Source organism: Lysinibacillus sp. NPDC097231, assembly GCF_044761885.1.
Lineage (GTDB): Bacteria > Bacillota > Bacilli > Bacillales_A > Planococcaceae > Lysinibacillus.
In genome coordinates, this window is sequence record NZ_JBIWDH010000032.1 from 1 (window position 1) to 55,460 (window position 55,460).

A 55,460-nucleotide genomic window follows, 5' to 3' on the forward strand; every position below is an offset into this window, starting at 1 on the left:
ACACCCTTGCTCTTGGCTAACCTCTACTTCTGTCTTCGGGGTTCGGGACTTGCACCCTATAGTTCATACGCATGCCGGGCGCACATAAAAAGAGGACTTGCTATTGTAGCAAGTCCCTCAGTATTTCTCCTAATGAGATATAGATGTTTTATTTATATAATTCTTTATAGACGATTACTTTTAGTGCCATAATTTCTTCGTCTGTAAGTTTCCCTTGAACTTCTTGAAGAACCTCTTCCTTCGTCATTGAACCGTCTTGTACTTTTTCTCGAATATTATTAAGCTCAGAGACACCCACCTTTTGAATTAATACTTTTGTGGCATCTTCTTTTGTCGTAAACGGCAATTTGCTGCTATCTGCTGTTTTCGCCTCTTCCATAAATGCTTTTAATTCAGGGTCACGTTCAATTGTATTTTTTATTTCATCGATTTCTCCACTATTCTCTAATTCTGTTGAAACCGTCTCCACTAACTTATTAGATACAAACTTAGTACCATAATGATACGCTCCATAACCAATAACACCGAGGAAAACAAAAAATATTATTAGGAATTTAATGAATCTCATATTTTCACACTCCTTCATCCTAAAGATAATAATACTATATAGAGTAATAGGATGAGAAATGATAACCCACTTTTAACAAAACAAGAGCCTGAACATTTTAATCTGCCATTATGTCTTTAAATTCTTTTCCCTTTTGGACATACGTGTCGATTGATAACTGAATTAACTCAATATCTTTATCTTGCAGCTGGCGTATGACTTTACCTGGTGAGCCAACGACCAATGATCGTGGTGGTATTTTCGAGCCTTGTGTAATAAGTGTGTTTGCACCAATAATGCATTCTTCCCCGATTTCAGCATGATCTAAAATGACAGAACCCATACCAACGATCGAACGGCGACCAATTTTGCATCCATGTAAGACTACTTGATGACCTACAGTTACTTCATCTTCTACAACAACTGGAGCACCTTCAAATAAATGAATGGTTGTATTATCTTGAATACTGCAACGTTTTCCAATGGTAATGCTATCTTCATCCCCGCGTAGTACGGCGTTAAACCAAATTGACGATTGTTCACCAACCGTAACATCTCCAATAATATACGTGCCCGGCGCCTGAAATACTGATTCATGAACATTTGGCTTTTTTAAAGCGTATGTAATCTCCATAAAAATCATCCTTTCATTCATCTGAATATTTTGCTAGAATTTAGTATAACATATTTTAAACGGAGGTGCTATTTTTGAATCAATTATGTTCTGTATTAGCAATTCAATATCCTATTATCCAAGGAGGAATGGGCAATATCAGCAGTCCCAAACTCGTGGCAGCTGTATCAAATGCAGGTGGCTTAGGGACAATCGGCTGTGGGACAATGACACCAGCGGAAGTTGAAGAACGCATTATAGCGACGAAGCAATTAACGCAAAAACCATTTGCTCTTAATGTGCCAATCAATGTCAATCCTTATACAAAAGAATTATTTCATTTGGCTATTACACATAACGTACCGGTCGTTTCATTATCGGCAGGTAATCCAGCATTATATATAGAGAAATTACATGCTCATCATATCCGTGTGATTGCTGTTGTGGCCTCTGTGAAACATGCTATTAAAGCTGTGCAAGGCGGGGCGGATGTGATCGTTGCAGAAGGTTACGAAGCTGCAGGAATTAACTCCAATCTAGAATTGACAACCTTTACGCTAATTCCTCAAGTAGTTGATGCGGTTTCTGTACCTGTTGTGGCAGCAGGTGGTGTTGGTGATGGACGCGGATTAGCAGCTGTGTTAATGCTTGGAGCAGCCGGTGTACAGATGGGAACACGCTTTATTGCCACACAGGAAATGCCAGTTCATCCGACCTATAAACAAAGGCTACTTGATGCAACCGATGTAGAAACAGTCATTCTAGGACGCACGGTTGGACAGGTTCGCCGTGTGTTATGTTCACCTTACGCCTCTTCACTTCTTGCTGATGAAGCAAAAGGTATAACACTTTCTGACTATCAGGAACGTACATCTGAAACATATCATATAAAAGGAGCCATTGAAGGTAATGAGCAAGGCGGTTTTATGAATAGCGGCCAAATTGCAGGAGTCATTCAAGATTTACCAACTGTTGCTACTCTTATAGAGACTATGATGGAAGATGCTCAGCAATGTCTAAATCGGGCATTACTGAATAATTTCAAAGACTCAGTTAGGAGTGTTCAATCTTGACCATGATCGATTTAAAAAGAGTAATTGACGGAGAAGTTGAACCACCAGCGTGTGATAAAACGTTAGGTATCCAAGTAAAATCAGCTAATGCAGGTGAAGCCGTTTGCTCTTGGAAGGTTGATGAACGCTTTTTAAATGGGCATAAAGTCGTGATGGGTGGTTTCATCACATCTGCAGCAGATATTACAATGGCCTATTCGATGGGTTCTATATTAGATAGAAATCAAGGATTCGCGTCGATCAATTTGCAAACAACATTTTTACGACCGCTTCAAATTGGAACGGCTATGATTGAATCAACAATAGTCAAAAAAGGACGAAAAACATGCTATGTAGAGGCGTCAGTTTTCCAAAACGGACAGCACGTTGCCAAAATAACATCTTCTATTATGATCCTGTAGACAGAAAAAAGCTTATCCAAATGGACAAGCTTTTTTCCGCTTTTTAATTATCTGCATGGAATATGTCTTCAAAGAAACGGCAAGATGGACCTTCCAATAAATTATAATATTCTTGAAATAAAAGCGCAGCATGATTTCCACTCCACATAGGCGGTAATAATTCTTGTGGCAGTCCAGGATCGATAAATAAGAATTTACGATATTCATGAACAAGATTTGTACGCTCTACAAAACACTCCGCATCCGACATTTCTTTTCTTGAGATCGCACTTTGATGTACAATATATTGCTTACTATATTGATCCATAAACTTTTCATAACGTGCTTCAATCTCAGCTAACGACCAGCTTTTTTCAATCAACGTTTCATGATCATGAGGGCCGATATATTCGGCTGTAAAAAAGTCTACATGATTAGCAATATCATATTTTTGAATGAGGAGATTAACCTCTTCTTCTAAATTATTTGGAGATATCCAACAACCATTCGAAAAGGAGCCAAATCCACTCCATAAGAGCTCTTTGCGTAATTCATCTCGAATTTGACGCTTGTCTTCAGGAATAGAGTACATTAAAAGTCTCCATTTTCCATCCCATTTAGTCGGCTTTAATTTGAAAATACGATTTGCTGCCTCTTGCATTCGTTTTTCACCGCGTTTTGTTAAAAAATAATAACTTCGGTTCCCTCGTTTTTCTGATTGCAGCCATCCTTGTTTGACCATTCTAGATACTGAAACGCGTACATTTTGCTCTGTGTGACCAAATTCCTTCAATAAACGAATCAGACTTCCAATCCAAATTTTTGAACCGTAATGCATAATATAATCGCCATAGAGCGTAAAAATCATCGACTGTGTATTTGCGCCCATTCTCTCCCTCTACTTTCTAACTCATTTTCCTTGAAATGCAGGTTGCCGTTTCTCACTGAATGCCTGTAAAGCTTCAAGACGATCTTCTGTCGGAATGACTAACTCATATGCCTTTGATTCGATAGCAAGACCCGTTTGTAGATCGGTATTCATTCCTTGTGTAATGGCATATTTTGCTTGACGCACAGCGACAGGGCCATTTTGCATAATCCGCATTGCGAGTGATTTACATTCATCTAACAAAGCCTCACGAGGCACTGATTTTAAAATGATGCCAAGTGTTGCTGCCTCTGTAGCTGTAATTTTCGCCGCTGTTAAAATCATTTCTTTCGCTTTCATTTCGCCGATTAATCGCGGTAATCGCTGCGTACCACCTGCACCAGGAATAATTGCCCAACTTGTTTCAGTTAATCCGAGTAGTGCCTCGTTAACTGCAATCGCAAAATCACATGCTAATAACCATTCAAATCCCCCGCCTAGTGCATGCCCATTAACTGCTGCAATAGTTGGTTGCGGTAAATTTGCTATACTATTAAACACGTCTCGAATGGCTCGAACGTTCCGACGTACTTCTTGCGTTGTTAATGTTTTTCGTTCTTTTAAATCTGCACCCGCACTAAATGCCTTTTCGCCCGCACCTGTAAAAATAACAGCGCGGACATTCTCAGCTATATGTAATTCGTCTACTACTTGTTGCAGTTGAGATAAAGTATCATAGTTGAAACAATTTAACACCTCTGGACGATTTATTGTTACATAAGCAATATAATTTTCTATTCTAAATGAAATACTTTTCATTTGCAAACTCTCCTTTTCTAATCAATTATGCCTCGGCATAATTGCGTCTGGAATCGGCTTTGTGCTAGTACAAAGAACTCCTTTCCGATTCCGTGACATCCGCCGGAGGCATTTACATCTTTCAGCAGGTGTTTGGACACCTGCTGAAAGATGTTAAATCTATTTCAGAAAAAAACGGCACATTGATTGTGCCGTTTTTAATTATCATTCCATATTTTCAATAATCGTTGCGATACCTTGCCCAACACCAATACACATGGAAGCAAGGCCATATTGTACGTTTTGTTTTTTCATCTCGTAAAGTAATGTGGTCACTATTCGGGCACCGCTTGCACCTAGTGGATGACCAAATGCTATAGCGCCTCCATTGACATTAACTTGTGCAGGATTTAGTTCAAGCTGCTTCATGGATTCTATTGCTTGGGAAGCAAATGCTTCATTTATTTCATATAAACCAATGTCATTTGTTGTTAGGCCAGCTCGTTGTAATGCTTTTTTTGAAGAATAGATAGGGCCTAAACCCATAACAGCAGGCTCTAATCCTGCAACAGCACCTGTTATATATCGTGCTAAAGGTGTTATACCTAACTCTCTTGCTTTTTCCGCACTCATTAGTAATAGTGCTGAGGCACCATCATTTACACCAGAAGCATTACCAGCTGTAACCGTCCCATTTTCAAAAATAGGTCGTAGTTTAGCAAGTGCTTCTAATGTTGTATCGGGGCGTGGATGTTCATCTGTATCCACGATGATCTCATTTCCTTTTTTATCTTTCACGTATACAGGTACGATTTCTTCTGCGAAACGGTTTGTGGCAATCGCTTTTTTCGCACGTTGTTGGCTTTCAAATGCAAATGCATCTTGATCCTCGCGACTAATATTAAAACGTTTAGCTACGTTTTCAGCAGTTTGGGGCATAGTATCCGCTCCATACATGCTTTGCAATTTAGGGTTTGTAAAACGCCAGCCGATTGTTGTATCAAACATTTTTTGATCGCCTCTCGGATAATCCACTTCCGGTTTCCCCATGACAAACGGTGCACGTGTCATACTTTCCGTACCACCTGCGATAAAAATATCACCTTCGCCACTTTTAATAGCACGAGCTGCACAATGTATAGCATCCATACCTGAACCACAAAGGCGATTAATGGTTGTTCCTCCGACTTCTATTGGTAGCTCAGCAAGTAATGCAGCCATACGGGCGACATTTCTATTATCTTCTCCCGCTTGATTGGCATTTCCGAAAATAACATCCTCAATTTGTTTGACTGGCACCTTTGGGTTACGTTCTATAAGTGCCTTAATGACAATAGCAGCTAAATCATCCGGCCGAACAGTTTTTAATGCACCTTTATAACGACCAATAGGTGTTCGCACAGCATCTACAATCACGACTTCAGTCATTTTTTCACCACCTCTTTTTGCTCGCTATAGTCATAAACACCTTTCCCACTCTTTCGGCCTAAACGTCCGGCTTGTACATACTGTTCGAGCAGTGGTGCTGGGCGGTATTTTTCACCGAGCTTTTCATGTAAATAACGTAAATTATTCAGACGTGCATCAAGGCCGACTAAATCGACTAATTCGAATGGCCCCATTGGATAATTCAAGCCAAGTTTAATGGCTTTATCGATGTCTTCAGGACTACCTAAGCCTTCCTGTAACATATAAAAAGCTTCATTACCAACGAGTGCACTTATACGACTTGTCACAAAACCTGGAAACTCATTAATAACGACAGTTTGTTTACCCATTTGTTTAGCAATTTCACAGATGGTCTGTACTGTCTCATCACTTGTTTCCAAGCCTCTAATAATCTCAACAAGTTCCATTTTATGCACAGGATTAAAAAAGTGCATCGCAATGGTTTGTTCAGGTCGTTTGGCATAAGAAGCAATTTCTGTTGGACTCATTGTTGAGGTATTTGTTGCAAATAAACAGTGGGGGGATGCAAACTGTTCCATTTGCTCAAAGACAGCTCGTTTAATGTCCCTTTTTTCGGGTACAGCTTCAATGATTAAATCTGCTTTATTTGCGATAGTTGCTAAGTCTGTCACATAAGTTAGACGTAACGTTGCTTCTTGCGCTTGCTGCGCTGTTAATTTTCCGCGTACAACAGATTTTTCGAAAATAGATATAATTTCATTTTGGGCATTTTGTAATGCCTGTTCGTTAATGTCTATAATAGCGGTTTCAAAACCACTGACTGCGCTTACGTAGGCAATGCCCCGTCCCATAACCCCGGATCCGATGACAATAACTTTTTTCATTAAAGAACCTCCTTATTGTGAAAACCATATACGAAGAGTGGGGATATCTCATCGCATATGGTTTTTGTGGTGGTTAGACGCCTAGTGGATTTAATGGGCGGCTACCATAATATGAAATGATACTTTTCGTCTCAGTATATAAGTCTAATGTTTCGATACATAGCTCACGTCCGAAACCAGATTGTTTATATCCGCCAAATGGGGTACCTGGCATTGCGGAGAATGGACAATTGACCATCACGATTCCTGCTTGAATTTGATTGGCTACACGAGTAGCACGTGCTCCGTCTTTAGACCAAACCGCTGAGCCTAAACCAAACTCTGAATCATTCGCTAGTCGAATGGCTTCTTTTTCATCGCTAAATGGCATTACAACAACTACTGGACCAAATATTTCTTCACAAACAACTTTCATGGATTGAGTTACGTCTGTAATAATAGTTGGTTCATACCAGAAACCATTTTCGAAGCCTTCTACCGCCGCCACTTTGCCACCTGTTAAAATAGTTGCCCCTTCTTCAATAGCAGATTTCACATAGCCATCGATAGTGTTCAATTGTTCTTGGTCGATAATTGCTCCCATGTGAGTACCTTTATCGAATGGATCACCAAGTTTAATTGCTTTTGTTTTGGCAACAAATTTCTCTAAAAACTCATCATAAATGTCTTTGTGTACGTATAAGCGGGAACGTGCCTCACAAGATTGCCCTGAGTTATAGAAAATGCCATATAGTGAACCATCTACCGCCGCATCGATATCTGCATCTTCGAACACTAGATTCGGTGATTTCCCGCCTAGCTCTAATGTAACGCGTTTTAATGTTTGAGAAGCTTTTTCCATAATTCCTTTGCCGACTGGTGTTGAACCTGTGAAGGCTACTTTATCGACTTGCTGATGTTCTACTAAGTAATTTCCTACATCTTTACCGGAACCAGGAACGATGTTAACGACCCCTGCTGGTACACCTGCTTCTAAGCAAATTTCACCTAACACGATCACTGTTAAAGGCGTTAAAGAAGCTGGTTTAACAATAACGGAACAACCAACGGCAATGGCTGGAGCAATCTTCCAAGCGGCCATCATAAGCGGGTAATTCCAAGGAACAATTTGTGCACATACGCCGACAGGCTCTTTTTCCGTGTAATTATGGAATTGGCCTGGCATATTATTAACTGCTCCACGATGACCAACAATCGCGCCTGCATAAAATTCGAAATCTTCTATCGCTTGGTTTACTTGGCCCTGCGCTGTGCCAAGCGATTTCCCTGTATCAAGCATCTCAAGCTCTACGATTTCATTAAAGCGAGAACGCATAAGAGCAGCAATCTTATGGAGCACCTGTGCACGACGATTAACAGGATATTGCTTCCATTTCCCATAATCAAACGCTTCGCGAGCTGCTTGCACCGCACGCTCTGCGTCTTCCCGAGAAGCTTTTGCGACAGTCGCTACGACTTCACCCGTCGCAGGATTAATCGTTTCGAATGTCTCACCATTACTACTCTCCACTTTTTCACCATTAATAATTAAATGATAAAAATCGCGTTTCACTGATACTTTCTCTTGTACTTGCTGTGTCATTGTCATTCACTCCTTTTTATTGTCCGCTAAATTGAGGCTGCCTTTTTTCCGTAAATGCTTTCATACCTTCTTGATGATCATCCGTCGCTCCGGCGATACTTTGACTTTGTGCTTCGTAAACAAGGAAGTCATCGAACTTTAAATGTTCTGCTGCCTTGATATTACGTTTAATAAGCCCGATCGCTTTTGTCGGTAACTGGACAATCTGTTGAGCAAATGTATGCACGTCTTCTTCAAATGTTTCATTGCTATAGACAGCAGTTGTTAACCCTAATTGTTTGGCTTCCTCTGCTTTAATGCGTTGACCAAGCACGGAAATTTCAAGTGCCTTAGCATCGCCAACCAATCGTTTTAAGTAGTATAAATTCCCTGAATCCGGAATTAAGCCTACATGAATAAAGGCATTCATAAAGAAGGAATTTTCCGACATTAATCGGAAGTCCGCAGCAAGCGCTAAACTAAAGCCAGCACCTGCAGCCGCACCATTCACAGCCGCGATAATCGGTTTTTCACAGCTATGTAACTGTTGAACCATCGGACCATAATAATCTGTTAAAATATCACCAAGTTTTGTATTTTCACCAATAACTGAAAGATCTTGACCTGAGCAAAATGCACGTCCTTCACCACGAAGTACAATACAACGTACTACATCATCTACAGATGCTTGTTTGATGGCAGTACGAATTTCATGATTCATCTGAGCAGTGAACGCATTTAATGTGTCAGGACGATTTAATGAAATATAAGCTACGGATTCTTTTAGTTCGTATTGAATGGTTTCAAACATAGTTATCTCCCCTTAAAGTTCGGTTGACGTTTTTCAACGAATGCTTGCATGCCTTCTTTTTGATCTTCTGAAGAGAATAATAGATAGAAATTTTTTCGTTCAAATTGCATGCCTTCATAAAGTGAGTAGTCTACAGCTTTGTTAACAGCTTCTTTAATAAGACGTAAAGCGAGGGCAGGTTTTTGTGCGAGCATCATCGCTGTTTTATGTGTTTCTTCTATTAATATCTCTGGTTGTACAACCTTGTTGATGATGCCATATGCGAGCGCTTCATCAGCAGTAATCCTCGCTGCGCTCCAAATCCACTCTAATGCTTTCGTTCGCCCTACTAATTTTGTTAAGCGCTGTGTACCACCCGCACCGGGCATAACGCCAAGGTTTATTTCTGGGAAGCTAAATTCTGTGCCCTCTGCGGCGATTAATACATCACAACAAAGGGCTAATTCAAAGCCTCCACCGAAAACGAACCCTTTAACACTGCCGATAATAGGCTTTTTAATTTGCCCTAGACGGTCCCAATCAGCGAATTGATTTAATAACTCTAAACGAATCGTATTGTCTGCCGCCATTTCGTCAATATCTGCACCGGATGAAAACGCTTTTCCATTTCCGGCTAAAACAATGACTTGTACATCTTCGTTACGATCAAACAATTCCATCGCCTGCACAATTTCATTAACCATTGCGCGATTTAATGAATTGTATTGGCGAGGACGGTTTAAGTTGATATACCCTATCCCACTGTCAATCGTTACTTCAATAAATGTGAATGCTGTCATTTCGCATCTTCACCAATTATTAATGTGACGATATCGCTCGCAAAGCTCATTAGATCTTTACCTGATGCTTTCCCTTCTGGTGATCGTAGTCCATTCTTTAAATCTTCCGCGCTATCATATATCATTTCACACATTAAGTAATATGGCGTTTCTGTCCCCATCGGAGTGGAATTAAATTTTGTTACATTCATTTCACGTAAGCCTGGGATTTTTGCAGTTATTGGTGTATGAACTTTTTCGTAATGCTCATCAAATGCCGCTTTATCAACAGGATGTTTATATAACGCGATTAATTTTGCCATAGTAAAATACGCTCCTTTGTCTACATCGAAGTAGAAATTAATTTCATTGCCTCAAATGGATTCTTACAGCTTTTGCAATATAAAATACTGCGGCACGCTGTTGGACCAAAAATATTTTCAAGCGTGACATATGTAGAGCCACAGTACGGGCAGTCTACATGCCAAGAGCCATCTTCTTTTAAAAAACGAGGTGGTGGGGCGATACCGAATTGTTTTAGTCCTTCTCGTCCCTTCTCTGTTACACGATCAGAAGTCCAAATAGGATTATTTATAAACACGACACTCACTTCACGAATGTCTTCTAGTTGTTCGACGGCCTTTTTTATATTTTGCTGAATAATTGTCAGCGCAGGACATCCTGAAAATGTTGGTAACACTTCAATACGTAGATGACCATCATTCACTTGCACACGCTCAATCATACCAAGGTCAATAATACTCACCGTATCAATTTCAGGGTCCTTCACTGTATCAAGTACCTCATAGATGCGCGCTTCGTGCAGATCAGTAGTTGTCATCGTTATCCTCCTTACCAGCTTGCCGCTAAATTAGAACGATACACCTCTGACATCGTTTCGATTGCCGATGTTAGATCATCTGTATGTTGTCCGTTGCGACCATTGATGATTGTTTCTGGTAATACAGGTATAGCGATTTCTACTGCTTCAAAAGTTGATGTTACAATGGCCAACCAACGTTCTTTTATGGCCGCTTCTGACACGATTAATTCAAACGCTGCTATATGAGTAGCTGATTTGCCAAATGACAATAAATCACCAGCATCTTTTATCACTTCTTGTAAAGCTGTCATCATGCGTGATCGTGATTCTTCTGTTGCTGTAGATAATTGAGTAAACCATGCTGTCCAATGCATCTGATGATAATACAGTTCGGCACTAATTTTCACAGCAACTTCTTGGAGAGGCGCATAACTGCTTGCTTTTAGTGCATCAATTTTCGCTTTTTTCGCCGTTGTATAGACAAAATTACGTGCTACTGCATATCCCCAGTCATAATCCGGCGCTTCTTTGTAGTAACCTTCTCCATTTGGACGTTCTACAAGTAGGCAATTACAACGTTCTTCTTTTGGTCGAAGCTGGGCTAATGAATCAGATACGCCTTCGCCAAGTTCTTCTAAAAGTGTGTAATATAATTTTGCATGCCCCATTGTATCTTGTGTAATAGATGAGAACGCTACGTCTTCCTCAATATGCGGCGCCAGCCCAAGCCATTCAGAGCCGCGATAAGAAAATAAGTAATCATCATCCGCTAATTGATAAAGTAATGTAATAACTGCTTTTTTATATTCAGGCGTTACTTCTTTATTCATCTTTCTTCCCTCCTCCAGCCCAAGATAGGATTTCTTTTTCATCTAGCATGACTTGTTCATAATGACGCCATTTTTTCTTTAAATAGCCATAACCTTTTGTTGTACGGTAATCTTTATTGTCTAAGCGCTGCAGTGCTTGTTTGCTGTCTTGTGTTAGACCGTGTAAATGTTTACGATTAACTACCCAAATGTCTACCACGGGCTCGCGGCGCATAAAGTTTTCCTGTGCCATCACTAGCGCCATCTCTCCATTTGGAGCTAAAAGACTAAATTGATGCTGAAAATGTGATGTGGATGTTCGTTTACTAAAGACTTCAAATTCTTGATAGAAAGATTGTTTTTCCACGATAATACCCCTTTCTCTAAAAAGTTAATTTGCTAATGCCGTTAAGGCTTCTCGTACCCAAGCGTTCTTTTCGTAAGATGAACGACGAAGTGCTAAGCGTTCTTGTGAACATGGACCTTCATTGCGTTGGATTTTTTTGAAATATTCCCAGTTTGGCTGTTGGTAAATCCATTTATTTTGAGCTTCATCAAAGTGCAAAGTTGGGTCTGGCACAGTTAAGCCCAGCGATTGAATACGTGGAATGTATTTTGTTAAAAAGCTTTGACGTAATTCTTCATTCGTTAAGACACGAATTTTATATTTTATTGTTACATCTTGCTTACTCGAACCTGTTGTGTCTTTTGATGCTGGGCCAAAGAAAAATAAGAGTGATTCCCACCAACGATTTAACGCGTCTTGCACTAGTGCTCGTTGCTCTGGTGTACCTTCTGCTAATGCCATAATAATGGCTTCACCGTGTTGGGCATGGAATACTTCTTCTGCACAAATACGTTGTAAAGCACGCGCATAAGGTCCGTATGAAGAACCTAACATGTTTGTTTGTGAAATAATGGCCGAACCATCTACAAGCCAGCCAATTAAACCTGCGTCTCCCCACGATTTCGTTTCCATATGGAATACATTGTGGAACTTAAGACGTCCTTCGAATAAATCAATCATTAAATCTCCACGATTTTTACCATATGGTTTTAACAAATCTTCTGCTACGCGCAATAATAATTGACCATGGCCCATCTCATCTTGAACCTTTGCCATAATCCCTAGCTTGCGATATAAAGTAGGTGCTTTAGGAACCCATTCTTTTTCAGGAAGAGCGCCCATAATTTCACTAATACCATGCATCGAAATTAATTTGATTAGTGCTAAGCGATATTCTTCTGGCATCCAATCATCTACTTCAATCTTTTCACCTGCAGCAATACGCGCCTCAAATTGCTCTTGTAATTCTTGTTCAGATAATTGTGTAGCTACACTCATAGTAAAAGCCTCCTCATATAACTATTTTCTAACAAACGTTATTATTATGTTATGTTAGAGGGCAAAAAAATTACTTCTCCAACAGGACCTCCATATTATTCGCTACTTTAATGGATTCTGTTGGGCAGCCTTCCATTGCATCCTCTAAATCATCATATAAATCTATCGGAATTTCTTCACAACCTTGGTTATTGTCTAAAATAACAAATGCTAATCCTTCATCATTATAGTCAAAAATATCCGGAGCCGATGCGCCACAGGCCCCACATGCAATGCATGTATGTTGGTCTACTCTTGTGAATTTCGCCATATACTTATTCCTTTCAAAAACCTACAGCGTCAGGTAAGTTGTTTCTTTTTTTCTTCCATTAGACTGGTACTATGCAACGGTTGCACTTTAGATGTTGGGTCAATGTATACTTTGGCGTTACTAATAGCAGTAGGCGCCTCTCCAAAACCACTGACAATTAATTTTACTTTCCCATCATATGTGCAAATGTCACCTGCCGCATACATACCTGGAATGTTCGTTTCCATACGCGAATTAACAACGATGGAGTTTTTACTAATTTCTAAGCCCCAGTCTTTTATGGTACCTAACGACGAAACAAAACCAAAGTTCACGATAATATCATCGACTCCGTAAATCGGTTGGAGTGTTTCATCTTTTGCATGCTTTAATTTGACATGTGTAACGTGCCCTTCCCCTATGAGTTCTTCGGGTACATAAGGTGTAATCACCTCAACAGAAGATTGCATTAAATTTTCTACACTATGTTCATGTGCACGAAATTTATCACGTCTGTGGACAATAGAAACTTTTTTAGCAATTGGTTCTAGCATCATTGCCCAATCGACTGCTGAATCACCACCACCAAAAACCATCACGTTTCGATTTTTAAAAGCATTGAGATCATTAATGAAGTAATGTAAATTACTTTGTGCGTACTTTTCATCCTTATCTAATTCAAGCTTACGAACTTTAAAAGCACCGTTTCCAGCAGTAATCAGTATTGTACGAGAATAATGAATATCCATTGTAGTTTTAATCTTGAAAATACCGTTTTCATCTTTTTCGATTGTTTGTACAGATTCATTCGTACAGACATCTACTGGGAAAGTATTCATTTGCTCTTTTAAATTACAGATAAGATCTTGTGCGCGAATCTTTGGAAAACCCGCAATATCATAAATATATTTTTCTGGATAAAGAGCAGCTAATTGACCACCTAATTGAGGAAGGCTTTCGATAATTTTGACGCTCATGCCTCGCATACCACCATAGAAGGCTGCAAACATCCCAACAGGACCCCCTCCTATAATTGTCACGTCTTTTATTCGCTTAGGATCGATCATTGAAAAACCTCCTTCTGTTCCTTCCTTCTATCTATTACACGAATTGCTTTTCCTTCAGAGCGTGGAATAGAGCCAATATTTTCAATGACAAGACTAACGGAAATTAAGCATGCATTTTTCAAATCGTGCTTAATTTCCTTTGTTAGTAAATGAATAAGCGGATGGCTTAGATCACCTCCTACTTTTTCATATAATTTTGGTGTTAATTCAACATGTAGTTCGATTGCATCCATATTTCCTTTTTTCAATAAATGGATTTGATAGTGTGGTGCCAAACCTTCAATTTGCAACAACGCGCGCTCGATTTCAGATGGGAAAACATTGACTCCACGAATAATTAACATATCATCCGTTCGTCCCTTAACACGTGCCATACGCATTGTTGTACGACCACATTTACATTTTTCACGTGTTATCGATGTAATATCACCAGTACGATAACGAATAATTGGTAACGCTTCCTTCGTTAAACTCGTAATAACCAATTCACCATCTTCACCATCAGCTACGGGCTCTAATGTATCCGGATCGATAACTTCAACGAAGAAATGGTCTTCTGCAATATGTAAACCATCTTGTGCTTCATAGCATTCAATCGATACTCCAGGGCCCATCACTTCACTTAAACCATAAATATCCATTGCGCGAATTTTTAATTTATCCTCTATGGCACGGCGCATTTCCTCTGACCAAGGTTCTGCACCAAAGATCCCATATTCAATCCCATTCGTTGCTGGATCGATCCCCATTTCCTCCATCTTTTCAGCGATGTTTAGAATATAAGAAGGTGTTCCAGCAATGCCTCGTGGTTTAAAATCTTCAATTAATGTAATTTGACGTTCAGTATTTCCACCTGAGATTGGTACAACTGCCGCGCCTAATGTTTCGGCTCCATAGTGTAAACCCATTCCACCAGTGAATAGACCATACCCATATGCATTATGAAAAATATCTGATTTGCGTCCCCCTGCGGTAACAATAGCGCGAGCTAAAAGTCCCGACCATACATCGATATCATTTTTTGTATAACCGACAATTGTTGGTTTTCCACTAGTTCCTGAAGAACCGTGAATGCGGACTACATCGTCCATCGGAACGGCAAAAAGTCCAAATGGATATTGCTCACGCAAATTTACTTTTTTAGTAAATGGCAATTTACGAATATCTTCTAAACTTTGAATATCAACCGGTTTAACCCCAAGCTGATCAAACTGTTCCTTGTAGAAAGGCGTGTTGTTATAAACTTTTTCAACCGTTGCTTGTAAACGCTCTAGTTGAATCTTTTCCATTTCTCCCCTTGAAGCTGTTTCTATTTCTAGATGATACATTTCCTAGCCCCCTTATGTTATTACAACCTGTCACACAAAGCCCCTTCTTTATGTAACAAATTAAAAACGGAAGTTAATATTCCGTAATTAATTTTAAGATAAACGTATTTGTCTGAATTGTCAATATTTTTTATTTTATCTACTTATAGTTATTAATTAATTCGTTATTGAGCATTTTCTCTCAAATGCTATATACCTATAAATATAAAAAACAATTTAATGAAATAACCTTTCAAAGCCGCTATTTACAAAGGTTAATTAAATTCACTTACAATAAATTAAACGTAAATGCATAATAATTCTACAAAACTACATTAATACGTTTACTTTTTAAATAATAGGTGTTAAATTTGTTTTATATTTCATTTTATTTTCATTCGTTTGTATTTTGTATTATTTTTTGTATGTTACATTTACGCGAATGGTAGAAATTAATTTTAAAAGTAAAGGGGAGTTTACATGACGTTAACAGAGATTCAACAACACGAAGAATATTATGACGATATTTTTAAAGCATTAAAAAAGGAACCCTACGCAAATTATTTAGGCATAGAATTAGTAGAATTAAAAGCAGGGTTTGCAAAGGTGACACTTTCTCCCACACCTCATATGCTAAATACACATGGTACAGTACATGGAGGTATCATCTTCTCTTTAGCAGACTACGCTTTTGCGGCAGCTAGTAATTCTTATGGTAAGACAGCTGTTGGTGTAACGAATACAATACATTACATGAGCGCAGGCATGAAAGAACACCAACTAACAGCAATCGCAGAAGAAATTAAAAAAACAAATCGTTTAGCCTGGTATCGCATTAATGTTTGGAGCAACAATGAATTATGCGCAACAATGGAGGCAATGGTTTATCGTAAAAATGAAAATTTCATCGAATAAGAGGAAGATGTGAGTGGCCTTTTTAGCGTTAAAAAGGTTTCTCACATCTTTTTTGGCACGCTAAAATCCCTCACTAGTACGTGGGTGGTGATACACTACATGTAACTAGGAGGAATCTTTATGAAGTTATTTTATACCTGTATGATATCTTTCGATTTTGTTTGCGGTTTGCCGAAGTACGCTTCTTGAATTTTCGGGTCATTCAATAACTCTTGCGCCGAACCTGAAATAGCCATCTTGCCATGGGCTAAAACACAGGCACGATCAGCCACCTTCAATGCAGCTTTCACATTCTGTTCAACCAAAATGATCGTGACACCTCGTTCATCACATAATCTACGTAAAATAGTCATAATGTCTTTGACGATTAGAGGGGCTAGTCCTAATGATGGTTCATCAAGCATTAAGACTTTCGGATTGGCCATTAAGCCTCGTCCAATTGCCACCATTTGCTGTTCTCCACCTGAAAGTAAACCACCTGGGCGATTAAGCATTTGCTTTAAGCGTGGAAATAATTCTACAATTTCCTCGTAATCTCGATGAACAGTTTTCTTATCTCTACTATAGCGATGATAGGCACCAAGCATCAGATTGTCCTTTACAGACAATGAAGAAAAAATCTGTCTTCGTTCTGGGACTAAACATATCCCATTGGAAACTGTCTTTTGCACGCCATCTTTCGTAATTTCTAATCCTTTGTATTCAATTTTTCCTTCACTCGGTGAATACACACCCGCTAGCGTTCCAAGGAGCGTACTTTTCCCTGCACCATTTGATCCGACAATCGATAATAACTCCCCTTCTACTAGTTCAAAATCAATACCTTCAAGAACATGTAAATGCCCATGATAAGTATGTAAATTTTCGACTTTAAGCATAGACAACACCTTCTTCCGCTTCATCATCGCCTAAGTATGCTGCCACAACCTTAGGATTTTTATAAATCTCTTCGGGTGTACCTTCCCCAATCTTGACCCCATTATCTACAACAACTAAACGATCTGAAATAGACATAACAGTTTCCATATCATGCTCGACGAATAAAAAAGTCATTCCCTCTGCGCGCATTTTTAAAATGACCTCGACTAATTGCCTTGATTCCTCAGCGTTTAGGCCTGCCATTGGTTCATCTAATAAAATGAGTTGAGGCTTTGAAATCGCTGCACGTGCAATTTCAAGAAGTCGTTGGCTGCCATAAGGTAATTTATCGGCCATTTCATAGGCAAACTCAGCAATCCCTACATCTTTTAAACTTTGTAATGCTCTCTCCATCGTATAAACTTCTTCTTTCAAGACAGTGGGTAAACGTAATCCGGCTGTTAAAATATTTGTTTTCATCGCAATATGTGCACCGGTCATCACATTCTCGATGACGGTCATATTATGGAAAACTTCTAAGTTCTGAAATGTTCTTGTTACACCTGCTTGTGCAATTTGATAAGGCTTTTTTCTTGTTAACCGCTTACCTTGGAAATAGACATTCCCCGATGAACTTGGCAATACCCCTGTTATCATATTGAAAAGTGTTGTTTTCCCTGCACCATTAGGACCAATAACTGCGAATATTTCACCTTTATTAATAGTGAAGGATACATTGTCTACAGCAACAACTCCTCCAAATACTTTCGTTAAGTTTTCTACACTTAAGATAAGCTCTTTGTTAGTCATTTGTTTTACCTCCTGTAGCTCGTGTATCGATTGTGAACGCTATTGGTGCAGGACGTTCTTTCTTCTTAAACTTCCCAACAATTTTCATAAATTGAGGAACTAAGCCATTAGGCATATAAATTAACGTTAAAACTAGCAATAAACCGAAGAAAACGATTTCAAATTCCCCTCCAATGTTAGGGAAGATTACTGGTACATAGTGTTTTAATAGTTCACCCAGTAGAACGTAAGTAGCTGAGCCGACAATCGCACCCCAAATATTATTTAATCCACCGATAATCACCATTATTAATAAATAAATCGAGGTATTGGCTGTAAATAAATTTGGATTAATAAATGATACATAATGCGCTAATAGTGAACCAGAAATAGATGTGAAAATAGCACTTGTCACAAAAATTTGTAATTTGTATTTCATTAAATTTACACCAACGGCATCTGCCGCAATCTCACTCCCCTCTATCGAACGTAAGCCACGCCCAATTCTTGAGTGAATAATATTCCGTGAGAAAATGAGTGCCATAAAAACAAATAGCCAAATAAGATAGAAGTAACTTTGATCCGTAACAAATTCAAAGCCGAATAACGATATAGAAGGTATACCAAAGAAGCCATTCGAGCCCCCTGTAATAAATGTTAATTCCTTAAATGCTGTGTAAACAATAATGCCAAACCCTAGTGTTGCTAACGCCAAATAATAGCCTTTCAACTTAAATGTGGGAATGCCAATTAATAATGCAACAAGGGCAGAAATGAGTGCTCCTACCACTATCGCCAGCCAAGGAGATAACCCTAATGTAGCTGTCATATAAGCAGACGTGTAGGCACCAATTCCATAAAAGGCCGCATGTCCTAGCGAAATTTGTCCAGCATAGCCCGTTAGCATCGTTAAACCTATACATACTAATGCATAAAACCCAATCATCGTAAAAATAGCGAGTGTATAATTAGATCCAACTAGCGGGATACAAAATAGTAGAGCGAAAAAAATACTTGGCCCAACTAAGCTGTTATTATAGATTAGCTTTAAGCTTTTTTTGTTCATAGTTGTAACCTCCCTATACACGTTTTCCAGAAGCTTTTGCAAACAGACCTTCTGGTTTTACAAATAAAATTAATAGCAATAAAGAAAAACTCACTACATCTTTTAAACCAGATGACCATAACCCTTCAGTAAACGCTTCAATAATTCCAATGAGAAAGGCGCCAGCAATTGCGGCTGGTGCATTTGTTAAACCACCAACAACCGCAGCTACAAACGCTTTTATGCCAAGCATCATCCCCATATCGTAGGATGCCCCGGAAATTGGTGCGATAACTGTACCTGCTAAAGCCCCCACACCAGCACTTACAACAACAGCAAGCAATGACATTTTATTTGGATTGATGCCCATCAAGCGCGCAGCAAAAGGATTTACAACACAGGCTGTTAACGATTTCCCTGTAAATGTATAGTTAAAGAAGTACATCATTACGATTAAAATGACGATTGAAAGTCCAATCGCCCACAGATTTTGCGGAAGTAACACAGCTTCAAAAAATTTGATAGGTGTATTATCCGTAAACGGCGGTAATGATTGGGCCTGCGTTCCCCAAATTAAAATCGCAATACCTCGAAATGCAATTGATACACCGATTGTAATGATTATGAGTGTTGTCATGGATGATTTACGGGCTGTATGAATGGCTGTCCGTTCAAATACAGCACCAATTGCCGCCACCATGACGATACTTAAAATAATGGCTAACCATAATGGTAGATTAGCTTTCACCAGTGAAATACTGATTAATGCACCAAACATAGCAAATTCGCCTTGTGCAAAATTAAGGATGCCTGTCACGTTATAGATAATGACAAATCCAACCGCAATCAACGCATAAATGGCTCCTATGGTTAAACCTGAAAATAATAATTGCAATATTTGAGAATACGTTTCCATAATTCCGTTCACTCCATTTCATTTCGAGGTTACTAAGCTGATAATGAATGAACAGTGATGGAAAGACACCACTGTTCATTGAATTTATATTATTTTTATTTATCTTCTAAAGTCCATTTACCGTCTATAATTCGTACCATCGCAAAGCTATCCGAGCTCAATCCCATATGATTATCCGCGGTAATGTTAAATGTTCCTGTCAAGCCTACATATTCACCTAGATCTTGCTCAATGTAATCTCGAAGAGCCGCGCTATCACTACCTTTTGCTTCAATCGCTTTCATAGCAATGGAGAAAGCATCTGCTGCATATGCACCGAATGTACTTGCTGGCTTATTGTATTTTGCTGTAAAAGCATCGTTATACGCTATTAATAATTCTTTTTGTGGATTTGAATCTTCTAATTTATCCGAAATTAGTAATTTACCAGTTGGCAACACCACATCGTTTGCTGCAGCACCAGCTACTTCGATAAATTGGTCCGTTGCAACACCATGACTTGCAAGAACTGGTATATCTAGCGCTAATTCACGAATATTTTTAATGACAACTGCTGACTCTTGTACGGTGCCCCATACAATTATTGCATCTGGATTTGCTTTTTTTACACGAGTTAATAGTGGTTTTGCATCTGTAACTGTCGCTTCAAATTCATCTTCAATTACTGATTCCACACCGTATTTTTCCATGTGTTGAACAAATTCTTCATGGCCACCAGTTCCAAAAGAATTCGCAACGTTTAACCAAGCAACTTTTGTTAAGTTATTATCTTTTAAATATTGTAAAATCCGCTCCACAGCTTGTTGATCATCTTGCGGCATTTTGAATACCCATTTTCGTGCTTGTCCATCTTCATTCATATAAATTTGTTTACTAGCAGCAACTGAAATGTAAGGCACTTGATTTTGCTCCGCCAAAGGTAACATCGCTAATGAGTTACCACTTGTTGTCCCTCCGATAACAATCGATGCCTTGTCTTGTGTTAAAGCTTTTTTCATCGAAAGTATGGCTTCATTTTGGTCAGATTTATCATCATAAGTTACTAAGTCAATTTTTCGACCGTTAATGCCTCCATCCGCATTTTTTTGATCTACTAACATTTTAAGCGTTTGCATTTCTGGCTCCCCTAGAGCAGCTGCCCCACCAGATGCAGAGAAGATTCCAGCTATTTTGATTGAATCTGCTGATGCTTCAGTACCAGAACTAGAGGAAGATGCATCACCTTTTTCCGAATCCGAAGACGAACTACATGCTACCATCAATAGTGCCCCCACCAATAGGAAAAGAGACAATAAAGTCTTTTTCATAAATACTACACCCCTTAATAATTTTTATACCTATAAAACCGCATCCCCTTTTAAATGACGGTATGTATAGCCTCCGATAAAAAAGTGTAACAAAAATAAATACATTTGATATTTCTTGTAATACTTTATTTTTCGAAAATACCAAAAGCAAAAAAGATAAAAACATCTTTTGGAGATTAAACACTACATTAAGCAGAAATTTGTGACTTAAGTTATTCAAAAGAATACCATTTATTTTAAGAAATGATAAATACTAAAAATATATATTAAAAATTAATATATATACGTTTTAGATATAATCGTACTTTATTTGTTATATACGACCCATATAAAACATGAACTTTAATAATCCGTAAAACTCTTGCTAAATCTATAGTTTCACAGATTATTTATCTAAAAAATCAGAAATATCTAACAAATATAACGAAAACACTCTAAAAAATGTTACTATACAGAATAAGTATACAAATTGCAGAAACTATTTAATTTTAAGTATAGGGGTGAGAGAGAGTAATGGATTTAAGACAATTAAATTATTTCATTACGATTGTTGAAGAAAAACAAATTACAAAGGCTGCCAAAAGACTTCATATGGCACAACCGCCACTAAGCAATCAATTAAAAATTATGGAGGAAGAATTAAATTGTAAACTATTGGATCGAAATGGCAGAACATTGGAGCTTACTGAACCAGGAAAGGTGTTATATGAAAAAGGCAAAGCATTATTAGCTAATTTCAAAGATACGATTTCGGAAATAAAAGAAGTTGGAGAAGGGCTTAAGGGGGTATTATCAATCGGTTCAGATCAAACTTGTTTATCTTACCTACCTGAAAAAATTAAGTTAATGCGTGAGAGGTACCCTAATTTATGTTTTAAAATTATTGAAGGAGATACATTTTTCTTAACGAAAAGTCTTTTAAATAAAGAAATCGATTTAGCTATACTGCAACAACCAATAGAAGATAAAAAATTTTTTTCGATAGGATTGGAGTTCGAGGAATTTGTACTTGCCACACCTGCCCAATGGAATCTACCGAACCCAATTCGAATGGAAGACTTAAAAGATTTACCGTTTCTTTCGTTTTATCGTCATCCTAGTTGTAGTACGTTTCGCATTATAATCGATGAATTTAAAAATCACGGTTTTGAACCTAATATTATTTGTGAGTGCATTGATATTGCGATGGTTATTTCCTTAATAAGTGAAGGCTTGGGTATAACGATATTACCAAAAACGAGTCTCGATAAATTTCCAATAAAAGGTGTTAAAATCATTAGGTTTGCTAATTGTAATATCCAATCCAAGGCAAACATTATTTGGCCAAAAGATCGCTATTTAGCAAAGCACGCAATGAATTTTTTAGAATTATTTACGGAAGAAACTCATTTGCTAACTCGTGAAACCATCCGCCAAAGCCAATGATAGTAATGACTAATTGGTTAATGCAAAGCGTATAGTTTTTATGTAAAATGGTAATCTCCTGGTTACAACTTTTGTTGCACTAAATCATCCGTTAGTTGAGTCAAGGTAGTTTTCTGTACCTTTTCATGGGGCCATTTATTGAAATAATATCTCTGCTATCTATTGACCGACCTTCTGAATTTGATTCAAGATCGGATTCAGAAGGCTTTATATCTATACTTTCATCTTAGAATTAACTAAAATGGAAATATAAAGATTAAAACAAAGGGAAAGAAGTATATGAACAACCAGATTTATGTCAATTGGAGCGGACATCATCTTAAATTGACATGGTGTCCAATTAAAAAAATTGATGATTACAGCAAAGTAACAAGTGTACATGGCGTTTGTTTTTATAACGGAAATGTTTTGTTGGTCCTGGTAAATGGGAGAGGATTTAATTTTCCTGGGGGTCATATAGAAGATGGCGAAACACCAGAAGAAGCCTTGCATAGAGAGGCAATTGAAGAAGGCTATGTAAAGGGACCTATTAAGTATTTAGGAGCAATCGAAGTCAGTCACGAAGAGAATCCTTTGTTTAATGCTGGCGGTAAATATCCTTTAATTGGTTATCAAATGTTTTATTTCATGAATATCCAAGAGTGTCTCCCATTTCTTCGCGAGCATGAAACGATGTCGAGGATTTGGGTTGAGCCAGACGAAGTACCCTATGTAACCAATGACCATGCGCTTTCACGTTTAGTTTTGCAAGAAGCCTTGTTACACAAAGATTCTCCACTGTGAGCTAAAGTCCGGAGGTAAAGCCTTGAGATATTTATTAGGTTGTTTTGGTGTTTTAATTATTTTTTTGGGAAGTGGATTGATGAGCATTACGAGTGAAACCTTTGTAGTAAGGAACATTCTTTATAAAGTTTTTGGAGCGATCGTATTATTTGTAGGAATTAGAGTTTTACAACTACAAATACAGCAAAAGAAACACTAAAAACAGGTACTCCGTCTACGAGTCCTGTTTTTGTGATTTTTAGCTTTTGAGCTTTTTATTTCACATACTTTAAATGCTTTTTCACAAAATCTACAATGTACTGCACTTCTTCCTCAGACATATTAAATAGATTACATACTTTTCGTAGCTTTGCAGGTGATTTTAATTGTTCACGCACTTGATCGACTCTCATGTATTTACACTTCCGCGGGTTCACACAATCTCTGATCTGCTTGTATCGATTATACGCATAACGAGCAAGTGCATTCAGCATTTCTCGTTCCTGCTCATCTCTTTGTGGATTTTTTACAACTACCTCTATCACTTCTGTATCAAATGTCCATGTGCCATCTGTAAATTGCATACTACCACCTCACTTCGGATTGCTCTCATCGAGTTCAAACGCACATTAATTATGATTCGCCTCACTTCATAAAATGCAAAAGAAAAAGCCACATCTGGTTAGATGTGACCCTTTTTAAAATTTTTTAGGTTGTTTCGTAAGATGTGGCGTTTTTTGACTGAGTCCTTTATTTCAGCGGGTGTTTGGACACCTGCTGAAATAAGTTAAAATAATCTATTTTACAGGCAAATCACTATACAAACATAGCTATCAAATCATAGTAATAGTAGTGTAAAGCTAATTTAGCTTTGCACCTCCTAGTTTTGTGGTTCAGGGTCACTTTGGTTCGAGTGACCCTTATTATCTTCCTTTATCGCTACAAATAATTTTATATGTCACAATTTTTGTAGTGAATATGAAGGGGATTTCCTATGATAATTTTTGCGCTTCTTATTATTTGTTTTACTATAATAGTTATTGCCTTTGCGATAGCTTGGGCAATGATTGCTTCAAAAGGAACTAAAATAAAAGATTTATAAAAACGCATCGAAGAACTTGAAAGAAGCAAGTAAATTTCTTCAATCAAACAAGGAAAAATCGAGGCTTTTGATTAGAAACCTTTTTAGTTTATTCTACTAAAGAACCGGTTCATTTAAGTACAATCCTTCATAAACTCTTTCCTATAGTTTTCAGTCTGATGTGGAGCGCAGCCGATTTAAATGTGAACTAGTTTACCTTTCAAGTGCTAAATACAAATAAATAACTAAAACGCCAAACACCACAAGTAAGTGTTTGGCTTCTATTTAGTTTGTTATTTTAACAAATGATTTTTCATTCTTTAACAAGAATTGAATCGTATAATTGTCATTTTTAATTAGCTCTTTCGTTTCTGGTAAAGTTAAATATTTTTGTATAGCCAATTCAATTTCTTGAACTATTTCTTCAGAAGGTGGTTTATCCGAATCCGTTTTAAATGAAACATATGAATGTCCTTTCTTTACTTTATAAGAAACTTCTGTCAGTTGATAAGTCGATTTTCCTGCCATTCCATCATAAATATCTGAAGCAATATACGCCCAACGATTATCTTGTTGACGATGTTCAAAGTTGAAAGTATTCACTTCAATGTCTTTTACATCTAAATTTTGTGAATCTATTTCTTTCTCAATATCTGCAATAATTTTCGATGACTCTTGAATATGGTCAGGCATATCAATTAGGACAATGTTAGAAAACCATGTTTTTTTAAGACCTGCTAATTCATAATCTGCTTCTTCAGCATACCCATAGGATGCGAATACTCCCTTCACAATTTCTCTTACCTTGTTATAAAGATTGCTTTTGTCATCCCTTTGATCTTCGAAGGTGCTTCAGTTACTTCTGAAATCTTTAATTCATATTTGTCATAGCCATTTTCATATAGATAATTCGTTATCTTTGATTCAAGATCATCTGTTGCTTGTTTTAATGTAGAATCTTTCAAAATTAGTGAAATTTCAATTGTATATGGAGATGGATTTATCCCAACAAAATTAACAGTGTACCCTTCCTTTTCGACTAATTTAGCAAGTTGAGATGTTAAATCGGGATTATGCTGGCCACCTGAAAAACTAGGAGTAATAGAGATCGGTAAAATTTTATCTGCCATACTTGCCATTGTCGATGAGTAGAACGGTGAAGCGATGATAAATAACATACACGCTACAACAATCAACCCTTTAAAATTTCGCTTTTTATTTTCATGTGCATTCTCCAAAATTTTATTCCTAAGTTGGTATTTGGATGTTTCTGTTATTTTTAGTTCTTCTTCTAATTCCCTAAATTTTTCATCTAAGAATTTCATTCGTAACCCCTCCCCTCATCAATTCATTTTTCAGTTCAACTAAAGCTCTTTTTAAAGTCATTTTCACTTTACTTTCTGACCAGTTTAAAATAAGACTTGTTTCTGCTGTTGAAAATTCTTTTAACTTCCGCAAAATGATGACATGCCTATAAGAAGGTTTTAATTGTTGAATGGCTCTATATAATTGTTCAGTTTGAAAATTCATTTCTACGATTTGCTCAGGTATCGGCTTGTAGTCTTTCTCTTCCATTGTTAAGCCAAAATAATGTTGGAACGGGTGTTTTTTCGAAAATAGTCCTTTGTCACATTATGTGCAATTGAAAATAACCATGTTTTCACGGCTGATTTATGTTCAAATTGCTCTTGATGTCTAAATGCTTTTATAAAAGTTTCCTGTGTTAAATCCTCTGCTTGTTGATAGTTTCGTACCATTAAAAATATGTAGGTTAGAACCGATTCTCCATATTCATCAAACCATTTAGGTAATTCCTCTTGTTCCAAAACTGCTCCCCCTTTTCTATACACTTAGACGCAAATTAAAATGAACTCGTCACGTTTTATACAATGAAACTACAAAAAGTATAATCAGTTATCATTTCCCCATTCAAAAGTTCAAATAATACTTTTATTCATTAAAACTCGCAGGAAATTCGCTATACAAAATGATAGTAGTATAAAGCTAATTTTGCTTTCCTCGTTAAAAATTTGTTACTAGGAGGCACTTTTGTGTGAGTGTCCCCTTTTAATTGTCTATTTCCTCCTCATCTGTCATGACTTTAATATTTTAATATTTCTTTTACACTTCTAGATGAATAACATCTTTGCTTTCCATCACTATACATATTATAGATTGTAGAAAGGAGGGATATTTTATGGGATACTGGCAAGGAAATGTTGGTGGCATAAATAATGGATGTTGCTATTACGGTGGCGGCTATCGTAATGGTTCAGCATTTGCCTTAATTGTTGTTCTATTCATTCTTTTAATCATTGTCGGTGCTACTTTCTTATACTAATCTTTAGTATTCCCTATGATATGTATCTGAATATGCTTTAGTTTCTATTCTGATTATCATAATGGAAAAAGATATAGTGCCTTTCATCATTGTCACAATCAATATATTTTTATAAACCTAGTAGACGCCATACAAACAAAGGAAAAGTAGGCTATCGCACCAGCCCTACCCACTCCTAATACAAAAAGGTCACTATTGCCAAGTGACCTTTTTGTCGTATCAAGCATTACCCTTGTAAAATTTATAAATTAATGTGCATCAATTATTTTCACTCAGAGCGCTTTCCGAGAGCTTGCTTCAATCTTCGAGGCATCCAATCCAATTTCATTTATTTAAATAATAAAAGAAAACCATAACAATAATATTTGGTAAAGCAATTAGTAATGAATTTTTTGTTACGCTATTGCGTTCGTCCCTATTTTCAGTTGTTTCGGTAGCTAAGTTTGCTCTCATCCTATCCCCACTAACCATAGAGCCTGAAAGTATAATGGAAATGCCAATGAAGATAAAGCCAATCGTTCCTGGAATGACATAAATCTTTTCCATTCCCCACAAAATCATCGATAATAACACACCGACTAGTGATACGAGAACACCAATTAATAAATATCTCACTCTAACACCCCCTCTTTATTCTACGGTCAATTACCAGGTTTTGTTTCAATTTTGCAAATTGTAATTTGATAATTCTCATGCATTTGGGAATATTACTTCTAAAGATACTTCGAGGTGATCCCAACATGAACAGGTCTATTGCTCTTTTCTTAGTTTCATTTTGTTTATTAACGGTGGATGCAAATGCAAAGGATAAACCCAGTCCTTATGAAGACATTTATCCCCAAACAGGATATAAATCAGTAGAAGAAGCATTGGATGATTTTGAGCAACATTTAAATCAAAAAATAAAGCTACCGCTTAGAGTACCTCCAATAAGCTTTACACATCATTTCGGACGATTTTCCGACTCGAAATATGAAGACAATGATGCATTTGAAGTGAAATATATTAATGATCAATCTCCTGAAAATCATTATAAAATCGACATTCGCAAATATAAAGTGCCCATAAGAGAAAAATATGTATTATCAACATTTGAATTAAAAAATGGAATTATCGCTACTTATATAACAATTGCAGGTTTTAATGTGCTTGTTTTCGAGAGAGGTGATTTGCAGTATATGTTAAGTATTGACCAACGCGTTTCAGATAAAGTCACTCCTGAAATCTTAGTCGACATCGCCAATTCTATTGATTATTAAATATAGTTAGCCTTGGTTAAAAAAAACATATACCTCCTTCTAAATATTTGATCAAAAATTACAGCACTAAAATTGCATTTAGCCATGTAGATTTTAGTGCTGATGGAATCAATTTTTTTCAGCAAAATCGTGTTTTATTTCTCATCTGTATGATTTGATTTTTGGATTTCAATAAGCTCAGAAATGGTTACAAATTTATAGCCCTGTTTTTCAAGTTCTGGTATGATTTTTTTCATGGCTTTCACTGTTTGTTCCCGATTTCCACCACCGTCATGAAATAACACTACACTTCCAGGCTTTGCACCCTTTAAAACGGTATTGATGATCTTTCTTTCGCCAGGACTTTTCCAATCAAATGTATCTAAATGCCATGACCACATTACGACTTTATATCCTTCTTTAACGATGGCATCGATCATGGCATCCGTGTATTGGCCTTCAACTGGTCTAAATAAAACAGGAGAATATCCAGTTATACCATAAATTGTGGCATGCGTTTGTTTTATTTCTTTTATTAAATTGGCCACATTCGTTCTGAAAGGATGTGTATAGGTGTGAATGGCAAGTTCGTGTCCTTCTTCGTGTACGCGTAAAGCAAGCTCAGGGTTTTTTTCTGCATTTTCGCCCACAATAAAAAATGTAGCCTTAGCATTGTATTTGGATAATATATCTAAAATCTCAGGTGTATACTTCTTATGAGGACCATCATCAAAGGTTAAGGCAATCACTTTTTCATCCGTTTTTATATCCCATAAAATTTGTCCTGCTTCTTCGTAATACCTCCGTCCTTTGTCTGCATAAGATTTTTCAGTGACAACAAATATTAATAATCCCAATACACATACTGAAATCAACAGATAATATTTCCTCAAGTTTTCACCTCCTGCAAATAATATCTATTCCTTATTATTTGAGGTTTAAAGTAAAAAATGCTTTAATTTTTGGATTATTAACTGTATAAAAAGCCATTTATTGTTCTACATAATTCGCTTCCAAATGTTATAGTATTAGGGAGGAGTGTGATTAATTGTTAGTAAAGGTTAAAAAACAAGATTTGACAAGCACCACTATTAGCCAAAGCTGCTTTCAGCCATTAATCGATATTTATAAGAGCCGAGCAGCAGAAGAAACAAATCTTAGTATTGAACAAATGAAAGAACAATTTTACGAAGAACTGACTCAAGGCCAAAGTGCTCTGTTTATGTTTTATGTTTATGCTAATCATGTTAGTAAATCGGTTATCGAATTTTATTGGTGGAATGCTTATTTTATGGCACAGCCTAAAAGCTGGTTAGCACTTAAAGCAACGTTCAAGTATTTTCATGATGAACCTTTTCTTTTACTCCTTGAGAAAATTGAGGAGATCCTTAAACAGCATAATCACCCTAGTACATTAGAGAATTTTTCAATTACTCGTGATGGCTTAAGTCAAAATACGGAGCTCCAAGCATCCATAGCATCACTTTATGAAGAATTTTACAATATTTATCCGATTACAATTGAAGCAATAAATTGAAAAGAACTTACAAGAATTTGTGCAACTTGAAGATTAGTCAAAATCCATTACACTTAAGGAGTATGTTTATGGCAACTATAGAGGACTTTATGAATCTGGATATAAGAGTTGGAACAGTTATCGAGGCACAAGAGCTTCCGAAAGCAAGAGTTCCTGCCATTAAAATGAAAATAGATTTTGGAGAAACTATCGGAATTAAGCAATCATCTGCGCAAATTACTAAACGCTATACGACAGAAGGTATTGTTGGGAAGCAAGTAGTAGCTATTGTCAATTTTCCACCTCGCCGTGTAGCAGGTTTTAAATCTGAGGTTTTAGTGATAGGTGGAGTTCCTGTTGAAGGTGATGTCATTCTATTAACCCTTGACCAGCCTGTGCCAAATGGAACTAAAATTAGTTAAAGAAACGTAAAGTCTTTTTGCTAAATGTAAGAGACTTTTGTCGTTTCAACTGAAATATTTTTATTTAATATTTTGTGGACGTATAACTAAATAATATAGCTACTCAATCATAGTTATAATAGTATAAAGCAATGTAGCCTTATACCTCCTAACTTGACACTAAGGGTCACCATGTGGCCCTTTTACAATTTCTTGAAGGTTGAAGCATCATTTTAAACAACTATATTTTTAACCCCGTCCTACATTTAGAACGGGGTTACATTTGTTTGATCTTTTAAAATTTTTTATTGTATGCGAAGAATAGGCTTTCTCGTCAGGTGTATTTATTATAGTCTAACCTTTACTTCAGTACCGTCCTTAGCTTTAACATCTACTAGCACGATGCCCTTATAATTTTTCAGTTCCTTGACGATAGGCTTTAGCGTTTTTTTGTCTATTAGCGGAAAGGTAAAGTCCAGTTTTTTTCTTTCGAAGTGCCCTTTTGTCCATTTGTTTGCACTTTGTTGAAAAAATTTTGAAGACAAAATTGAAATAACAATGTTTAACATAGCATATGGAATTGGGATGGAAAACCAAACGTCTTTTGCTTTCACTTTTACATGCATCATAAACAACTATTCAATGATGATCGAAACGGTGTCCCCGTTTGCCGATTGAATATCAACAATTTGACCATCTAATTCGTTTTCAATTGCTTCAATAATAAGATTGATATCTATATCTTTAGCGTACTTTTCCGATTGAGGAATACTCGCTGCGATGCTGTGTCCCGCTAGTAATACAGCCTTAACTAGTTTGATAGGCAAATTGACCTTGACGTTATCATTTTCGGCTGATTCAACACGAACTTTCAATATTTTATCTAAGTATTGAGTCGGTTTTTCACTTGTTTCTTCTTTCTCCTGTAATACTTGAATCAATTCTGATCCCTTTTCTGCATCAATCTTCCCCTCTTGAACCATTGCTAACACTCTTGTAATTTCCTCTTTCATGATAAATTCCTCCCTATACCTCTTTTAAGAGCTTAATGGCTTCTTCTGCTGTGATTTCGCCATTTTCCAACATGCTGACAACTTTTTTCTCGTCTACTTCATTTTTCTTCTTCTGCACATATCCAAGGGATGAAATAATGTCTGTTAGCTTGCCCCTAACCGTTGGGTACGAAATCCCTAGTTCTTTTTCAACATCTTTAATATTCCCTCTACATGTTAAAAATACTTCCACAAAATGAAGCTGATCCTTTGATAAGGATGCCAACTTAGATAATTCAAATTCATTTTCAATCGTAGTGTGACAATGAGAGCAATGTAACTTCGTAATTTTCAATGTTTTACTGCAGACCGGACAATTCGTAATTACTTTATAAGCCATTATGCAATTCCTTTCTTTTAGTTGATTTCATTATACAACAGCAAATCGAAAATACAAATAAATAAATTCAAATTATTTATAGATAAAAATCAATAAAATTAATTATATGATTAATTTTATTAATAACCCCTTTTCAGTATTCATTATCTTCACCATAATGGTTGAAATTATAAAAACCCCCCTGGCCAGCTATTTTACTAATAATATCCAAAATATATCATGTACTCCCTAGTTATTTTCCAATAAAATGTAAATTGAATATACATAGATTTGAGGGATATCTGATGGAAAATGAAAAGAATAGTAAACCCATACTCATAACAATCGGGTGGATTTCCGCATTGTTTGCATTTGTCTTTTTCCAACTATTTTACGGTATTGTTGCCATCTGTATGGGCATTGTTTTAAGAAAAGATTATTATGCAAAAAAGCATGGACTTGTGCTTATAATTGTAGGTATTATTGGTGGAATTATCGGTTGGATACTGAATTATTTATATATCTAGACAATGACAAAACCTACATATTCGTTTGTTGGATCTGACATTGTATTCGCATCGATAAAGAAAAAATAGTCATGGATTTGAGGTAATTTGATGGAAAATGAGAAAAATAGTAAACCTATACTCATAACAATCGGGTGGATTTCCGCATTGTTTGCATTCTTCTTTTTTCAATTATATTGCGGTATTATTGCCATCTGTATGGGCATTGTTTTAAGAAGAGATTATCATGCGAAAAAGCATGGACTTGTGTTAATAATTGTAGGTATCATCGGTGGAATTGCTGGCTGGATACTCAATTATTATTTATACATGTAGACAAGAGAAAAGCACTAACAAAGCTTATACATCATCTGTCAGTGCCTCGGAAATGAATGGTTATTTCTTCACTTTTGACAGTGTCATACCATCACCAATTGGGATAATAACAGACTCTAATTGAGGGTGGTTTGCTACTGCTACATTAAATTTCTTCATTAGTTCTGTATAGCGCTTTGACTTGGCACTTGGATCTGCTACACTACCAGCTGCAAGGACATTATCAGTAACGATAATAGCGTCGGAACTTGCAAGCTTTACACAATAATTAAGGTAATTCTCATAATTATCCTTATCCGCATCGATAAAGAAAAAATCGAATTGTTGCTTTTGCTGCACTAGCTTTTCAAGACTTTGCAATGCAGGCCCAATCATATAGGTCACTTGTTCACCAAAGCCTGCCTTCATTAAATTGGCATTAGCTAACTGTGCATATTGTTCCTCTAATTCCAGGGAAGTTAAAGTTCCAGCACTACCGAATCCTCTAGCTAGACAAATTCCACTATATCCCCCGAGAGCCCCTATTTCAAGGACGTTTTTAGCTTTTGTCATCGAGACAAGCATTGTTAAAAGTTTTCCAGAAGAAGCTGAAACAGAAATGGCGGGCATTCCGTTTTCTTCAATAGACGAAATAACGTTTTCCAACATTGTGTCTTGTTTATGGAAAACCGTATCGATATAACTATTAATTACTTTCATTCAGATCTTTCCCTTCCTCGTCATTCCCTAATGTTGCCTCACTGTCAATCGTTGAATTGTCATCTTCTGTCATGTTGGAAGTTTCCATTGTTTCACTTTCATGTATTTCAAACAATTGAGTAAATTCATTGATGACCATATCAATGGCCTTTAATTCCCCTACTAAAATTGGCTGAATCGATTGAAACTCCGGCTGCTCTAATTGTTGCTTAATCGTTGTACGTTTAAGATTCATCATCTCTAAAAAAGCAATGGCTCTTCCACGACGGAAAGTTTTTGGTCCATGTTGTTGTGAGCCATCTCTCCCTCTATGACGCCCCCCACGGTGATGTCCTTCTTTTCTAAATTCTCTCATTGTCATTCTCCCTTCTTTGTATACAATTGTATACGTTTGATTACAATAAAAGTGTATACAATTGTATACATTTTGTCAATTACGAGTATATCCTATGTACTTTACATATTTTTTCCATTAGACTTTACATAACAGACGTTACTAATGATTGGAATGGGTGATATTTTGAAGATTAAAAACTCTTTATTATTTGCGGCCTTGCTTTGTTTTTTGATAGTTGGTTGTAATGAAGCAGTAACTGTTACTTCTACCTCTAAAAAACCTGATGCTGCAGAGATTTTACGTTTGCAGAACGATGCAGATTTTTTTCAATGGGAAGGAAGCTTTTATCAAACGAATATTGAATGGATAGATGAGCTTGAACTGCATGAAGATCAACAAATTGGTGAGATTGAGTTTCATGCAACAAAAGCAGAGGAATTTAAAAATGGTGCAGCTAACCATCTACCAATAGGTGCTAAGGTTTATTCTGTACAAGAACGTAATGATATTTTAATTGTCAAATACGATCATATTGTGAAGCGATATTTAGCTCACTCTGAAGGCTAAAATACTATACGAGGGAAAAAGTCTATCACTTTCTTTGTTGAAGCTAACCCTTCTCTTTGTAGCGCTACTATAGAAAAATAAAAAGACGTCAATAAGACGCCTTTAAAGTTTTATCAATCTCTTCAATTAACCTGTCTACTTGCTCTTTTGTTATTTTAATAACGTATATTTGTGCCGTATCTTCACTATCGCGTATCTTTAGGTGTTTGGGATATTTTACTGCAAACGATATATCTTTCTTCATAGCCATCACCTCTTAAAAGATATATTCGATATAAAGTATAATTCACCTTCTATAAAAAGGAAAATATTCAATACATTTTACTCTCTTTATTATAAAGGACTAGTGAAAGATTATTAATATTATGAGATATTAGTAAGCAATCCCTACGCGCGCTTTCCAATAATCCTTGCTGTCAATTTGCTGATAGGTAAATTCTGCTGTATCTGCTACTGATATTTCAGCCCCACCTTCAGGTAAAAAGCTTCGTTCAACACGATAGTTGCCAGTATATTCACCATCAGGTAAGTATGTAGGACAGACAATGGTCCAATTGGCTATAGATTGCTTCAATAATTCATAGACCTGATGATGCTCCTGTGCAGCGAAGGTTAATTTTCTTTTTGATTCACTCGATTGATAACGTAATATACTTGGTGTCACACGACTTTGCAAAATACCTGCCGTACCAACTGTAATAATCCTTGTTACTTGTTCTTTTGCCATTGCGTCAAGAATTAGTGGCATACTTTTCGTTAATGTATTTGTACCATCTGTGTTTAAGGCACTGATCACAATATCTATATTTGTCATGACTTTTTCGATAGTTTGTTTTTCCATGACATCACCTTGCATCATATGGAAATTTGCATGACCTATTTTTAGCTTATTTGGATCACGAACTAATGCTGTCACGTGGTGCCCATCTCGTAACGCAAGAGAAACTATGTGGCTCCCTACTCGCCCTGTGGCACCTAAAACTAAAATTCTCATAATACCTCACCTCATTATTTAGATTTTAACATACAAAGTTTCTCACCAAAAAAGAAACAATAAAGAGGACACGTCTCAAAGAGAGTGCCCTCGTCTATAATTTTCATCCACTTTCAAATGTCTATAAGCTGCACATAAACGATAAAGAAATGAAGATTGTTATTCTTAGCGATGCTATTCACGATATTTTGGATTTCGCTTTCTGTGCTACTTTCGATTTTATTTAAATTATGTAATTGTATGGTCATTATTTGATTATTTGGAGATTCAATTAAATAGCCAATCGTACTATCTGGATAATAGCCTGCAGCTCGTAGCGCTACGATTGTTTTTTTAGTAAAATCTGAAGTTTGTAATTTTTCGCCAATTTCTTCTGCATAATTTGTGTCGGGAATATTGTCAATGGATTGTTTGAATGAAGGCTGATGCGTATTGATTAGGACGATCGTGATGATTATCAAGGAAAATAAAGTCAGCAAGCTTTTTATTAATCCTCTCATATTTTCTCTCCAATTCATCTTTTTACTAACATACGCTTGTTATCACCTGATTGGATGCAAGATAATGGAATTTTATAAAGATGACGAACGCTGTATTGTAAAGTGGAAAAATGCTTCTATCATGAAGAGAGTGCCAAAAAATCGATGCAATTTAGAAAAGATACTGGATAATTTATGAGTTGGTTTCATACAAGTAATCATTACTGCGTTTATTTACTATTAATCTACCTGATTTATTTGCCAGGCCTTCAAAGTAGCCTGGCACAATCTTTGTTAATCCTTCATGATAGGATTATTTGTTTATAATTACTTTAACAACAGGTTCTAATTTTCCTACATACGTATCTCCAAGATAATCTACATCTACCACGACAGCACGTGGCACGAAGCGTTGGATGCTGTCAATAAGGCGTGCGGTATTACGTCTTTTTACAAGCTGAAAAGGTGTAAGAGAATCAGGTCGAAAACCAAATTCTCTATATAAAGGGTAAGATATTACGAAAGTAGATAATATTAAAGCTACATTTTGTAATATTTCATCAACGCCTTTAGCACTGAAATCAATGTTGCTTGTGGCGGTTACTTGATGCGTCATCCTATCAACCTTTCTTCTACGATACATTCAATGATGTAAGTAAATTTCCTTTTACCATGTGAGCTTGTTTCTATGAAAAAAGAGCACTTTGTTATTTATGCTGGATGCTTAAAAGTTATGAACGATTCATCACATTCTTTTATATGTACCTCAACGATTTTTCTCTAAACAATTTGTACACCAAGGCGAAATTGATTGAAATTCACATTATCTTATGGCTGCATAATAGATGACATACAACCAACTAAAGCAACCATGAATAATGGCCCACAATATAGAATGATTGACACTCCAAGAAATAGTAATGGCTAATACAGCACCAAATCCAATCCCATTCTTCACTACTGTTTTATTTTCCATTTTTCTCACCCTCTTTTCTGATTGCTTTCTCATGATCCTTCCCCCTCAAAAATAGATTGGCCACAGACCCTCCCTACAAACGTTTGAGAACTCGATCTATGTTTATTAACGATTCGACAAGGGCATCATTGTAAAAAAGGACGTGATGATATGAGTTTCTTCATAATACTTGCCACTGTTTTCATTCCTACAGTTATGCTATTTCTACAATCTAAAAGCATGAAATTTCGGTTCTTTTTCAATGTAGCCGCTGTCGTTGCGACAATCATTTTTGGATGTATTGCGGCAACATCTATCTATCAAGTTATTGCCGATGATGCTGTATTTATGACAACAATCCATGCAATCTTTTTGAATCCTTTTTTCCTTATTACTGGTGCTTATCTTGGCGTATTTCTCATTTATAGATTGCTGCTATTAGCTATGCACGAGAGATGATTACGGTTAATAAAAATCACAATAAACACGCCAGTCATTTAGCTGTTCATTAAAAAAGAAATAGAAATTCCCATTATCGACAATATTGAAGTAAGCCTTCTCATCCGATGCAATTTGTAAGACAAATGGATATTCCTCGCCAAAGTCATGACCACTTTGACAAAAAGCTGGATAGCCACCTATTTTATGAACGGCGTATATTTCCTCCACGATATCATCAAAGTATTCTACCTCTTCCTCGTGTTCAAGCCTTAAAATTTCATCCTCCACATCAGATGGAATCCCTCCCCCATCCCATGCTGGATAATCATTGTCAATCAACCTTGGAATAAGTGGGAATGCACGAATACGGTCATGCTGCCAATTTCGCGCTATCAAGCCTTCTAGTGATGCATAGGCTCTTATGTCAAAAAAACGACTAAGATCATCTTCTACTAGGTGATCAAATAGGTCCTCGTGGATAAATAACGTCAACAGCTCCACATGTTGCAATGACGCTGGTACATATGGTAGCTCTTTCAAAAACAGAGTAGCAAGCGGCTGAAACCCTTTAGGCCACTGTTCCTCGGGCAATGACCACCCTACACAACCAATCCAGCTTTCAAGAAGGTCATGAGTAGGTTTAACGCCACCTGTTGTAAAGATCGTTGCCTGTCTCACTAGCTGTGCCTTGATGTCATCAATGTTCATTAGCAGGCTCCTTACTCCGACAAAAACAATCTGCTATATGATCATTAACCATCCCTGTTGCCTGCATAAATGAGTAACAAATGGTACTGCCGACAAATTTAAAGCCGTCTTTTTTCAATTGCTTGCTCATTCGATCGCTAATCTCTGTCGTGACAGGTACTTCAGCTATAGACGACCACTCATTGATAATCGGTTGGTGATCCACAAAACTCCAAATATAATGAGAAAAGGAGCCATATTTCTCCTGGATTTGTAGAAAAGCTTGTGCATTCGAAACAACACTCGCAATTTTTAGTTTATTTCGAACAATACCAGAATCCTGACGAAGCTCCTCTAGCTTGTCCTCCGTATAAAGAACGATTTTCGAAGCATCAAAATGGTCGAAAGCAGCTCGGTAGCCCTCTCTTTTTTGGAGGATTGTCCACCAGCTAAGCCCAGCCTGTGCCCCTTCTAGACATATCATCTCAAATAAATGCTGATCATCATAGATGGGTACCCCCCATTCTTTGTCATGATAGTCAACATATAAAGGCTCATCTAACTTTACCCAATCACATCTTTTCAATATAAAACCTCCATTTTCCTATGTATCATTATTTAGTGCCTGTAATACAAAGCCATCCTTTATTTTCAATCATATGAATTGATTGAAACCCAACACTTTCGAATAACTGCTTAATTTCAGATTTTGTTTTATAAGCATTCATATGATAATTAATTTTATAGAGCTCTGAGATAATAATAAACTTCCCGCCCCTCTTCAACACTCTAAATACTTCTTTCACATCATTCCCTAAATCTGGCCAAAAATAATGTGTTTGAAAGGCTGTAATCGTATCGAAAAACTGATCCGTATACGGTATGCTTGAAACACTTGCTTGCGTCACAATGACTTTACCATTTGCGACATCCATTTTATTTGTTCTTATGGAATCCTTGACAGCCTGCTCAGAAAAATCTATACCATAGATTTTACCACTTGGATTAATTTTCGATAACGTTTGAAGTGTTTTTCCACCTCCACAGCCAATATCTAATACAATATCGCCATCATATACATTTCCATTCTTGATCAACCATTTATTCATACCACTATGTGCCATATTCATAATTCGTAACATCAAGGACCCTACGAATCCTTTTGGTTTCTTAGCCTGCTGGATTAATCTTTGCAAAATGGTCATTTCGGTTTCCCCCCTCGTGACTTTTACTTTCAAAAATCTGCTGTGAAGTGTAGATTAAAACGTCTTGTGTCGCTAATTTGGATAAGGCCATGTTCCTACTGTTATCCGTTGCACCTGCGACGGCATCTTCTACTACGGTAACCGTAAAATTTCTGGAAAGTGCCCCGTTCACCGTTGCAGAAACACAACCTTCAGAAAATACACCTGTTACGATTAATTCATGAATATCGTTATTGCTTAAATACGTCGCTAGGTGTGGATTACTAAAGGCATCCGCTTTATTTTTTGAAAAAGACACACCTTCTACCTGTAATAAGCGTTTATCGTACTCTGCTCCCTTACTTCCCTTTAATGCTGTGAATTTTCGTAAAAGATTTGAAAATAATTGCGTCCATTCAAATTCATTTCTAATATAGATCACCGGTACATCTAACCCTATAGCTTTTTCTATGAGGTCATTAATGCACTTTAATAGAGGCACGATTTGCTGCTTTGCTACAGGCATTCGGGCATGTTCACTGAAGTAATCTTGTTGAATATCTAGAACGAGTAACGCTTTTTTCATGTACGAACCTCCAAACATTTTCTTATTATTTACGTTTATTTACATTATAAGTTTCATATTTTCACCATTTATTCTACAAGCTTAGAGAAAACAGCTTTATTATAAATCAACAGTATCTATATGTCGGAGCAATCATCAAGTGGAAAATAACCTTCAAAGTTGTAGGCAAAATACAGACTTACTTTTAAAGTGAGTCTTTTCTTTTATGAAGGATGTTTTTTTCAAATACGATTTAACATTTGAATCTATTGGCAATGTGCCCGTCGAAAAAATTATTAATGCAAATCAAGAAGTAATTGGAAAGGGCCAATTTATAGCTGTTATTAAACCAAATTGGAATGAATACGTAGATACATTATATATATTGTTTGAATGTAAATAATCTATCGTGCTTTACAAATAATAAGATAAAAAGGAAAGACTACAGGCAAACTCTCAAAATTTTTGAGTTTGTCTATAGTCTGTCATAACTTTTAACTTTAAAAGTGGGATTTATCCAATCAGTTTATTCTTTCTTCTCTGCTTCAATAACAAAATCTATATATGGTTTTTCATCAACTACAACAGAAATTTTCCAAAGCCCTTCTTTATCAAGTCCAAACTTTGCCCCACTCTGTTTGTTTTCAATTGCCCATTCGTAAAGTTTTACAGTTTCTCCTGTATCCTTATGTGTTGCTGTCATTTTATAATTTTTACCGTTAAAATCTTTTTCTAAAAAATAGAGTTGATATAGTCTTCCTTGGCCACCAGCTGGAAACTCTGGCTCATCGCTTTCCCCATTAACTTTTATTATACCGAATTTTCCTTCTAATCCATGTAAAGTCATCTTATCTTTAGTAAAAGTCGGGCTCGTTTTCCAGTCAGCTTTTCCATCTTCTGAGCAGCCTGACAAGATTAAACACACAATAAAGAACAAGGTAATCATTTTCCTCAATGTCGTTCCCCCCTTAAAACTGCCATAATATTTTAAGTACTGCCTTTTACTAGCCTGTTAATATTTTACCACAAGTATCCAATAACAGGTGTCTGTCTCTTTAATTGAACAGTACTGCTGGAGTTAAGAAATGGAAAAACCCTATATTAATACAGGGTTATATCAAACTTTGTTTAAATTATCAATCACTTTTATAAAAACAGCTCTAGGCATTTCGATAATTTACTAAAAATTGTATTCTGTGAAACATGTCTTTCAAAGCCTCCACAAATGTTAATTTCTGTTTTTATTCGTCTTATAACTTTTAGTATCCGTGACATTCACAAAGACTTATTATAGATAATCTATAGTGTAAAATATTAATATTACTCCAACTATACACATAATCCAGGATAAGGCAGAACCTGAACTGCTTGATATTTTATTCCGAAGATTAATTAAGGTAGGGTTTATCAACCTCCCAAACAATTTATATCCTAAAAATATAAGCAGAGCTGGTAGAACCATAATAATATTGTATACTGCTATAATTGAAATCCGCTGATAAAAAGGTATATCTATTGTCGTTAATAAACCAATGGCGGAAAAATACGGTAAAGCCATGCCTGCCTCAATGATAAAAGTCGTAACACCAATAATAATAATGGAGAATAAGCTTTGTGTTTTAGGCTTTGGAATATTACTTTTTTTATTTGTGGGGATGAAAAAGCTAGCAGTAAATAATATCACCCCTATTATGAAGATTCCCCAGCTAAATATTTTATTTTGAAAAATAGTTGAGAATGCTTCCATAATAAAATTTAGACCTAACATCATGATGATACCTAATGAAAAATACAGTAGCACAATCGTAAATAGATATGTCAATAATCTTGATGTTAAATTTTTATTGTCTGTTAAAACCAAAAATAAAGTAACACCAATAATTGTAGGGCTTAATGTATCTACAAGAGCTAAGCCACCCAAATAAATTAATATCTCTGTTCCCATATTCCCCTCCATATGTGTTCAAATCACTATGATTTATTATCAAGATAATGTATATACGCCTTTTCCAAAAAGTTAAGGATTTCTTGATCCATTGGATATAGGTTATATTTTTTTGATTCCTCGGGTGACATTCTAATGTCCCAAAGTTTATCTAAAAAAGCATCTTCGTCATTAAAGTCTTCACCTTTTTTTACATCCATTCTCTCAATGATATTTTGTATTCGTGAATTACTATAACCAAGGTGCATATATTTTTTTAATTGCCCTACTAAAGCAATCCACTCTAAAGAGTCTGGATCGCTACTAGCCATTTTTGGAAGCTTTCCTAGTACTTCCGTATTTTTAACATTTAATTCGTTTCGATTATATTTTAATACTTCTTTAGAATCCTTATTGTTATATAAATCCATGATTTTTTTAATCCTAAATTCTTCCCCATCAATCGCTATACCGTTTATTAGTTCTCTTAAACTAAGTTCTATCTTTGAAAGACGGTCTTTTTCACTTATCACATAAGATAGTTGTTTCATTAGACTATTAGACCAATCCCATTCTTCGGACTCTAACATAATTTTGATTTCGCTTAATTGAAATCCTATAGTTTTTAGGAATTGTATTTGCTGAAGTTTCTTTAACTCATTGTTTGAGTATAATCGGTGACCTCCTTCAGTTTTTGATACAGGTTTCAGAAGTCCTATTTTGTCATAAAATCTCAAAGTTCTAACTGATACGCCGCTCAACTTCTTAAATTCGTTAATATGATACAAGCTAATACCCTACTTTCTTATTCATCTGTATTATTAAAAAACATGATTTTTAATACGTAACCAATCCCCAAGCCAATTAGCACCCCTGGAAAAGCATTATCAAAAAATAAACCGACTCCGGCTCCAATAATAACAAAAGCATAAATAATAATATCGTCTTTCTTCATAATAGAATTCTCCTTTTAAATTAGTGTTTAAGTAAAAGCTCTAATAACAGTATAAAAGATGACGTAAGGTCACTTTCAAGCATTACATTGCATAAAATTTGAAACTGACCTTACGCCAAGGAGGGAGGAAAATGATTAAACAAATAACCATTATCTATTTTTAGTACTAATTATGTTTGCAGGCTGTTCAAAAGGAGAGGAAGAAGTAGAAGTAAATAAAGAATCCGATAAAGATAAATTTTGCAAGTACAGATGTTGTTTTTTCGCCAAGCAAAACTAATGAAATAAAAGCATATTTAACGGCTAAAGATGACGGACCGGGTACAATTCATTTTATGGAATTGAATATTGATGTAAAAAACAACCACAAGTGGGAATGTATCAGTAAATTTTGATGAAGAACAGCCTAATTTTAAATTAGATATCCATACAAACAGTGGTAGACAATCCATTGACTTACTCTATACAGCAATCTACAGACAAAAAAGGGATTATAAAGTTTCTTAGGTGATGGTGGTCATAAGATGCAAATTACAACAAAGTCAGGAATTATTAATTTGAATTAATGGAGGGTAGAAGCATAAATATTTAAAGTTAAATATGTTATGCCTTCTCTTTTCAATCAAGTAAATACTTCTAATCTTAGTAACTATCCCGATTAATAAATCTAAGATGTATGAAAAAAGAGGATATATGCTCATATCTTGAACATAATATCCTCTTTAGACTATTTAATTTTAGAAACACCTGTGATTACCACCTATTATCAAAATGTGAAATGCGACATCCTGTTCTCAAATATTATTTATGCAATGTGTCAAAGTCAAACTTCTCATTCCTTCGACATTTTTCTAATTAAAATATGTAATGTTTGAAACATTTCGTTCGCGCTCGTCTATCACTAAATTGATAATATATGCTAGCTGTTGCTCGATTCTCATATTGTTGAGACGAAGGATATCCGCGATAATATTTTTTTCACTTTCATCCAACTCCACCTTCTCTAGCATTCTCATAATTTCTTCTTTCGAAAGCCCAACCATTTCTTCACCTCTAGTTCTACCATAATTTATTATTTTAAAATCATTATGCTTATTTCTAAATTAATGCACTCACACTACATTAAATGAATCATTTTTACTAATTATAGGATAAAACATGGAAATTAATCAATCTAAAACTCTCATTAAATTAACAATATTTTTACCACCCTTAATAATCATTGTTATTCTTATTATAATTTTAACAAAATCAAATATATTACATAATTAATTATAAGAATTTTGAAGCACTTTGTCGAATTTTAGCATTCTACGTCATTTTAACAAACAATCTATTAATTGAAGTAATTATTTCCGCATAATTTTGCACATCTATTTTTATATTGGGTATTTTACAACCAGTCACAAGATTCATCCTAAAAAATCCCCATATATTTCAGAAAAAAGACTGTATACCTATTACCCTTTTTTTAATCGTTGAAACTCCCCTTTGCCTTTTTCCATAAAAAAAGTAATTTCAACATAATTGAAACTACTTGCCCTTCTTCTATATTCAGTTATCAAATTGTTTTTTTAATATTATTTTTTTGGAGAATCGAGTTTACTTGTTGTAAAACATCAACAGATATTTGCAGTTGTTTATTTAATTTTTGCATATTGATTGGCTCAGCTTGATTGAACAAGTTTAAGATGCGCTTAGTTCTGTCGCTAATAGTTGCAGGTAAACTAACAATTTTTGATGACGTGTCACTCCTCCATTGAGTCCCCTTCGTACTTCCTAGAATATATAATTGACTCCTCTCCTGCACAATAGCTGGCGTCTTTACAGCCGTTACATCCGTGTTCACCATCTCAAGTAAGGACTGATTAGACATTGCTAAAAACGTACGATCCATTTCCTCGATCAAACAATGCTCAATGCGCCCCATGGACTTATCGGACCAAATGATGGCATAGGGACTTTGTCTACAGTTCGTAAATGTACTATTCGCAACTTCAAAAATAGCATCAATACAAGTTATTGCGTTTCCAATAATGTCATCAAATGTACAGTTATCAGTAAAAAGACGAGCATTATTTATATAAATATGATGACTTTCCAGCTCTCGAATGGTTGTTTGATGAAGTGTAATCTTCGCGTGATCATTGCCATAAATACCACCTGCTTGCCCACATTGAATCAAGGACTGATTAAGCTGTAAGCCACTTGCATCAATGATAAAGTGAAATTGCTGATGGTCCTGGATATCGCACTCTGCCATGGAAACATCTGCTTCATTGACCATCGTTACGCCTGTTGCCTTTCCTTTAGTAATCGAGCATTTTCGAATCTCTGCCTGACTATTTTCGATGAGCAGTTGGGATTTACTATGCTGATCAAGACGACAATCATACAATTTCGCCTCAGATTTCTCTCCAAGATAAATGCCATTCCCCTGTCCCTCTGAAAAGATAGAATCTGTGATGACTATCTCACTTTTATGCACAACCAAGTTTGTATCCACATGTTGCTTTACTTCACAGCCATCCATCGTCAATTTTGAGTCATCCAAAATTTGAATGCCTAAATCTTGGCCCTGATGAATGAGTGTATTTGTCATAAAAATTGAACTGCAGGCTACAACCATTTGTGCTTTTTGATGCCCATGAATTTCACAATCCACAATGTCCATTTTGACATTGCGAACTGCAAAAATGCCATTCGCCTTCCCTTCCAACAGTATACAATTAGTCATCGCGATTTCACTATTTTGCAAAATGATTTGAGCCTTCACATGATGCTGGAATGTCGAATCCACAAGGATCACACTTGAACCATTATCGATGCGCAAACCATAATGATTTAGTGGGCTTGCGATAATATCCACGTTTTTCATCATTAGACTGCCAAAGCTAACGGTCACCTGTGTTTGCACCAGTTGCTGTTCAATCACACAGTTTTCAAGCTGCAAATCCCCTTTTACATAAATACCCTGCCCTTGCAAAAAGCGTAGATTCCGCATATTTACAAGTGTCTGGTAGCGAATAAACACACCACCCTTAATGATCACATTGCCCACTCCGTAAAGGGTAAGCCTTTTGGAAATCTCAAAGCTTTCTTCATATAATCCATCCCGAATTTCAATAAAATCTCCCGCTTCTGCAGCTTCAATCGCCTGCCCAATACTTTGGTAACGGTGCATAATACTCCTCTTCACAACAAGTGTCGCCATCTCCACACTCCTATCGAAGCTTATTCATGAATTCATGAATAAATCGCCGGTTTTAATCTATTTATATCCCCATTGAACTTCCTATTATTCAATTTTGTACAAATAATTTGCAGCTGGTACTGTGGGGGGAGATAATTGTTAGAAAGAAATATGCTCATTGCTTAAGTAAGATAAAACTATTGTTATTCAGCAAATAGACAGTGTGCCTTTGTTATAAAACAAGATTTAAGTGATCAACTTCAAACTACACCGATAGAAAATCAAATTGTTTTATAACGAAAAAAAACCAGCAATGACACGATTCCTCGTTAATTGCTGGTTTCATTCAATCAATATTTTTTTCGTTTCATAAACACAAAACCGATAATGACAACTAGTAGTAAAATAACTGCAACAATCCATACTGTGCTGGTGCTTGATGTTGTGTTGTCAGTTGCTGCCGCTGATTGCCGTTGTTCTTTTGGTGTAGCGTTTGCTGATTGTACTACTTTTGTGTCATCTGAAGTTGCCTGGGTATTTGATTTTATTTGAATATATTGTAGTGTTGGCGTATTGGATGACTGTTCTTCATGATGAGAATTGCCATGGTCGTCATGATCATGTTGATGGCCACCATCTGATGTTAGAATCGATTTTTCTAGTGTTTGACCAACCCAGCTTTTTGCATCTGTTGAATCTGCAAAAATTCGTGGGTGACCTGAAAGCATGTACGTTATGCCACCAATGACTACTCCCGTCTCATCACCTGTCACTACATCCTCAATCGTACCTGTTGGACCTTCAGTGAAGCCACCCATTTGAATCAATGTGTGCCCACCCATATCCACGTCTAGATTTTCGGATAAGAAGGAAATATACTCCTCTTTCGTTAATGTTGCATCTGGCTTTTCAAGAGTTAGTTTATGATGAAATAGTGCTGTATTAATTTCTTTATAGGTAATGTCACCCTCAAGTGAAGAAACATAATCCTCATTTTTCGCCGCTTGGGCTAGCTCATCGACAGTTGCGCCTTCAAGACCAAAGTAGCCTCCTACCCAGCCAGCAAAATCTTTTCGTGCGAGTTTTTCTGTCGGGTTTAACGCCATATCTTGACCATTATAGCCAAGTAATCCAATGCTATGCAGCACCATTATGTCCTGTATGTTCGGTGCAGTTTCTTGCACATCAGAAAAAAGCATACTTTTATCCATCGTATGAGCGTAGGCTACAGGGGCCATAAATAAAGTACTCATTAGTATTAATAGTAAATATTTTCTCAAAATGATTCCACCCTCCAATACAATAGTATACAGCCTAAATGTGATGAAAGTATGAAATCCCTACAAATATAATAATATTACTTATAATTTAAATTTTCGAATAAGCTCGTTTAAATTCTCTGCCATGTCCGCTAAATTTACTGAACTATTTTTGATTTCGTCCATAGAGCTTGCTGTCTGTTCGATAGTTGCGGAAGTTTCTTGAATGCCTGCAGCGGATTGTTCTGAGACAGCTGCAATTTCGTCTACTGATTTATGAATAGTAGTAGTATTTTCTACGACTTCCTCTAACTTAGTCGATATATTCTCAATGTTTGTTGACATTGAGTAAACAGCTTCGGCAATCTGGCTGAAGGTTTCATTTGTAGAAGTAATTTGTGTTGTACCTTTTTCAACCTCTCCATAGCCATTTTCTAGTGAAGCTGTAACCACGCTGGAATCCTGTTGAATTTTTTGAACAATGCCCGTAATATCGTCAACCGAGACGGCTACTTGTTCAGCGAGTTTACGAACCTCATCTGCAACAACGGCAAAGCCTTTACCATGCTCTCCTGCACGAGCCGCTTCAATAGCAGCATTTAGTGCGAGTAAATTCGTTTGCGCAGCTATATCCTGTATCACCGCTACAATTTTTGAAATTTCCTGTGTTTGTTTACTTAGTCCGTCCACTTTATAAACAGCATCTTTTACTATATGATGGATGGCTGTCATTTGCTCTGTAGAGGCGTCCATTAAGTCTTTCCCCTCTTTTGTCAATGCCATAACTTCTTGGGAATACTGATGGACATCCTTACTGCTGTTATTAACATCTGTCATTTTTAAAGTGAAATCTGTCATAGTTGTGGCTACATCTGATGCATTGCTTGCCTGTAGTTCTGTACCACTTGCAATTTCAGTTACAGTATCGACAATTTGCTCCGTACCTGTCTTTACCTCTGTCGCTGATTGCGTAAGCTCTTCACTATGTGCAGCGACGTCGTTTGATACCGTTTGGATTTGCTTTAATAAACGATTCAAAATATCAGACATCGTATTCGTCGCTTCCGTAAGTTTCCCTACCTCATCTTTTGATGTAACCGAAAGTGCTGGCTCACTTAAATCTCCTTGCGTAATTCGTTGCATACGATTTGTCACAGTGATGATTGGTCTTGAAATAACGCGAGCACTTAACACCGCAGTTATAATCGAAACGATAACAATGACAATTCCAACGATAATACCTGTAAGCTGCTTACTCTTTCCTGCTGTAATAATGTCTGCGCCTAACGTATTAATCGATTGCTTACGATGCTCGGCTAATCCCTCATAGCTTTCACGTATTTCCGTAGCCCTATCACTCACAGTCGCTAAATTTTTCGTTGCAAGTTCTACTTGGCCTTGATCATAAACTGCAAAAACTTCTTTTTGAATATAATTGCTCCATTCCTTCGCCATTTCCGCAGATTTATTGAATTCTGTTGATTCTGATATTGCTAAACGTATTTTTTCATTGTCCAATGCACGCGTTACATTATCATCAAAAATTTTCTTATATTTTTCATCACCAGAAAGCACATAGCCCCTAGCAGCTGCAATTCTTAAAGCAATGGTTGAGGATAACTCATAATCTGTAATTAATAATTGTAATTCTTCATCAATGATTTGTTCCGTTGCTCTGTTGCTTTGGATAATTGCATAGGAATTGTAACCTATGTATAAAACCACTACAGCTACTACAATGCTGAAGGAAAAAACGATTCTTTTACTAATCGACTTAAAATTCATCTCCAAATTCTCCTCATTTCTGAATGCTATTTAATTGTTGACAAATCTTTATTATTGTTACTAATAATCTACCATTTTTCAAATGAACTAGGTTGATTTGAGATTTTTTTCTATATATATAGAAATAACTAGCCAATTTTTGTGTAATTTTCAGCATAAATTAATATTAAAATATATGAACTGGAGAACTACTATCAATACACTCAATGAGATTTTTTTACTAAAAAAAGAACAGCATCAATAATGAGCTGTTCCCTTCTGTTCTTTAATTCCAATAGATCAATTATGCCTCGGCATAATTGCGTCTGGATTTTGAATTGTGACCGCATAATTCATTCCATTTATTTGAAAATAATTCAATACGCATCGTCCAAGTGGAGTTCGCTAGGGTTAATAGCTTTTTGCTTGGTTTCATTGCAGTTTTGCTCGGCCCTAGTGCAGTTTCGCTCGGGTCTATCACTTTTTCGCTCAGCCTCATTGTAGTTTTGCTCGGCTCAATTACTTTTTCGCTCAGCACCATCGCTTTTTCGCTCAGCCCATTGCAGTTTTGCTCGGCTCCATTACTTTTTCGCTCAGCCTCATCATTTTTCGCTCGACTCTATCACTTTTTCGCTCAGCATCATTGTAGTTTTGCTCGGGTCTATCACTTTTTCGCTCAGCACCATTGTAGTTTTGCTCGGCTCCATTACTTTTTCGCTCAGCACCATCGCTTTTCGCTCAGCCTCATCATTTTTCGCTCGACTCTATCACTTTTTCGCTCAAGCACCATTGTAGTTTTGCTCGGCTCAATTACTTTTTCGCTCAGCACCATCGCTTTTTAGCTCAAGTCTATCACTTTTATCACCACAAATTAGTAGTTTTTCCAATTCACAAAAAAACTTGAATCTAAATGACGGTTTGCCGAGTCTAATAGTTGGAAGGAGGCGATTTTCATTACTATAACGCAGGAATCATTAGTAGCCTTAGCTCAAAACGGAGATGAACAAGCATTCTATCAGCTTATTGAGCAGGAGCAGCATAAGCTCTATCGCATGGCTTATGTATATGTCCAAAATGAAAATGACGCTGTAGAGGTTTTTCAGCAAACGATCATTCGTGCCTATGAGGGACTGCCTCAGTTAAAGGAGCCACACTATTTTTCTACTTGGCTAACACGCATTATTATCAATTGCTGTAAAACCTATATTGCTAAGAAGAACACAGTACAGCTTGTAGAGCCACAAACATTAGTGGATCTGAAAAGCACATCACCTACATATATCGAAGAAGAATTGGACTTATGGCAAGCTCTTTGCAAGCTAGAGGAAAAATATAAAACGGTTTTACTATTACGTTTTTATCAGGACTACTCAGTCAAAGATATTGCGGTGATTTTACAATGTCCTGAGGGCACTGTGAAAACACATATTCGCCGGGGTTTACAAGCTTTACGACAACAATTAAAGGGGGCATATTTAGATGAATGGGTTCAATCCGTTGAAAGAAGTCATTGATACAATTCCAATTCCGGAGGGACGTTTAACAGAAGTGTTACGTGTTGAAGGGATGTCCAAAATCTTTCAACAAAAGCATCATACGGTACATGCATTGAAAAATATTCATTGTACCATTTATCAAGGCGAAATGGTGGCCATTATGGGGACAAGTGGTTCTGGTAAAAGTACATTACTGAATATGATTAGTGCCATTGATGAGCCGAATGAGGGTACACTATTTTTATTTGGCAAGGAAGCACATGATATTTATCAGGAGCCAAAAGCATCGAAATTTCGTAAAGAAAATATCGGCTTTATTTTTCAATCCTTCCATCTGTTAAAGGATTTATCTGTGGAGGATAATATTGCGCTACCGCTTATCCTCAATGATGTACCAAGTAAAGACATAAAAGTACGCGTACAGCACATGATGGAAAAGCTCAATATTGCTGCTTGGGCAAAGCATCGACCAAGTGAGCTGTCAGGTGGGCAAAAGCAACGAGTCGCTATAGCTCGTGCCGTTATTGCAAATCCTCCCATATTGCTGGCAGATGAGCCGACTGGTGCACTTGACGTGAATACGACGGATGAAATTTTAGAGCTTTTAGTAGATTTGCAAAAAAATACGCATCAAACGATCTTACTCGTGACACATGATCCCTATGTCGCAACCTACGCGAATCGTGTGTTATTCTTCCATGATGGGACTATTGTGGACTCCTATCAAAATCAGCAAACCACAGAGGATTTGGATTGTATTTTAGCGAAGTTCAAGCTAATTACTAGAGGTGATCTATAATGTTTACGATGCGTAGCATTGCCGTGAAGCTATTTCGTGCAGCTTGGTCAAATGTCTTAACGAGTATTAGTATTATCACGATTTCTATTTGTCTTGTGATGACAATGAGCGTATATATATTTAATGCCAACACACAAATGAAGGAAGAAATTCAAGCGCTTTTTGGTGAGATGGATTTGATGGTCGGCTATAATCCAGAGCAACATAAACTTTTAACAAATAGCCAAATCGAAAATTTCAAAGCAATGCCTGGTGTGACAAAAGTGTCGAGTGTGTCACTAGCCCATACTATCGTTGAAAATGAAAAGAGCAAAAGCTTTTATACGGTTGGTGTTGAAAACGACGATTTAGTGAAAAGCCGTTATCATTTTAATGTTGATCTTGGTCCGAAAGATGTTGTCATTACTGAAAATGTGGCACGTCTCTTTAAGAAAGAGGTTGGCGATACGCTAAACATTACTTTCAATAAAGCAATTGGAGATGAAATTGAAGGAGATATAGACAACTTTACAATACAAGAAATTCTTCCAGCTTTGAAAGGTACAGATAGTCCTAATGCAATTCTTCTGCAAAATGATGTCCTAAAAACATGGATGGATTTTAGTGACCATCAAACCGCTGGCATGTTTGCCTTATTTAAAACGGATAATAATATGGCAACACATGTTGGGATGGAATTAAAACTGTTCGATGAAACTTTACGCGTCGATATTATGAGTGAATATGATGAATTCAAGAAAAATTTCCAGGCCCTAATGATTTTTATGATTGTCCTTTCATTCTTTATATTACTCATTTCAAGTGTCCTACTGCTATCAACGTTCCAACTGTTATTTTACAAAATTAAAGAACAGTTAATGGTATTGAGAGCACTCGGTGCCTCCACAAAACAAATACGAACTATTGTACAATTGCAACTATCTTCCATTGTCAGTTTTGGTGTGTTGCTCGGTACTACAGTCAGCTTGCTCATTATTAAAAGTTGGCTGCCACAATTGATTAGCTTAATGAAATTACCAAGTGCAAGAACAGATCTACCATTTGTTTTTGTTCTCATCATAGCCGTGTCGAGTTTTTTAATTTTACAATTTATTACGCAGTGGCAAGTACGTAAAAGCACAAGACTATTACCTTTACAAATTGCCACAGAAAACGAGAACCTAGGTTTACAATGGAGAAAATGGAAAACCATAATGGTCGGTGTAGTTACAGTCGTTGCCCTTTTTTTATTTTTTAATGCCCAAGCTACGAGTGACAGTAGCGGTAAAAACGCCTTGATGATGTTAATTGCCACACTCCTGTTATGTGGAATATTGCTGTTTATCATGCCCTATTTATTTAGCGCCTTGTTACATGTTTCATTGAAGCCGATTCATGCGACCTTTGGCAAAGAGGCACATTTAGCTTGTCAGCAGCTTATGCCACAAGTACGTAAAAATATGCCAATTGTCCTGAGTATTATTGGATTGATGGTCATTTTGGTATTTGGCGGCTCATTATTAAAATCTGTTCAACAAAATTCCTATCAATATATTAATTCTCAATATGAAGCTTCTATTAAAATTGATAATGAATTATATGACCCAACCATTACGCCAGCTTTGGTTAAAGAAATTGAAGCATTGTCGAGTGTATCCTATGCCTATGCACGTAGTAACGCACCTTGGATAGCGTTGAAAGATGACACTGGCTGGGAAGATAATAACTTCGAGCCAATTGATGTGGAAAAATACGTCCAATTAGGAAAGCTAGATGCTGTTAAAGGAGATTTACACAATGGTGTGATTATTACTGAACGATTTGCCAGAAAACATCAATTAGCGGTTGGTGATACCATCATAGCTGGGAATTTTGATGAAGCACTTCAACAAAAAGTGCCGATTGGTGAATTACTAGTAGTGGATATTGCCCCTGATTCTTTTAATAAATATATAGATTTATTTGTAGATTGGACCTCTTTTCTAGTATCTTCAGATTCAACCATTATTACAGACATCATGGTGGAAACTGACAATACGGAGCAGGCTTTAGCTGACCTTGCCTATTTACAAGAACGCTGGCCTGCATTGAAATTTACTGATAGAGAGACGATTATTGAACAGAACGATGAAATGTTCTTCCAACGCTGGAGCCTTTTTGTTGGAGTCTTTGTAATTTTAATAGCGGCTACTTGCCTTGGTGTATTGCAAACATTGCTTCATTCCATTTATGTAAAACGGGGCGATTATGCCATTCAACGCCTTATTGGTCTTTCGCCAAATGGATTAATGAAGCTGATTTTGACACAAGTGCTATCATTCGTGCTCTATGGGCTGACTGTTGGTACATTTCTTGGCTTAGTGTTAACGCGAATGCTAGCCTTTATTGACGAAGGGTCTCCTATGTCCTATGACTTCTTTACATTAGGCTTGACGAGTCTCGTCTTTTTAGGGGCCACGCTCATTGTCTTTACGCTACAAGGTTACTGGATAAGTCGTAAGAAATTAGCGAATGAAATGATTGATATTTAAATGAATGTAGACCCGCTTTAATATATAAATGAGTGTAATTAAGAGCATGTTTTGAATCAAAACATGCTCTTTAGATTTGTTCTCATATTATATAACAATAAAGTTATCGCTCAACTTTTTCACTTTATCGGACACTTTCTCAAATTTATAGCCCAACTTCTTCATTTTATCGACTATTCACTTATCGACATCTACGCCCCTACGAATAGCACAACCTGTCCAATCGCAATAAAAAAGGCTTCGTGCTGTATAGGGCTGTTGTCTTCAATTTCCAGCGTAATATCAAAATGCGTTTCATGAAAGACTGCCTGCCAACGTGCAATTGGCTGGTCATCTATAGAAAATACGGACCAGTCCTCCATCTCCTTGTTCAATTTTATTTTTTCGACACCATGCGTGATGATTAAATCTGGAATCATGATTTGCCAGCCATCATAAGCGATCATATAGTCTTTACCTGTGACGAAATCCTTACCTTCAAAATGCACTCGCCCACGACGCGACACCTTCTTACAGGTAAAAAGAGGCTGACCAGCTACATCATGGACATCAAAACGCACAAAATAACGATAATCCATTGTACGATCAAACGTTTTTTTCAATCCATTAGAATAAACACGTTGAACAGTAGACGCTACTTCCCCCGCCTCATTTAAAATGGCTACAGTCTCTGTTGACTCAATGGCTGCGGGTTGCTTGTATGTATAAATTTTCAATACTTTCGCTCCTTCATTCAGTTGCTCCCTATAAGCTAACATAAAATAAGCGCCAAATACAAAGGTTGTATTTGACGCTCACACGATTATTTTTGTTGGGACGGAACTTCTACTGTGAATGGTTGGAACTTCACTTCTTTTAGCGATGATTTATCAAATGGTATTTTTGTTTCTACACCGGCATGATCAATTTGAACGCCACCCCCACCTGAAGGAAGCATTAAATACGGCGTCACGATTAATTTTTGAACATCTTTTGAAATTGGATCAAAGTTCTTCGTACTACTAAAGTTCCATACACCATCTTCAAATTCCCCTTTTCCAGCACCTGAATATGAAGCAATCTCCTTACCATATCCATCCGTCATACGGAATTCCATAAATGCGGCACCTACTCGTGGGTTATCAATAGTGCCCTTTTCAGTCGCCTTATAGTCAAGTGCGATACCTGCAGGGCTGAAAGAAATTTTAGACACATCCAGTTGAATGCCATCTACTGTCTGCTGATGATTAACAGGAAGATAAGTAATGTCGGTAATCTTTTTAATAGGTGTCGTAAACTCCCACTTTTCTCCTTTCTCCCCTTCTAACGTTAGACCCAATTCAAAGGAATCTGGCATATTGTCAATCTGTTTTACATCAAAAGTACTAATCCCTGTCCTGGCTGTAGGACTTAAAATTTTCTCAGAATAGCCTCCCGCACTTACAATTGGGTTTTTCCCATTAATCGTAAAATTCATTCCTGCTCTAAAATAGAGCTGGCTCAATTCCTTTTCAGATTCAATTGACATACCAACTGTTATACGTGATTCATCATATAGTACTTCATCTACTGTTACGGAAATACCGTTAATCGTTTGTGTTTCTCCAACAGTGCGTGTTAATCCTTGCTCGCTAGCTTGTTTTAGCCCAAGTGAGCCAGAGTCATTAAATACTGAACCGATAATAGGCAACTTTGATAATGTACTTGCAAACGTTGGTGAAACATATGCTGCGGAACCTATCATAATACTAAATGCAGCTGCAGCACTCGCTACATATAGTAATGGTTTACGTATGCTTATTCTTGGTTTTTGTTTAGAGGGATGACTTTGCTCCTCTGCCTGTTGTATACCATTAGCAATCGCTGCTCGTACCTCATCTCTTGGGTATGCAGGAAGGGTACCGTTTTCATTAAATGACTTTTTCATTGAACGTTGCACTCCTTTCTAATTCTCTCTTTAATTGCTTTTTTCCACGATGTAAATACGTTTTAATAGTGCTCACGGGCTTTTCCATTATTCCCGAAATGTCTTTAATTGGTAAATCTCGATAATAGAATAAAATGATAGCCATTTGCTGAGAATGAGTTAATTGTTGCAAAGCTTCCGATAAATCTATAGGATTCCCCATCACACTTTCCTGCTCATGTAATCGATCCAATAATTCCCTTTCTTCATAAGGAATGATCTTTTGTCCTCTTTTTAGTAAGCGGTAGCATTCATGGATTAAAATGCGAAACAGCCATGTGGAAAAAAACTCCGGATGCTTTAATTGATGAACGGTTAGATAAGCCTTACACGCTGCCTCTTGAATCGCATCCAATGCATCCTCTTTTTGACCAACATAAGAAAGCGCCGTATAAAATAGCTTTTCTTCCTCTAGGATTAGTAGCTGCTCAAACGCTTCTTTATTCCCTGCAACAGCCTGTTTGACGATAGAAATATCATGTTCCATGCTACTTCCCTCCTTTCAATACTTAGAGTCAATAACCCCTGCAAAAGGTTTCACTTTCATTAATTTCTTT

The 55,460-nt window shown here is 36.6% G+C and carries 72 protein-coding genes; 18 read left to right on the forward strand and 54 right to left on the reverse strand.

Annotated elements, in window-relative coordinates; all coding sequences use genetic code 11:
• Window positions 1-148: 148 nt before the first annotated feature.
• Window positions 149-568 carry a hypothetical protein gene (locus ACIQXF_RS17210; RefSeq protein WP_402785055.1) on the reverse strand — a complete coding sequence of 140 codons (420 nt, stop codon included), beginning with the start codon at window positions 566-568 and terminating at the stop codon, window positions 149-151.
• 97 nt (window positions 569-665) lie between these two features.
• A complete protein-coding gene (locus tag ACIQXF_RS17215) occupies window positions 666-1,181 on the reverse strand; it encodes a gamma carbonic anhydrase family protein (protein ID WP_402785058.1) in 516 nt (171 codons plus the stop codon).
• A 74-nt stretch (window positions 1,182-1,255) separates the two neighbouring features.
• Between ACIQXF_RS17215 and ACIQXF_RS17220 the strand changes: the two genes are divergently transcribed.
• Window positions 1,256-2,233, forward strand: coding sequence for an NAD(P)H-dependent flavin oxidoreductase (locus ACIQXF_RS17220; RefSeq protein WP_402785061.1), 978 nt, complete (start codon window positions 1,256-1,258; stop codon window positions 2,231-2,233).
• A gap of 2 nt (window positions 2,234-2,235) precedes the next feature.
• The gene (locus tag ACIQXF_RS17225) at window positions 2,236-2,634 is read left to right on the forward strand and encodes a PaaI family thioesterase (protein ID WP_402785253.1); all 399 of its coding nucleotides are present in this window, start codon (window positions 2,236-2,238) and stop codon (window positions 2,632-2,634) included.
• Window positions 2,635-2,677: 43 nt separating this feature from the next.
• On the opposite strand, the gene paaX is transcribed toward ACIQXF_RS17225, so the two are convergent.
• The 15 genes from paaX to ACIQXF_RS17300 form a co-directional block, all read right to left on the reverse strand.
• A complete protein-coding gene (gene paaX / locus ACIQXF_RS17230; RefSeq protein ID WP_402785064.1) occupies window positions 2,678-3,502 on the reverse strand; it encodes a phenylacetic acid degradation operon negative regulatory protein PaaX in 825 nt (274 codons plus the stop codon).
• A gap of 21 nt (window positions 3,503-3,523) precedes the next feature.
• Entirely contained in the window at window positions 3,524-4,300 is a 777-nt protein-coding gene (locus tag ACIQXF_RS17235) for an enoyl-CoA hydratase-related protein (protein ID WP_402785067.1), read from the reverse strand.
• A 204-nt stretch (window positions 4,301-4,504) separates the two neighbouring features.
• Window positions 4,505-5,707 (reverse strand): acetyl-CoA C-acyltransferase, encoded by a 1,203-nt coding sequence (locus tag ACIQXF_RS17240; RefSeq protein WP_402785070.1) that lies wholly within the window; start codon window positions 5,705-5,707, stop codon window positions 4,505-4,507.
• Window positions 5,704-6,573, reverse strand: a complete 870-nt coding sequence (locus ACIQXF_RS17245; RefSeq protein WP_402785073.1) for a 3-hydroxyacyl-CoA dehydrogenase — start codon at window positions 6,571-6,573, stop codon at window positions 5,704-5,706. Before ACIQXF_RS17245 ends, ACIQXF_RS17240 begins: the two co-directional genes overlap by 4 nt.
• Window positions 6,574-6,646: 73 nt before the next feature.
• Window positions 6,647-8,155, reverse strand: coding sequence for an aldehyde dehydrogenase family protein (locus ACIQXF_RS17250; RefSeq protein ID WP_402785076.1), 1,509 nt, complete (start codon window positions 8,153-8,155; stop codon window positions 6,647-6,649).
• Window positions 8,156-8,171: 16 nt separating this feature from the next.
• Complete coding sequence (locus tag ACIQXF_RS17255; protein ID WP_402785079.1) at window positions 8,172-8,945, reverse strand: enoyl-CoA hydratase-related protein; 774 nt, start codon at window positions 8,943-8,945, stop codon at window positions 8,172-8,174.
• Between the two features lie 2 nt (window positions 8,946-8,947).
• The gene (locus ACIQXF_RS17260; RefSeq protein ID WP_402785082.1) at window positions 8,948-9,724 is read right to left on the reverse strand and encodes an enoyl-CoA hydratase/isomerase family protein; all 777 of its coding nucleotides are present in this window, start codon (window positions 9,722-9,724) and stop codon (window positions 8,948-8,950) included.
• Window positions 9,721-10,026, reverse strand: coding sequence for an EthD family reductase (locus tag ACIQXF_RS17265; protein WP_402785085.1), 306 nt, complete (start codon window positions 10,024-10,026; stop codon window positions 9,721-9,723). The genes ACIQXF_RS17260 and ACIQXF_RS17265 overlap by 4 nt, the downstream gene beginning before the upstream one ends.
• A 20-nt stretch (window positions 10,027-10,046) precedes the next feature.
• A complete protein-coding gene (gene paaD / locus ACIQXF_RS17270) occupies window positions 10,047-10,544 on the reverse strand; it encodes a 1,2-phenylacetyl-CoA epoxidase subunit PaaD (protein WP_402785088.1) in 498 nt (165 codons plus the stop codon).
• A gap of 11 nt (window positions 10,545-10,555) precedes the next feature.
• A complete protein-coding gene (gene paaC, locus ACIQXF_RS17275; protein WP_402785091.1) occupies window positions 10,556-11,356 on the reverse strand; it encodes a 1,2-phenylacetyl-CoA epoxidase subunit PaaC in 801 nt (266 codons plus the stop codon).
• Complete coding sequence (gene paaB / locus ACIQXF_RS17280) at window positions 11,349-11,702, reverse strand: 1,2-phenylacetyl-CoA epoxidase subunit PaaB (protein WP_402785094.1); 354 nt, start codon at window positions 11,700-11,702, stop codon at window positions 11,349-11,351. The genes paaC and paaB overlap by 8 nt, the downstream gene beginning before the upstream one ends.
• Before the next feature lie 24 nt (window positions 11,703-11,726).
• Complete coding sequence (gene paaA, locus ACIQXF_RS17285) at window positions 11,727-12,680, reverse strand: 1,2-phenylacetyl-CoA epoxidase subunit PaaA (protein ID WP_402785097.1); 954 nt, start codon at window positions 12,678-12,680, stop codon at window positions 11,727-11,729.
• Between the two features lie 70 nt (window positions 12,681-12,750).
• Entirely contained in the window at window positions 12,751-12,990 is a 240-nt protein-coding gene (locus tag ACIQXF_RS17290; RefSeq protein ID WP_402785100.1) for a ferredoxin, read from the reverse strand.
• Between the two features lie 29 nt (window positions 12,991-13,019).
• Window positions 13,020-14,036, reverse strand: coding sequence for an NAD(P)/FAD-dependent oxidoreductase (locus ACIQXF_RS17295; protein ID WP_402785103.1), 1,017 nt, complete (start codon window positions 14,034-14,036; stop codon window positions 13,020-13,022).
• On the reverse strand, window positions 14,033-15,364 hold the full coding sequence (locus tag ACIQXF_RS17300) for a phenylacetate--CoA ligase family protein (protein ID WP_402785106.1): 1,332 nt from the start codon (window positions 15,362-15,364) through the stop codon (window positions 14,033-14,035). The genes ACIQXF_RS17295 and ACIQXF_RS17300 overlap by 4 nt, the downstream gene beginning before the upstream one ends.
• Window positions 15,365-15,823: 459 nt before the next feature.
• On the opposite strand from ACIQXF_RS17300, the gene ACIQXF_RS17305 reads away from it, so the two are divergent.
• Window positions 15,824-16,258 (forward strand): PaaI family thioesterase, encoded by a 435-nt coding sequence (locus ACIQXF_RS17305; protein WP_402785109.1) that lies wholly within the window; start codon window positions 15,824-15,826, stop codon window positions 16,256-16,258.
• Window positions 16,259-16,389: 131 nt separating this feature from the next.
• On the opposite strand, the gene ACIQXF_RS17310 is transcribed toward ACIQXF_RS17305, so the two are convergent.
• From ACIQXF_RS17310 to ACIQXF_RS17330, 5 genes are all read right to left on the reverse strand, one after another.
• Window positions 16,390-17,136, reverse strand: coding sequence for an ABC transporter ATP-binding protein (locus ACIQXF_RS17310; protein ID WP_402785112.1), 747 nt, complete (start codon window positions 17,134-17,136; stop codon window positions 16,390-16,392).
• Window positions 17,129-17,926: an ABC transporter ATP-binding protein gene (locus ACIQXF_RS17315; RefSeq protein WP_402785116.1), complete on the reverse strand. Its 798-nt coding sequence runs from the start codon at window positions 17,924-17,926 to the stop codon at window positions 17,129-17,131. Before ACIQXF_RS17315 ends, ACIQXF_RS17310 begins: the two co-directional genes overlap by 8 nt.
• Entirely contained in the window at window positions 17,919-18,971 is a 1,053-nt protein-coding gene (locus tag ACIQXF_RS17320; protein WP_402785119.1) for a branched-chain amino acid ABC transporter permease, read from the reverse strand. Before ACIQXF_RS17320 ends, ACIQXF_RS17315 begins: the two co-directional genes overlap by 8 nt.
• A 13-nt stretch (window positions 18,972-18,984) precedes the next feature.
• Entirely contained in the window at window positions 18,985-19,866 is an 882-nt protein-coding gene (locus tag ACIQXF_RS17325; RefSeq protein WP_402785122.1) for a branched-chain amino acid ABC transporter permease, read from the reverse strand.
• A 95-nt stretch (window positions 19,867-19,961) separates the two neighbouring features.
• The gene (locus tag ACIQXF_RS17330) at window positions 19,962-21,173 is read right to left on the reverse strand and encodes an ABC transporter substrate-binding protein (protein ID WP_402785125.1); all 1,212 of its coding nucleotides are present in this window, start codon (window positions 21,171-21,173) and stop codon (window positions 19,962-19,964) included.
• Window positions 21,174-21,686: 513 nt separating this feature from the next.
• Between ACIQXF_RS17330 and ACIQXF_RS17335 the strand changes: the two genes are divergently transcribed.
• The 3 genes from ACIQXF_RS17335 to ACIQXF_RS17345 all read left to right on the forward strand — a co-directional run bounded on the left by ACIQXF_RS17335 (window position 21,687) and on the right by ACIQXF_RS17345 (window position 23,580).
• Window positions 21,687-22,598 (forward strand): LysR family transcriptional regulator, encoded by a 912-nt coding sequence (locus ACIQXF_RS17335; RefSeq protein WP_402785128.1) that lies wholly within the window; start codon window positions 21,687-21,689, stop codon window positions 22,596-22,598.
• A 279-nt stretch (window positions 22,599-22,877) separates the two neighbouring features.
• Complete coding sequence (locus tag ACIQXF_RS17340) at window positions 22,878-23,381, forward strand: NUDIX domain-containing protein (protein WP_402785129.1); 504 nt, start codon at window positions 22,878-22,880, stop codon at window positions 23,379-23,381.
• A gap of 22 nt (window positions 23,382-23,403) precedes the next feature.
• Window positions 23,404-23,580, forward strand: coding sequence for a hypothetical protein (locus ACIQXF_RS17345; RefSeq protein ID WP_402785132.1), 177 nt, complete (start codon window positions 23,404-23,406; stop codon window positions 23,578-23,580).
• 55 nt (window positions 23,581-23,635) lie between these two features.
• Here the strand turns inward: ACIQXF_RS17345 and ACIQXF_RS17350 are convergent, their stop codons facing one another.
• From ACIQXF_RS17350 to ACIQXF_RS17370, 5 genes are all read right to left on the reverse strand, one after another.
• Window positions 23,636-23,944 (reverse strand): hypothetical protein, encoded by a 309-nt coding sequence (locus ACIQXF_RS17350; protein ID WP_402785135.1) that lies wholly within the window; start codon window positions 23,942-23,944, stop codon window positions 23,636-23,638.
• 782 nt (window positions 23,945-24,726) lie between these two features.
• A complete protein-coding gene (locus ACIQXF_RS17355; RefSeq protein ID WP_402785138.1) occupies window positions 24,727-25,233 on the reverse strand; it encodes a DUF4030 domain-containing protein in 507 nt (168 codons plus the stop codon).
• An 8-nt stretch (window positions 25,234-25,241) separates the two neighbouring features.
• Window positions 25,242-25,766, reverse strand: coding sequence for a hypothetical protein (locus tag ACIQXF_RS17360; protein WP_402785141.1), 525 nt, complete (start codon window positions 25,764-25,766; stop codon window positions 25,242-25,244).
• Complete coding sequence (locus tag ACIQXF_RS17365) at window positions 25,750-26,016, reverse strand: RNA polymerase sigma factor (protein ID WP_402785144.1); 267 nt, start codon at window positions 26,014-26,016, stop codon at window positions 25,750-25,752. Before ACIQXF_RS17365 ends, ACIQXF_RS17360 begins: the two co-directional genes overlap by 17 nt.
• Window positions 26,017-26,018: 2 nt before the next feature.
• A complete protein-coding gene (locus ACIQXF_RS17370; RefSeq protein WP_402785147.1) occupies window positions 26,019-26,267 on the reverse strand; it encodes an RNA polymerase sigma factor in 249 nt (82 codons plus the stop codon).
• A 371-nt stretch (window positions 26,268-26,638) separates the two neighbouring features.
• On the opposite strand from ACIQXF_RS17370, the gene ACIQXF_RS17375 reads away from it, so the two are divergent.
• A complete protein-coding gene (locus ACIQXF_RS17375; RefSeq protein WP_402785150.1) occupies window positions 26,639-26,782 on the forward strand; it encodes a YjcZ family sporulation protein in 144 nt (47 codons plus the stop codon).
• A gap of 324 nt (window positions 26,783-27,106) precedes the next feature.
• Here the strand turns inward: ACIQXF_RS17375 and ACIQXF_RS17380 are convergent, their stop codons facing one another.
• Window positions 27,107-27,397, reverse strand: a complete 291-nt coding sequence (locus tag ACIQXF_RS17380) for a DUF5316 domain-containing protein (RefSeq protein WP_402785153.1) — start codon at window positions 27,395-27,397, stop codon at window positions 27,107-27,109.
• Window positions 27,398-27,522: 125 nt separating this feature from the next.
• On the opposite strand from ACIQXF_RS17380, the gene ACIQXF_RS17385 reads away from it, so the two are divergent.
• Complete coding sequence (locus ACIQXF_RS17385) at window positions 27,523-28,041, forward strand: hypothetical protein (RefSeq protein WP_402785156.1); 519 nt, start codon at window positions 27,523-27,525, stop codon at window positions 28,039-28,041.
• 134 nt (window positions 28,042-28,175) lie between these two features.
• Here the strand turns inward: ACIQXF_RS17385 and ACIQXF_RS17390 are convergent, their stop codons facing one another.
• Window positions 28,176-28,892: a polysaccharide deacetylase family protein gene (locus tag ACIQXF_RS17390; RefSeq protein WP_402785256.1), complete on the reverse strand. Its 717-nt coding sequence runs from the start codon at window positions 28,890-28,892 to the stop codon at window positions 28,176-28,178.
• 176 nt (window positions 28,893-29,068) lie between these two features.
• Here ACIQXF_RS17390 and ACIQXF_RS17395 point away from each other — a divergent pair, with 176 nt between their 5' ends.
• Window positions 29,069-29,557, forward strand: a complete 489-nt coding sequence (locus tag ACIQXF_RS17395; RefSeq protein WP_402785158.1) for a hypothetical protein — start codon at window positions 29,069-29,071, stop codon at window positions 29,555-29,557.
• A 68-nt stretch (window positions 29,558-29,625) separates the two neighbouring features.
• Complete coding sequence (gene csaA, locus ACIQXF_RS17400) at window positions 29,626-29,958, forward strand: chaperone CsaA (protein WP_402785161.1); 333 nt, start codon at window positions 29,626-29,628, stop codon at window positions 29,956-29,958.
• A gap of 326 nt (window positions 29,959-30,284) precedes the next feature.
• On the opposite strand, the gene ACIQXF_RS17405 is transcribed toward csaA, so the two are convergent.
• From ACIQXF_RS17405 to ACIQXF_RS17415, 3 genes are read right to left on the reverse strand one after another with little or no spacing between them, the layout of a single operon-like run.
• The gene (locus ACIQXF_RS17405) at window positions 30,285-30,566 is read right to left on the reverse strand and encodes a hypothetical protein (RefSeq protein WP_402785164.1); all 282 of its coding nucleotides are present in this window, start codon (window positions 30,564-30,566) and stop codon (window positions 30,285-30,287) included.
• Between the two features lie 6 nt (window positions 30,567-30,572).
• Window positions 30,573-30,950: an SHOCT-like domain-containing protein gene (locus ACIQXF_RS17410; protein ID WP_402785167.1), complete on the reverse strand. Its 378-nt coding sequence runs from the start codon at window positions 30,948-30,950 to the stop codon at window positions 30,573-30,575.
• 13 nt (window positions 30,951-30,963) lie between these two features.
• Window positions 30,964-31,329, reverse strand: a complete 366-nt coding sequence (locus tag ACIQXF_RS17415; RefSeq protein WP_402785170.1) for a DUF2089 domain-containing protein — start codon at window positions 31,327-31,329, stop codon at window positions 30,964-30,966.
• A gap of 284 nt (window positions 31,330-31,613) precedes the next feature.
• Between ACIQXF_RS17415 and ACIQXF_RS17420 the strand changes: the two genes are divergently transcribed.
• Window positions 31,614-31,835 (forward strand): hypothetical protein, encoded by a 222-nt coding sequence (locus tag ACIQXF_RS17420; RefSeq protein ID WP_402785173.1) that lies wholly within the window; start codon window positions 31,614-31,616, stop codon window positions 31,833-31,835.
• 90 nt (window positions 31,836-31,925) lie between these two features.
• A complete protein-coding gene (locus tag ACIQXF_RS17425; protein WP_402785176.1) occupies window positions 31,926-32,150 on the forward strand; it encodes a hypothetical protein in 225 nt (74 codons plus the stop codon).
• Between the two features lie 60 nt (window positions 32,151-32,210).
• Here ACIQXF_RS17425 and ACIQXF_RS17430 read toward each other — a convergent pair whose 3' ends face one another.
• Together ACIQXF_RS17430 and ACIQXF_RS17435 are read right to left on the reverse strand one after the other, a co-directional pair.
• Entirely contained in the window at window positions 32,211-32,849 is a 639-nt protein-coding gene (locus ACIQXF_RS17430; RefSeq protein WP_402785179.1) for an O-methyltransferase, read from the reverse strand.
• On the reverse strand, window positions 32,836-33,204 hold the full coding sequence (locus ACIQXF_RS17435; protein ID WP_402785182.1) for a hypothetical protein: 369 nt from the start codon (window positions 33,202-33,204) through the stop codon (window positions 32,836-32,838). Before ACIQXF_RS17435 ends, ACIQXF_RS17430 begins: the two co-directional genes overlap by 14 nt.
• A gap of 165 nt (window positions 33,205-33,369) precedes the next feature.
• On the opposite strand from ACIQXF_RS17435, the gene ACIQXF_RS17440 reads away from it, so the two are divergent.
• Complete coding sequence (locus tag ACIQXF_RS17440; protein WP_402785185.1) at window positions 33,370-33,753, forward strand: hypothetical protein; 384 nt, start codon at window positions 33,370-33,372, stop codon at window positions 33,751-33,753.
• 88 nt (window positions 33,754-33,841) lie between these two features.
• Here the strand turns inward: ACIQXF_RS17440 and ACIQXF_RS17445 are convergent, their stop codons facing one another.
• The 5 genes from ACIQXF_RS17445 to ACIQXF_RS17465 all read right to left on the reverse strand — a co-directional run bounded on the left by ACIQXF_RS17445 (window position 33,842) and on the right by ACIQXF_RS17465 (window position 36,235).
• The gene (locus tag ACIQXF_RS17445; RefSeq protein ID WP_402785188.1) at window positions 33,842-33,997 is read right to left on the reverse strand and encodes a hypothetical protein; all 156 of its coding nucleotides are present in this window, start codon (window positions 33,995-33,997) and stop codon (window positions 33,842-33,844) included.
• A gap of 129 nt (window positions 33,998-34,126) precedes the next feature.
• Complete coding sequence (locus ACIQXF_RS17450; RefSeq protein ID WP_402785191.1) at window positions 34,127-34,747, reverse strand: NAD(P)-dependent oxidoreductase; 621 nt, start codon at window positions 34,745-34,747, stop codon at window positions 34,127-34,129.
• 113 nt (window positions 34,748-34,860) lie between these two features.
• Window positions 34,861-35,247 (reverse strand): hypothetical protein, encoded by a 387-nt coding sequence (locus ACIQXF_RS17455; RefSeq protein ID WP_402785194.1) that lies wholly within the window; start codon window positions 35,245-35,247, stop codon window positions 34,861-34,863.
• Window positions 35,248-35,539: 292 nt separating this feature from the next.
• The gene (locus ACIQXF_RS17460; RefSeq protein ID WP_402785196.1) at window positions 35,540-35,842 is read right to left on the reverse strand and encodes a hypothetical protein; all 303 of its coding nucleotides are present in this window, start codon (window positions 35,840-35,842) and stop codon (window positions 35,540-35,542) included.
• Between the two features lie 207 nt (window positions 35,843-36,049).
• The gene (locus ACIQXF_RS17465) at window positions 36,050-36,235 is read right to left on the reverse strand and encodes a hypothetical protein (RefSeq protein ID WP_402785199.1); all 186 of its coding nucleotides are present in this window, start codon (window positions 36,233-36,235) and stop codon (window positions 36,050-36,052) included.
• 186 nt (window positions 36,236-36,421) lie between these two features.
• Between ACIQXF_RS17465 and ACIQXF_RS17470 the strand changes: the two genes are divergently transcribed.
• Complete coding sequence (locus ACIQXF_RS17470) at window positions 36,422-36,640, forward strand: transposase (protein WP_402785202.1); 219 nt, start codon at window positions 36,422-36,424, stop codon at window positions 36,638-36,640.
• 6 nt (window positions 36,641-36,646) lie between these two features.
• On the opposite strand, the gene ACIQXF_RS17475 is transcribed toward ACIQXF_RS17470, so the two are convergent.
• Genes ACIQXF_RS17475 through ACIQXF_RS17490 form a run of 4 tightly spaced genes read right to left on the reverse strand, consistent with a single transcriptional unit; the run spans window position 36,647 to window position 39,079 of the window.
• Window positions 36,647-37,330: a DUF1963 domain-containing protein gene (locus ACIQXF_RS17475; protein ID WP_402785205.1), complete on the reverse strand. Its 684-nt coding sequence runs from the start codon at window positions 37,328-37,330 to the stop codon at window positions 36,647-36,649.
• A complete protein-coding gene (locus ACIQXF_RS17480; RefSeq protein WP_402785207.1) occupies window positions 37,320-37,895 on the reverse strand; it encodes a DNA-3-methyladenine glycosylase I in 576 nt (191 codons plus the stop codon). Before ACIQXF_RS17480 ends, ACIQXF_RS17475 begins: the two co-directional genes overlap by 11 nt.
• 28 nt (window positions 37,896-37,923) lie before the next feature.
• On the reverse strand, window positions 37,924-38,514 hold the full coding sequence (locus ACIQXF_RS17485; RefSeq protein WP_402785209.1) for a class I SAM-dependent methyltransferase: 591 nt from the start codon (window positions 38,512-38,514) through the stop codon (window positions 37,924-37,926).
• Window positions 38,480-39,079, reverse strand: a complete 600-nt coding sequence (locus ACIQXF_RS17490; RefSeq protein ID WP_402785212.1) for a cysteine hydrolase family protein — start codon at window positions 39,077-39,079, stop codon at window positions 38,480-38,482. Before ACIQXF_RS17490 ends, ACIQXF_RS17485 begins: the two co-directional genes overlap by 35 nt.
• 205 nt (window positions 39,080-39,284) lie before the next feature.
• Here ACIQXF_RS17490 and ACIQXF_RS17495 point away from each other — a divergent pair, with 205 nt between their 5' ends.
• Complete coding sequence (locus tag ACIQXF_RS17495) at window positions 39,285-39,461, forward strand: hypothetical protein (RefSeq protein WP_402785215.1); 177 nt, start codon at window positions 39,285-39,287, stop codon at window positions 39,459-39,461.
• Between the two features lie 123 nt (window positions 39,462-39,584).
• On the opposite strand, the gene ACIQXF_RS17500 is transcribed toward ACIQXF_RS17495, so the two are convergent.
• The 8 genes from ACIQXF_RS17500 to ACIQXF_RS17535 all read right to left on the reverse strand — a co-directional run bounded on the left by ACIQXF_RS17500 (window position 39,585) and on the right by ACIQXF_RS17535 (window position 48,174).
• Window positions 39,585-40,013 (reverse strand): hypothetical protein, encoded by a 429-nt coding sequence (locus ACIQXF_RS17500; RefSeq protein WP_402785218.1) that lies wholly within the window; start codon window positions 40,011-40,013, stop codon window positions 39,585-39,587.
• A gap of 333 nt (window positions 40,014-40,346) precedes the next feature.
• Entirely contained in the window at window positions 40,347-41,003 is a 657-nt protein-coding gene (locus ACIQXF_RS17505; RefSeq protein WP_402785221.1) for a GAP family protein, read from the reverse strand.
• 26 nt (window positions 41,004-41,029) lie between these two features.
• Window positions 41,030-41,770, reverse strand: coding sequence for a MerR family transcriptional regulator (locus ACIQXF_RS17510; RefSeq protein WP_402785224.1), 741 nt, complete (start codon window positions 41,768-41,770; stop codon window positions 41,030-41,032).
• 17 nt (window positions 41,771-41,787) lie between these two features.
• Window positions 41,788-41,937 carry a hypothetical protein gene (locus tag ACIQXF_RS17515; protein WP_402785227.1) on the reverse strand — a complete coding sequence of 50 codons (150 nt, stop codon included), beginning with the start codon at window positions 41,935-41,937 and terminating at the stop codon, window positions 41,788-41,790.
• Between the two features lie 851 nt (window positions 41,938-42,788).
• Window positions 42,789-42,953: a hypothetical protein gene (locus ACIQXF_RS17520; protein ID WP_402785230.1), complete on the reverse strand. Its 165-nt coding sequence runs from the start codon at window positions 42,951-42,953 to the stop codon at window positions 42,789-42,791.
• Between the two features lie 545 nt (window positions 42,954-43,498).
• Window positions 43,499-45,151: a right-handed parallel beta-helix repeat-containing protein gene (locus ACIQXF_RS17525; RefSeq protein ID WP_402785233.1), complete on the reverse strand. Its 1,653-nt coding sequence runs from the start codon at window positions 45,149-45,151 to the stop codon at window positions 43,499-43,501.
• Between the two features lie 329 nt (window positions 45,152-45,480).
• Complete coding sequence (locus ACIQXF_RS17530) at window positions 45,481-46,383, reverse strand: LPXTG cell wall anchor domain-containing protein (RefSeq protein WP_402785236.1); 903 nt, start codon at window positions 46,381-46,383, stop codon at window positions 45,481-45,483.
• 108 nt (window positions 46,384-46,491) lie between these two features.
• Window positions 46,492-48,174 (reverse strand): methyl-accepting chemotaxis protein, encoded by a 1,683-nt coding sequence (locus ACIQXF_RS17535; protein ID WP_402785239.1) that lies wholly within the window; start codon window positions 48,172-48,174, stop codon window positions 46,492-46,494.
• A 938-nt stretch (window positions 48,175-49,112) separates the two neighbouring features.
• Here ACIQXF_RS17535 and ACIQXF_RS17540 point away from each other — a divergent pair.
• The 3 genes from ACIQXF_RS17540 to ACIQXF_RS17550 are packed head-to-tail and all read left to right on the forward strand — an operon-like array spanning window position 49,113 to window position 52,958.
• Window positions 49,113-49,667, forward strand: a complete 555-nt coding sequence (locus ACIQXF_RS17540; protein WP_402785259.1) for a sigma-70 family RNA polymerase sigma factor — start codon at window positions 49,113-49,115, stop codon at window positions 49,665-49,667.
• Between the two features lie 52 nt (window positions 49,668-49,719).
• Window positions 49,720-50,448 (forward strand): ABC transporter ATP-binding protein, encoded by a 729-nt coding sequence (locus tag ACIQXF_RS17545; RefSeq protein WP_402785262.1) that lies wholly within the window; start codon window positions 49,720-49,722, stop codon window positions 50,446-50,448.
• Complete coding sequence (locus ACIQXF_RS17550; protein ID WP_402785241.1) at window positions 50,448-52,958, forward strand: ABC transporter permease; 2,511 nt, start codon at window positions 50,448-50,450, stop codon at window positions 52,956-52,958. The genes ACIQXF_RS17545 and ACIQXF_RS17550 overlap by 1 nt, the downstream gene beginning before the upstream one ends.
• Window positions 52,959-53,149: 191 nt before the next feature.
• Here ACIQXF_RS17550 and ACIQXF_RS17555 read toward each other — a convergent pair whose 3' ends face one another.
• The 3 genes from ACIQXF_RS17555 to ACIQXF_RS17565 all read right to left on the reverse strand — a co-directional run bounded on the left by ACIQXF_RS17555 (window position 53,150) and on the right by ACIQXF_RS17565 (window position 55,390).
• A complete protein-coding gene (locus ACIQXF_RS17555; protein ID WP_402785244.1) occupies window positions 53,150-53,674 on the reverse strand; it encodes a tubby C-terminal domain-like protein in 525 nt (174 codons plus the stop codon).
• An 86-nt stretch (window positions 53,675-53,760) separates the two neighbouring features.
• Entirely contained in the window at window positions 53,761-54,864 is a 1,104-nt protein-coding gene (locus tag ACIQXF_RS17560) for a DUF4179 domain-containing protein (protein ID WP_402785247.1), read from the reverse strand.
• Window positions 54,848-55,390, reverse strand: coding sequence for a sigma-70 family RNA polymerase sigma factor (locus tag ACIQXF_RS17565; protein ID WP_402785250.1), 543 nt, complete (start codon window positions 55,388-55,390; stop codon window positions 54,848-54,850). The genes ACIQXF_RS17560 and ACIQXF_RS17565 overlap by 17 nt, the downstream gene beginning before the upstream one ends.
• Window positions 55,391-55,460: the final 70 nt, after the last annotated feature.

Bases quoted from the DNA above. Each gene is read 5' to 3' on its own strand.
- ACIQXF_RS17415 (WP_402785170.1), bottom strand. From the start codon at position 31,329: ATGGCTTATAAAGTAATTACGAATTGTCCGGTCTGCAGTAAAACATTG.
- ACIQXF_RS17445 (WP_402785188.1), bottom strand. From the start codon at position 33,997: ATGAAGAAAGATATATCGTTTGCAGTAAAATATCCCAAACACCTAAAG.
- ACIQXF_RS17430 (WP_402785179.1), bottom strand. From the start codon at position 32,849: ATGAAAGTAATTAATAGTTATATCGATACGGTTTTCCATAAACAAGAC.
- ACIQXF_RS17565 (WP_402785250.1), bottom strand. From the start codon at position 55,390: ATGGAACATGATATTTCTATCGTCAAACAGGCTGTTGCAGGGAATAAA.
- ACIQXF_RS17515 (WP_402785227.1), bottom strand. From the start codon at position 41,937: ATGAAGAAAGACGATATTATTATTTATGCTTTTGTTATTATTGGAGCC.
- ACIQXF_RS17490 (WP_402785212.1), bottom strand. From the start codon at position 39,079: ATGAAAAAAGCGTTACTCGTTCTAGATATTCAACAAGATTACTTCAGT.
- ACIQXF_RS17470 (WP_402785202.1), top strand. From the start codon at position 36,422: ATGAAATTTCGGTTCTTTTTCAATGTAGCCGCTGTCGTTGCGACAATC.
- ACIQXF_RS17450 (WP_402785191.1), bottom strand. From the start codon at position 34,747: ATGAGAATTTTAGTTTTAGGTGCCACAGGGCGAGTAGGGAGCCACATA.
- ACIQXF_RS17460 (WP_402785196.1), bottom strand. From the start codon at position 35,842: ATGACGCATCAAGTAACCGCCACAAGCAACATTGATTTCAGTGCTAAA.
- ACIQXF_RS17305 (WP_402785109.1), top strand. From the start codon at position 15,824: ATGACGTTAACAGAGATTCAACAACACGAAGAATATTATGACGATATT.
- csaA (WP_402785161.1), top strand. From the start codon at position 29,626: ATGGCAACTATAGAGGACTTTATGAATCTGGATATAAGAGTTGGAACA.
- paaA (WP_402785097.1), bottom strand. From the start codon at position 12,680: ATGAGTGTAGCTACACAATTATCTGAACAAGAATTACAAGAGCAATTT.
- ACIQXF_RS17455 (WP_402785194.1), bottom strand. From the start codon at position 35,247: ATGAGAGGATTAATAAAAAGCTTGCTGACTTTATTTTCCTTGATAATC.
- ACIQXF_RS17365 (WP_402785144.1), bottom strand. From the start codon at position 26,016: ATGGAAGAGAAAGACTACAAGCCGATACCTGAGCAAATCGTAGAAATG.
- ACIQXF_RS17255 (WP_402785079.1), bottom strand. From the start codon at position 8,945: ATGTTTGAAACCATTCAATACGAACTAAAAGAATCCGTAGCTTATATT.
- ACIQXF_RS17495 (WP_402785215.1), top strand. From the start codon at position 39,285: ATGAAGGATGTTTTTTTCAAATACGATTTAACATTTGAATCTATTGGC.
- ACIQXF_RS17260 (WP_402785082.1), bottom strand. From the start codon at position 9,724: ATGACAGCATTCACATTTATTGAAGTAACGATTGACAGTGGGATAGGG.
- ACIQXF_RS17210 (WP_402785055.1), bottom strand. From the start codon at position 568: ATGAGATTCATTAAATTCCTAATAATATTTTTTGTTTTCCTCGGTGTT.
- ACIQXF_RS17290 (WP_402785100.1), bottom strand. From the start codon at position 12,990: ATGGCGAAATTCACAAGAGTAGACCAACATACATGCATTGCATGTGGG.
- ACIQXF_RS17340 (WP_402785129.1), top strand. From the start codon at position 22,878: ATGAACAACCAGATTTATGTCAATTGGAGCGGACATCATCTTAAATTG.
- ACIQXF_RS17330 (WP_402785125.1), bottom strand. From the start codon at position 21,173: ATGAAAAAGACTTTATTGTCTCTTTTCCTATTGGTGGGGGCACTATTG.
- ACIQXF_RS17250 (WP_402785076.1), bottom strand. From the start codon at position 8,155: ATGACACAGCAAGTACAAGAGAAAGTATCAGTGAAACGCGATTTTTAT.
- ACIQXF_RS17325 (WP_402785122.1), bottom strand. From the start codon at position 19,866: ATGGAAACGTATTCTCAAATATTGCAATTATTATTTTCAGGTTTAACC.
- ACIQXF_RS17350 (WP_402785135.1), bottom strand. From the start codon at position 23,944: ATGCAATTTACAGATGGCACATGGACATTTGATACAGAAGTGATAGAG.
- ACIQXF_RS17245 (WP_402785073.1), bottom strand. From the start codon at position 6,573: ATGAAAAAAGTTATTGTCATCGGATCCGGGGTTATGGGACGGGGCATT.
- ACIQXF_RS17315 (WP_402785116.1), bottom strand. From the start codon at position 17,926: ATGACTAACAAAGAGCTTATCTTAAGTGTAGAAAACTTAACGAAAGTA.
- ACIQXF_RS17265 (WP_402785085.1), bottom strand. From the start codon at position 10,026: ATGGCAAAATTAATCGCGTTATATAAACATCCTGTTGATAAAGCGGCA.
- ACIQXF_RS17545 (WP_402785262.1), top strand. From the start codon at position 49,720: ATGTCCAAAATCTTTCAACAAAAGCATCATACGGTACATGCATTGAAA.
- ACIQXF_RS17530 (WP_402785236.1), bottom strand. From the start codon at position 46,383: ATGAGTACTTTATTTATGGCCCCTGTAGCCTACGCTCATACGATGGAT.
- ACIQXF_RS17520 (WP_402785230.1), bottom strand. From the start codon at position 42,953: ATGAGAATGCTAGAGAAGGTGGAGTTGGATGAAAGTGAAAAAAATATT.
- ACIQXF_RS17410 (WP_402785167.1), bottom strand. From the start codon at position 30,950: ATGAAAGAGGAAATTACAAGAGTGTTAGCAATGGTTCAAGAGGGGAAG.
- ACIQXF_RS17215 (WP_402785058.1), bottom strand. From the start codon at position 1,181: ATGGAGATTACATACGCTTTAAAAAAGCCAAATGTTCATGAATCAGTA.
- ACIQXF_RS17360 (WP_402785141.1), bottom strand. From the start codon at position 25,766: ATGAAATTCTTAGATGAAAAATTTAGGGAATTAGAAGAAGAACTAAAA.
- ACIQXF_RS17375 (WP_402785150.1), top strand. From the start codon at position 26,639: ATGGGATACTGGCAAGGAAATGTTGGTGGCATAAATAATGGATGTTGC.
- ACIQXF_RS17310 (WP_402785112.1), bottom strand. From the start codon at position 17,136: ATGCTTAAAGTCGAAAATTTACATACTTATCATGGGCATTTACATGTT.
- ACIQXF_RS17420 (WP_402785173.1), top strand. From the start codon at position 31,614: ATGGAAAATGAAAAGAATAGTAAACCCATACTCATAACAATCGGGTGG.
- ACIQXF_RS17465 (WP_402785199.1), bottom strand. From the start codon at position 36,235: ATGAGAAAGCAATCAGAAAAGAGGGTGAGAAAAATGGAAAATAAAACA.
- ACIQXF_RS17560 (WP_402785247.1), bottom strand. From the start codon at position 54,864: ATGAAAAAGTCATTTAATGAAAACGGTACCCTTCCTGCATACCCAAGA.
- paaC (WP_402785091.1), bottom strand. From the start codon at position 11,356: ATGAATAAAGAAGTAACGCCTGAATATAAAAAAGCAGTTATTACATTA.
- ACIQXF_RS17235 (WP_402785067.1), bottom strand. From the start codon at position 4,300: ATGAAAAGTATTTCATTTAGAATAGAAAATTATATTGCTTATGTAACA.
- ACIQXF_RS17485 (WP_402785209.1), bottom strand. From the start codon at position 38,514: ATGACCATTTTGCAAAGATTAATCCAGCAGGCTAAGAAACCAAAAGGA.
- ACIQXF_RS17240 (WP_402785070.1), bottom strand. From the start codon at position 5,707: ATGACTGAAGTCGTGATTGTAGATGCTGTGCGAACACCTATTGGTCGT.
- ACIQXF_RS17385 (WP_402785156.1), top strand. From the start codon at position 27,523: ATGAACAGGTCTATTGCTCTTTTCTTAGTTTCATTTTGTTTATTAACG.
- ACIQXF_RS17295 (WP_402785103.1), bottom strand. From the start codon at position 14,036: ATGATCGATCCTAAGCGAATAAAAGACGTGACAATTATAGGAGGGGGT.
- ACIQXF_RS17320 (WP_402785119.1), bottom strand. From the start codon at position 18,971: ATGAACAAAAAAAGCTTAAAGCTAATCTATAATAACAGCTTAGTTGGG.
- paaD (WP_402785088.1), bottom strand. From the start codon at position 10,544: ATGACAACTACTGATCTGCACGAAGCGCGCATCTATGAGGTACTTGAT.
- ACIQXF_RS17535 (WP_402785239.1), bottom strand. From the start codon at position 48,174: ATGAATTTTAAGTCGATTAGTAAAAGAATCGTTTTTTCCTTCAGCATT.
- ACIQXF_RS17435 (WP_402785182.1), bottom strand. From the start codon at position 33,204: ATGAGAGAATTTAGAAAAGAAGGACATCACCGTGGGGGGCGTCATAGA.
- paaX (WP_402785064.1), bottom strand. From the start codon at position 3,502: ATGGGCGCAAATACACAGTCGATGATTTTTACGCTCTATGGCGATTAT.
- ACIQXF_RS17525 (WP_402785233.1), bottom strand. From the start codon at position 45,151: ATGGCGACACTTGTTGTGAAGAGGAGTATTATGCACCGTTACCAAAGT.
- ACIQXF_RS17505 (WP_402785221.1), bottom strand. From the start codon at position 41,003: ATGGGAACAGAGATATTAATTTATTTGGGTGGCTTAGCTCTTGTAGAT.
- ACIQXF_RS17225 (WP_402785253.1), top strand. From the start codon at position 2,236: ATGATCGATTTAAAAAGAGTAATTGACGGAGAAGTTGAACCACCAGCG.
- ACIQXF_RS17425 (WP_402785176.1), top strand. From the start codon at position 31,926: ATGGAAAATGAGAAAAATAGTAAACCTATACTCATAACAATCGGGTGG.
- ACIQXF_RS17405 (WP_402785164.1), bottom strand. From the start codon at position 30,566: ATGATGCATGTAAAAGTGAAAGCAAAAGACGTTTGGTTTTCCATCCCA.
- ACIQXF_RS17550 (WP_402785241.1), top strand. From the start codon at position 50,448: ATGTTTACGATGCGTAGCATTGCCGTGAAGCTATTTCGTGCAGCTTGG.
- ACIQXF_RS17475 (WP_402785205.1), bottom strand. From the start codon at position 37,330: ATGAACATTGATGACATCAAGGCACAGCTAGTGAGACAGGCAACGATC.
- ACIQXF_RS17335 (WP_402785128.1), top strand. From the start codon at position 21,687: ATGGATTTAAGACAATTAAATTATTTCATTACGATTGTTGAAGAAAAA.
- ACIQXF_RS17300 (WP_402785106.1), bottom strand. From the start codon at position 15,364: ATGTATCATCTAGAAATAGAAACAGCTTCAAGGGGAGAAATGGAAAAG.